The organism is Phaeodactylibacter sp., from assembly GCF_040219495.1.
Taxonomy (GTDB): domain Bacteria; phylum Bacteroidota; class Bacteroidia; order Chitinophagales; family Saprospiraceae; genus Phaeodactylibacter.
The window spans coordinates 1-57,671 of record NZ_JAVJSK010000051.1 but is presented as its reverse complement, the minus strand read 5'-3'; the positions used below and the strand labels follow the sequence as shown (position 1 = coordinate 57,671).

The following is a 57,671-nucleotide window of genomic DNA, read 5'->3' as shown; positions in this document are numbered from 1 at the left end:
TCACCATCCAAAGAACCACTACTCAAATGATGACGATGCAGCTTACCATCTTACTCCCTTTTCGTGTGTTTGAAGACCTCCAAAATGTCAAGCGTATCGTCATGGAGACCCCTGAAGGTGCGTTTGGGCTTTTGCCACAAAGATTGGATTGCGTAGCGGCGCTGGTTCCGGGAATTTTGACTTACGAAACAGAACACGAACATTATATCGCTATTGATGAAGGCGTGATGATCAAAGCAGGGCAGGAAGTAGTGGTGTCGGTGCGTAATGCCATTCGCGGGGCAAGCCTTGAGGAATTGCACCAAGCGGTTGAGACCGCATTCAAGCAGCTGGATGAAAGCGAAAAAAACAGGCGCTCCGTGATGGCCAGGATGGAGAGTGGGTTCCTGTTAAGCCTGGATAAATTTCGTGACCAATGAACCCCATCGATAAAAAGCATCAAGAAGTGTTGCGGCAGGTCAGCGATAAGGCCCGGAGAAAACGGCATGCCCAACGCGAGGAGCATCAGAGTGTTTGGGGCGGATTGGGGATGTTTGGGCTAATTGGCTGGTCTGTTGTTGTCCCTACACTGGCCGGAGCCGGATTGGGTATCTGGTTAGATCAGCATCACCCCCAGTCCTTCTCCTGGACGCTGAGTTTATTAATTCTCGGTTTGTTTGCCGGTTGCCTGTTAGCCTGGCAATGGGTCAACAAAGAACATGACGAGATCAATAAGGAAGACGATGAATGAATTACTTTTTATGACCGTCGCCTTTATCACAGGAGGCATATTGGGCATCCTCTTTTTCGGAGGCCTTTGGTTGACCGTGAGGAAGGCAGTAGCGTCGAAAACACCTGCCTGGTGGTTTTTGGGCAGTTTGATCCTCCGCATCGGAGCCGTATTAGCAGGTTTTTACCTGATCATGCAGCGGGGCAGTTGGCTGATTGGCCTCCTTTGCCTGCTTGGCTTTATTATCGCGCGGGTTATTGTCCTTCGCCTGACCAGGGATTATGAATCTGCCCAACTGGACATAAAAGAAGCTCATTATGAATCTTAGCCCGGACGAAACCGTTTTTTGGGAGCATGGCTTTTTCTCCATCAACCTCACGCTGGTTACTACGTGGGCGATTATGCTGCTCCTGGTTATTGCGGCGATGCTGATCACGCGGCGGCTAAAAACAGAGGTGCGGATTTCCCGCTGGCAAAGTTTCCTTGAGATCCTGGTGACAGGCATCAATCAACAAATTAAGGAAGTTGGATTAAAGCACCCGGAACATTATATCGGGTTTATAGGGACCTTGTTTTTATTCATTGCTACGTCCAATCTCTTGATCATTTTACCTTGGTATGAGCCTCCAACCGGCTCCCTCTCGACCACTGCGGCACTGGCCATTTCTGTTCTTTTTGCTGTGCCCTTTTTTGGGATTCAGCAAAGCGGCTTCGCAGGCTATCTAAGGTCTTATATCAAGCCTTCCATCATTATGCTCCCTTTCAACCTCATCGGGGAGGTTTCCCGCACCCTCGCCCTAATGATCCGCCTCTTTGGCAACATCATGAGCGGCGGCTTGATTGTCGCCGTCTTACTAAGTATAGCCCCGTTTTTATTTCCCGTTGTCATGACGGCTTTGGGCTTGTTAACGGGCATGGTACAAGCCTATATTTTCAGCATTTTGGCAACAGTATACATTGCCGCAGCCATACAGGAAAGCAAGAGAACAAAAACGAAACTAAAGCAAATTCACCATGGATAGTACAACAGTTATAGCCATCGTCTCCGTTATTACCGCCGGTTTCACCACGGGGATAGGGTGCATGTTCCCGGCACTAAGCGAAGGCAAAGCGGTCGCCTCTGCCCTGCAATCTGTAGCGCAGCAACCCGATGCCGCACCGACCATCACGAGGACCCTGTTTGTCGGGTTGGCCATGATCGAATCCACTGCCATTTATTGTTTTGTAGTCTCGATGATTCTCATTTTTGCCAATCCATTCTGGAATTTCATCATCGCCAATTAGTGTCATGGAAATCAATTGGTTTACCGTCATTGCGCAGGTCATTAACTTCTTCATCCTGGTGTGGTTGCTAAAGCGCTTCCTGTATAAGCCTATCCTGAACGCGATAGACGAACGGGAGCGCAAAATTGCCGCGCAATTGAAAGCGGCTGAAACAACAAAAGCCGAGGCAGAAAAAGAACAGGAAGTGTTTGAGCAAAAGAACCTTTCCTTCGACCAGAAAAAGGAGAAGCTCATGGCAGAAGCCGTTGCCGCAGCCACCGAAGCGCGACAGGAATTGCTTGAACAGGCGCGCGCCGAATCGGAAAAACTGGCAGCAAAACTGGTCACGGCAGCAACAGCGCAACAACACAATGAGCAAAAGGCTTACCAGCAAAAGATTCAGCAAGCGGTTTTTGCCATAGTACGCAAAACCCTCGCCGATTTGGCTGCGGTAGGTTTGGAAGAACAATTGACCAAAGCTTTTATCAAGCGTCTCAAAACCCCAAAAGAGGAGGAATTGAAGCCATTGAAAGCGGCATTTACCGGGTCATCAGCCCCCTTATTGGTGCGCAGTGCTATAGCCCTTCCTGAAAAACAACAGCAAGTACTAAAGCAATCCATTGATGAAGTGCTGACTGCCGATACGGCCTTAACCTTTGAGGTTACCCCGGCGCTAATCGGGGGGATAGAACTGAGTACGCATGAGTATAAACTTGCCTGGAGTATTTCTGAATACCTCCGCGCATTTGAGGAAACCATTTTCCTGCCGGACAATGCAAAACCGATCCCTTCAGAATCTAAAAAACAACATGCCTGACTCCAATACCGATCATCGTAGCCCTGATGTTTTTCATCAATTGCAGGAGGCCCGGGAAAAGTACAACTTCCCCTTTGTACCTCGTGAGACTGGTTATGTAACGAGCGTCTCCTCAGGTATTGCAACCGTGTCCGGTTTGCCGGGAGTAGGCTTTGAGGAGTTGTTGAAATTCTCAGAAAACATCTTTGGCATTGCCTACAACATAGATGAAACAGAAATAGGCGTCATCCTACTGGGAGCAGATGCAGCGCTGAATGTGGGAGCAGAAGTGGAGCGCACCCACCGGGTAATGGATATTCCGGTAGGTGATTCATTAATGGGGCGTGTCATCAACCCTTTGGGTGAGCCGGAAGACGGGGGTGCCCCCATCGTCTCTCAGCAGCGGCTGCCCATCGAACGCACGGCCACGGCTATTATGGACCGGGCACCGGTTGCGGTACCGTTACAAACCGGCATAAAAGTCATTGATGCTTTAATCCCGATTGGCCGCGGCCAACGGGAGCTGATTTTAGGGGATCGCCAAACCGGCAAAACCGCCATTGCCGTTGATGCCATCATCAATCAGGGTGACAAAAACGTACTTTGTGTGTATTGTGCCATCGGGCAACGGTCATCAAGCGTGGCCAAGGTGATCGCAAACCTGAAAGAAAAGGGTGCTATGGCCTATACGGTCGTCGTCGTTACGGAAGGGAATGACCCACCGGGATTGAAATACATTGCCCCCTACGCGGCTACCAGTATTGCGGAATATTTTATGGAACAGGGCCATGACGTGCTCATTGTTTATGATGACCTCACGCACCATGCCCGTGCTTATCGGGAGTTGTCCCTGTTGCTCAGAAGACCGCCGGGACGGGAAGCCTTCCCGGGTGATATTTTTTATATCCACTCCCGGCTGCTGGAACGATCTACGCATCTGAGCGATAAACTGGGAGGCGGGTCACTGACGGCACTGCCGATCATTGAAACCGAGGCGCAGAATATATCAGCCTATATTCCTACCAACCTTATCTCGATTACCGATGGGCAGATTTACCTTTCCCCCAAGTTATTCGAACTGGGCATTTTGCCGGCAGTAGATGTGGGCAAATCCGTTTCCCGCGTAGGCGGAAAAGCGCAGTTGCCAGGCTATCGTTCTGTAACCGGAAACCTGAAGCTGGCTTATGCTCAATTTGAAGAGTTAGAAAATTATGCCCGCTTTGGTACACGGCTGGATGAGCACACCCGGAAGACTATCGGGCACGGGAAACGGATCCGCAACTGGCTGATTCAGCACCAACTCCATGCTTTTTCGGTCGCCGAACAGATTGTGGTGTTGTTAGCCCTGACCGAAGAATGCTTTGACACGATTCCGATTGCGGTGTTTCAGGAAGCCGAAGCCGCTTTACTGGACGCATGCACCGCGCTCCCTGCGGATGCTCTAAAACGGTTGTTTTCAGATCAACCCCTAAGTGAAGCTGATAAGGACGCCATTCTGACTCTGGCAAAACATGCGCTTTCGCCTTTTGAAAAGGCAGCGATGGAAGGTGAAACCATAGAAAAGGAAGGAAGTGGCGAAAGTGATAACAATACGCCCAAACCTGCTACAGTAAGCTAAAAGACACCTCGGCCATGCAATTAGACCAATTCGATATTCAAGGGTTAAGCAGCGAGCAGGTCCGCCTGGCGAGGGAGAAGTTTGGGGAAAACACCTTGAAGTACAAACAGGAAAACAGTGTATTGGATGCCTTGAAAAAATTGGCCAAAGAGCCCATGATTCTCTTGCTGTTGGTTGCCGCTCTGATTTATTTTGTGAGCGGAAAAACAGGGGATGGGATCTTTCTTGCATCGGCAATTATTGTTGTTTCGGCAATTTCCCTGTTCCAGGATTCCAGAAGCCGCAATGCCTTGCAAAAGCTAAAAAACCTGACGCAGCCCAACTGTAAGGTGGTTAGAAATGGCGAGGTCGTAGAAATAAAAAGTGAAGAACTGGTCGTTGGGGACAGTTTGATCGTGGAAGAAGGAACTTCCATTACCGCCGACGGAATCATTGTACATTCCAACGATTTCTCGGTCAACGAATCTATTCTTACCGGGGAATCCTTATCGGTCTTTAAAGACAAAGAAAAAGAAGACCCCTTTATTTACAAAGGCACCACAGTCAGCAGTGGGCTCGCTATTGCGACGATTACCAGTATCGGTAACGAAACGAAACTAGGCAAAATTGGTGAAAGCCTGGAAAGCATTAAAGAAGAAAAAACACCCTTAGAAATACAAATAAGCAGTTTCGTAAAAAACCTGGTCATTGCGGGCACAATAGTTTTCCTGGTGGTTTGGGCGATCAACTATTTCCACTCTTACGATCTGCTGGACAGTTTGCTGAAGGCGCTCACGTTGGCGATGAGTATTTTGCCGGAAGAAGTGCCCATGGCCTTCAGTGCCTTTATGGCAATAGGTGCATGGCGGTTAATGAAAATGGGGATTTTGGTAAAGCAAATGAAAACGGTCGAGACATTAGGAAGTGCCACCGTCATCTGTACCGATAAAACAGGGACCATTACCGAGAACAGGATGAGTTTGGCAAAGCTCTTTACCCACTCTACCCAAAATATTTCCAGCCCCGACGTAGCGTTGGCAGCCGATGAAAAACAACTCATCACAACAGCGATGTGGGCCAGTGAACCTATACCTTTTGATCCTATGGAAATCGCCGTGCACGATGCCTACGTCAACCTCGGGCTGAAGGATGAGCGGCCGGATTTCAAGATGGTCCATGAATACCCCCTGCAGGGCAAACCGCCAATGATGACCCATGTTTTTAAAAACAACTCGGGCAAAAGGATCATTGCGGCTAAAGGAGCGCCGGAAGCATTGATGGAGGTTTGCAAGTTGACGGCCGCAGAAAGGCAGCAGGTTGAGCAAGCCATCCAAACCATAACCATTGAAGGCTACCGGGTTTTAGGTGTTGGTGAAAGTGATTTCGAGGGGAGTGAGTTCCCCGGTACGCAACAAGAGCTCCCTTTTGTATTTAAAGGGTTAGTCGGCTTCTACGATCCTCCCAAGCAGAATATCAACAAGGTCCTGGAAGACTTTTACCAGGCTGGGATTGCCGTGAAGATTATCACCGGCGACAATGCGGAAACCACCACCGCTATTGCCCGGAAGATTGATTTCAAAGGGCTGGAGCAAAGCTTAACGGGGGATGAATTGATGCAGTTATCGGATACGGAATTAAACGAAAAAGTCAACGAGACGAACATCTTTACCCGGATGTTCCCCGAAGCCAAACTCAGAATCATTAATGCCTTAAAAGCCAATAACCAAATTGTGGCGATGACCGGCGATGGCGTAAACGACGGGCCGGCGCTGAAAGCCGCACACATTGGTGTTGCGATGGGGAAAAAAGGCACAGAAATAGCCAAACAAGCCGCCTCTTTGATCTTATTGGAAGATGATTTATCCAAAATGGTGGATGCCGTGGCCATGGGCAGAAGGATCTATACCAACCTCAAAAAAGCCATTCAATACATCATATCCATTCACATCCCCATTATCCTTACCGTTTTCATCCCTTTGACATTAGGGTGGGTTTACCCCAATATATTTTCTCCGGTGCATATCATTTTCCTGGAGCTCATCATGGGGCCCACCTGCTCTATCGTTTTTGAAAATGAACCCATGGAAAAAAATATAATGCTTCAAAAACCAAGGCCCCTAACGACTACTTTTTTCAATTGGAAGGAATTGACGACCAGTATTATCCAAGGGTTAGCCATCACTGCCGGAGCGCTGTTCGTTTATCAATATTCCGTTGCTCTGGCACTTGACGAAGCCCTGACCCGAACCCTCGTATTCCTGGTTTTGATAACGGCTAATATTTTCCTGACGCTGGTCAATCGCTCTTTTTACTATTCCGTTTTCACTACGATGCGGTATAAAAACAACTTGGTATTTCTTGTTATTGCTATTACCGCTACGATTACCGGGCTCCTGCTGTTTGTTCCACCCTTAACGGCATTTTTTGGATTTGAACGAGTCAATGCCGCACAGTTTTTCACGAGTGCAGCGATAGGCTTTATCTCCGTTATGTGGTATGAACTGGTAAAAATCAGAACCCGGCGAAAAAGCAAGATCAACGGGTCAGCCCATCGCTATTCTGATCACAAAAACAATCTATCCTGATGGAAACCCTGGCTCATATACAGCAGAAACTAGCGGGTGCAGAAGACTTGAAATCAGTCGTTCGCACCATGAAAGCCATGGCCGCTGCCAATATCGGGCAATATGAACTAGCGGTTCGTGCGCTGGGCAAGTACCACCGGACGATTGCGCTGGGTATACATGCCTGTTTCAGCGAAAAGCCAACAAGTGTTTTCCCACACAAAAGGGCCGGACGGACCAGGAAAGCCCCCTTGCACTGTGCCGTCGTTTTTGGTTCAGATCAGGGGCTTGTGGGCCAGTTTAATGACACGCTTGCCGATTTTGCAGCTGCCTACCTTGCTGATTTACCAGGGGATAAAGAATTTTGGGTGGTGGGTGAGCGCATGCGGTTGCGATTGCTGGATATGGGGTTCCATCCCACTAAAAACTTCCCACTGCAAGGTGTGGTCGAGGGGATCACACCCCTGGTAAGCCAAATCCTCATCAACAGTGAAGAAGAGGTTCAAAGCGGACGTTTTAATGGAGTTTACGTTTTTAATAATCAGCCTAAAACCGGAGTAGGTTATACCTCCGTAGTGGAGCGGTTATTGCCTCTCGATGAACAATGGAAGCAACGTTTTTTAGCGCTGGAATGGCCCACAACACTCCTTCCCCAGGTAGCTGGCAGTAGGACAGGTACACTGTTGGCGCTCCTCCATGAATACCTTTTTGCCTCCCTTTTCAAGGCCTGTGCAGCATCTTTGGCGAGCGAAAATGCCAGCCGGCTGACTGCGATGCAACGCGCAGAGAAAAATATTGAAGAATTATTAGACCATCTGAATCATCAATTTCATCAACTGCGGCAAGGCCTCATTGACGAAGAGTTATTCGATGTCATCTCGGGTTTTGAGGCGCTGAAAAAGCGTAGGTAACGAGCCGTATCAAAACGAGGCTTGTGCGAATCCATACCTTGCCTGCCCTAAAACGGAATGTCCTCATCATCATTCATCTTAGAAGGCCGGGTGATGATGTTGGGCGCCTGTGGGTCCCCAAAGGTATCCCCGGGCAGGTCGCCAAAGTCGGGGTCATCGAGGTCGGAAAAGCGCGCGAACTCGGCTTCAAAGCGCATGCGGACGGTCTCCAGGGCACCGTGACGGTGTTTGGCGACAATCAGCTCGGCTACGTTTTTGAGGGACATGCCTTCCTCGTCTTCTAGAATATCATAGTATTCTGGTCTATATATAAACGCCACAATATCAGCATCTTGCTCTATACTTCCGCTCTCACGCAAATCCGACAGCTGCGGCCGCTTCGTCCCCCCACGGGTCTCCACCGCCCGGCTCAGCTGAGAAAGTGCGATGACCGGCACGTTAAGCTCTTTTGCCAGCCCTTTGAGGGCACGGGAGATGGCACTTACCTCCTGTTCCCGGTTGCCGCGCTGATTGTCCCCGCCACCACTCATGAGCTGCAGGTAGTCGATCACAATGAGGTCAATATCGTATTGCATCTTCAGGCGGCGGCACTTCGCCCGCAGTTCAAAGATGTTGATGCCCGGCGTGTCGTCAATGTAGATAGGGACTTCACTAACGCGCTCCAGGGCGGCATTGAGCTGTTCCCATTCGTAGTCTTCCAGTTGGCCGTTACGCATCTTCATGCCCGATATTTCCGCCTCCATGGCAATAATCCGCTGAGCGAGCTGCAGAGACGACATTTCCAGCGAGAAGAAAGCAACGCCTTTTTTGAAGGTCATAGCAGCATTGCGGGCCAGAGACAGGGTGAAGGCGGTATTGTGCGTGACGGTCATATCTTCCAGCAGAAAGCGCCGGTTGCCGTCAATTTCGAAACCGTAATAATCATCTACTTTATCGTACTCCACCTGAATACCGGTGACTTGCCAGTTGACCAGGCTCTTCCACGGGGCGGCTTGTTTGCGTTCCACTTTGACCGGTACTTCATCCAGGTTGCCATAAATCCGGAGCCGGTAAACGGTTGATTCGTAGCCAATGCTGCTGATAACGACCTGCTTGGGCGTAAAGCTGACCCGGTAGCCAAGGCTATCGCAGAGGAATTTGATTTGGCGGGCCAGCGCTTCATTATTTTGGGTGATTTCATACCCATTGGACTGCACGAGGTAGTGCCCGTTGCTGTCAATCAGCCCGGCCAGCAACTCAAGCCGCTTTTGACGGCTATTGATAAGGTAGGCTTGAGGAATATGTTTGTTTTGCAGTACCTCCATTTCCCGGAGTACGCCCTGAATACTGTACCCATGCTGGCCTTCTGCCCGGTTGCTGATCCGGTGTTCCGGGCATTTTCCTTCCTGCTTGTAAGTGACCAGCTCCAGCCCTTTAGCCTGAGCCAGTTCCTCCAGATAGGTAACCACCTCCTCATCCTGATTGATGATGTTGCTTTTGTAGGAAGACCCATCACCCAGCCAAAGCCCCAGAAAGTAGGGGGGGAGTGGAACCGCCTGTTCCGGAAAGTCGACCGCAACTTTATAGCCCTTGTAAATGCTCTTGAATTTAGCGGACTTCGCCAGATATTCCCTGACAGAAATATCAAGAATGCTGCCACGCTCCCCCTTACCTTCCTGACGGCTCTTCTTGAGGGAAAGGATATGACTTTCGTTCACCCGGTAATCCTTGCCCTTGTTTTGCCGAATCCAGTACATCCGCTCCCGCCCTCTGGCAATTGTCAGGACGCGCCTTGGGGTAGAATCATCGCCCATGAGCAGGTCGCCGGGCACTACGTTTTCTACTTTTTTTAGGCTGCCATCGTGCATCAGTACCTTAGTGCCTTTGCCCAGGCATTTTCCCATGCCCGGCCGCGCCGCCAAAATAATCAAATCCGACCGCTGCAGGCCGGACGTCAGGCGGTCAAGGTCGGTAAAGCCAGAGGGCACTCCGGTCAGGCCGTCTTCTTTTTTGCGCAGCTCTTCCATTTGCTTCTGCGCTTTAGCAGCCAGGGAGGACATGCTCTCCACACCCCGGCTCATATTCTGCTGGGCAATGGCAAAGAGCCCCTGTTCGGCATCGTCGAGCAGTTCAAATACATCGGTGGAGTCCTGGTAGGCATCCGTGATGATCTTGGTGGATACGGTGATGAGCTCCCGCTGCACATATTTTTGGGCGATGAGCCGGGCGTGGTATTCGATATTGGCGGCTGAAGCGACTTTATTGGTCAGCTCTATCAGGTAGTAGGGGCCACCGGAGGGTTCCAGGTCATCGGTTTTTTTGAGCTCTTCGGTGACCGTGAGCAGGTCAACAGGCTGCGACTTTTCAAAGAGGCGCATCATGGCCTTGTAAATCAGCTGATGGGCGTCGAGGTAAAAACTGTCGGCCCGGAGGATATCGACCACCACGGTTAGGGCTTCCTTGTCGAGCATGATGGCGCCCAGTACGGCCTCTTCCAAAGGGATTGCCTGTGGCTGTACCTTCCCAAACACGAAGTTGGAGAGGTCTTCCTTTTTCTGCTGGCCACCCTTTCGGTAAGCTGGCTTATTGCTGTCCTGGTATTTGTCGCCCGCCATAATTGATGCTCTGTTTTTGCAGCCTGTAAAGCTAAGGTATTCCGTTCAGAAACGGGTCGAGGGGCTTTCAATTATTGCTAAGGCCGGGTGTGGATAACCGGGTGTCAGGTGTGGAATACGCAACTGGTTGTTTACCGGGAAGGAAGATCATTCCGGGCAGGGCCGGCAGATGGGAAAGCGGAGGAAATTAACCTGCCGTACAGCATCTAGGCTGCACGACAGGGGATTTTTTGAAAACAGGGGGCAATCCCCTGCTCTTAGGCACGCTGACGCACCTGATCGATATAGGCGCTCGCGCCGGGCTGATCGAGCAGGTTGCTCAGGACTTCCTTTGCCCGGAAAAGTTGCGCTTTGACGGTGCCGAGCGGGATGTCCAGCTCGGTGGAGATTTCATCGTAGCTCATTTCCTCGAAGTAGCGCAGCTCAATCATCAGCCGGTACTTTTGGCTGAGGTGGCCCAGCAGCTCGCGCATCAGGCCCAGGCGCTGATTGCGGATGATCTCCTGCTCCGGGTCCAGGGTGTAGGACGGGATGTTGCTGGAGAAGTCGCTGCTGTTGTCGCCGTCCATTGGTTCATCGATAGAGAGTACCTGCAGGCGCTTGCGGCGGATGTGGTCAATACCATTATTAATGGCAATGCGGAACAGCCAGGTGCTGAAGGCGTAACGGGGCACGTAGCTCGATAGTTTGGAGAAAGCCTTGCCGAAGGCTTCGATGGTCAGGTCGTCTGCGTCTTCGCGGTTGTTGACCATCTTCAGCATCATGTGGTAAATCGGCGTACGGTAGCGGTTCATCAGCGTTTCGTAGGCGCGCTGATTGCCGCGGATGGCAGCCTTGACGATGCTGTAGTCGTCATTGCTTTTGGAAGAGGTGCTGGTCTGCTTTTGAGTCGGTTTTTGTACTGCTATGTCCATGGTTCCTTTGATTTGAAAAGCGCTGGCGCGAATATCAGGTAGTACAGGATATACAACGCATCGAACAAGGGAACCCAAAAAACAAGTGAGGGGTCTCGAAGCTTTCTCGTAATGAGGCCGTACATCGCCGTAACCACCACTATCCGTACCAGATAGTTAATGAATACGATGGTTTCCAAATTGTGAAATAGGATCAAGGCAAGACCCAGGATATAGTGCCCAAAGTGGCTCGCTGACAGTGCGCCCAGCAATAGCTGATGCACCGGGCGGTACCGGGTACCAGTGGATAAATGCCTCGATTTCTGGCGATAGTAGCCTCTCCAACTACTTTTGGCTTCAGAAAAGACGAATGTACCGGGCAATAGAATGACCCGGGTATTGTTAGGCGTAGCCACAGCGTTGATGAACAAATCATCGTCACCGGAGGTCACGTCCATGTGATCATCGAATCCACCTGCCTCACGAAACAAGTGTTTACGATAAATCAAATTACGCCCTACACCCATGTAGGGCATTCCAACGAATGCAAATGAAGTAAATTGGATGGTAGAATAAACCGTCTCAAAGCTAATGAAGGCATTGAGTATGCCTTTTTCACGAATGTAAGGGCTGTATCCTAAACCAATTTCGACCCTATCTCGAATGAATACTTGCATGTGCTCCAACCATTTGGAGCTTGCGGGTCGACAATCAGCGTCGGAAAGTAGAAGAATACTATTGTTTGCAGCTTTAATGCCCTCGCTTAAGGCTGCTTTTTTCCCACGACTTACTTTGGTAGTAAAATTAGCTACGCGCAAGTTGGGATTTTTTCTTTTAAATTCCAAAAGAATTTCCAAAGAATTATCGGAAGATGCATCGTTAACCACGATTACCTCGAAATCCGGATAGTCCTGAGCCAGGAAAAAGGGCAGGTTCTTCTGCAGGTTTTCGGCTTCATTATGCGCGCAGATGATAACCGAGACAGGCTCCGGCGGCCGCCTGGGCGGTGGGGGCTGCCGGTACAGCGCGAGCCTCGAAAACAGCCCCAGCCAGTACAGCAACTGTACAAAGGTGGCGGCTAGGAACAAGCCGAGCAGAAGGGGTTCAAGGGCTTCCGGGTAACCCATTTGATCAGGGATTGAGGTAATGCAGCGTGGCTTTGAGTAGTTGTGATCTTTCTTCTTGCAGCCCGGCCCAGTCCCTGATTCGTTTGGCACGTTGCCGGTGACGGCCCCTTTGGGCAAGTGGTTTCCACTTTAAGTACAACCACCCACTGAGCGGCAGGCTGAGCAGGTATAACCACCCTGCGCCCGGGCCGAGCCATGTGCCTACTGCCAGGGACTGCAAGGTGTAAAAGACCGGAAAAGTGAGCAGCCCGCAGAGGATTTGTACGGTCGCGGTATAGCCTACGTATAAGTCGAGCTTTTCGGAGGCGATTTTGGGCAGATAGCCGGGCAGTAGGTTGTTGAGCCAGCCATAGAGGGCAAAGGGGGCACCAAGTATAAGCGGTATCCAAAAAGCAGCTGTGTGGGGTGCGGCTACAGCCCTGTCTGTTGTTTGGGCCGACTCCAGCTTCGACCAGTATTGCTCCTGTTGCTGTAGGTAAGCCTCGCAGGTCTCTGCCGCTTCTTCCACCTGTTTGCGCCATTCGGCAATCCAGTCCTTAGTACGCTTAAAATGAGCAGCGCCACTCACCGGGAAGCTGTTGCGTAGCAGTGCTTCCGCGCGGAGCACAAGCGTATCTTCGGTTTTGTCTTTGGTATCAATCGTATGGTCGCGTATAGCCTGCTCCAAATCCTGAGTGAGCTGCCGGGCAGCGTTAATGATATCTTTTTGGTAAAGGTCAGCGTAATCCCTTGCCAGAATAGGAGGGGCGGCATTGACCGTCATACGGGACCGGAAACGGTTGGCATGATCGTAGGTCAGGCCTACCGGCAAAATCTGCAGATCGGTCTCGAAGTTTTGCTGGGCAGCTGCACCAAGCAGTATGCGCGCGGTACCGGTTTTGAAAGGGCGCACCCGCCGCTCCATATCACTGCCACCTTCGGGGGCGATGTACAGGCAGCCGCCATTACGGATAAACTGCTGGCTTTTACGGAAGGCATTAGCATTATTGATGGGCTTGCCCTTAGTGTCCTGCGGGCGTTCTACCGGGATGCAGTAAAAGGTGTTGAAAAACCAGTGGGTAAAGGGCGTTTGGAATAAGCTGGCATTGGCCAGAAAGTGGACCACCTTGGGCACCCTGCAGGCGGCGTTGAGGGGATCAAGCAGGGTGTTGGGGTGATTGGAAACCAGAATGCTGCCGCCCCGGTACCGGAGCCGGTCCAGGTTCAAGCGCGTGGCATTGGGGTAGTAAACCCGGAAAGAAATCTTGGTGACCAGTTTCAGAAACTGATAAATAAAGTAAAGAATGGGGTTCATCTACACCTGAAAGTTTAATAAGTATTGTTGGATGGTCTCATCAAAATCAGCTCCCTGCCCAAAGTGGAAGCGGACTTGCACCGGCAGGGCAAAAATGGGCAACTGATGCTCCCTTATATATTGGTGGTGGAGCTGCAGGCGCATGGCGTCTTTCTCTGTGGTGAGAATAGCCTTCTGCTTCGTCTCCATCTGGTCGAAATTGGCCTTGAGCTGGCCTATGTCGTACTTGGTAAAGTAGTGATGGTCCTCGTATTCCATGGCCTTGATGTAGTCCACCTTTTGCTCCAGGTAGTCCTCCAGGTAGTCCGTCCGGGCAATGGCGGAGATCAGGAGCACTTCCAGTTCCGGCGTAAACGACAGGCGGTAGCGGGGGTTCAGGATGAAGTACGGCTGCCCGTAATCGTAATAGGAAAAGTAGAGCTTCTGGTGGGGGAGGGGGTTGATCTCTTCCGTGAATGCGTCCCGTTCTGCTTCTGACAACTGCGGCGGGCATTTGCTGACAATAATGATATCCGCCCGCTCATAGGCCGAGCGCCACTCCCGGAGCCGCCCGGCGGGCAGCAGGTAGTCGCGGGTGAAAGGGTGGCTGTATTCGGTAAGAAGGATGTTCATACCGGGCTTGACCGAGCGGTGCTGGAAGGCATCGTCCAGCAGAATCGCCTTGGTTTCCGGCCGGCCCATCATGATTTTGGGAATAGCAAAGGTCCTGCTTTCGCAAACGGTGACCATGATATCCGGGAACTTGCGCTTGAATTGCAGAGGCTCATCTCCGGCCTGCTCGGCACTCATATCCGCATGCACTTCCAGATAGCCTTTGGTCTTGCGCCCATAGCCCCGGCTCAGGGTAGCGATATCAATATAGTCTTTGAGCAGGCGGATGAGGTACTCGATGTGCGGGCTCTTGCCGGCGCCCCCTACCGACAGGTTGCCTACGGAGAGGACGGGCAGGTTGAACTCCACGCCTTTTAGCACGCCCTGTTTGTACAAAAAGTCCCGTACACTGACCCCTATCCCGTAGAGGAAAGAAAAGGGGGCGAGTAGTATCTGTACTAGTTGTTTTTGTATCATAGTGGCTAAATTAAAAGAAATATCATGAAAGCGATGGTTTTCGCAGCCGGTCTGGGCACTCGTCTCCGCCCTTTAACTCATGACCGCCCTAAAGCACTGGTAGAAGTGGGGGGCTACACTTTACTGGAACTGGCGATCCGCCGGCTCCGGGCTTTTGGGTACGACGAAATTGTGGTGAATGTGCACCACTTTGCGGATCAGATTGAAGATCTACTGCAAAAGAATAACAATTTTGGGGCTACGGTCCATATTTCCGATGAACGCTTACAATTGCTGGACACAGGAGGCGGGCTGAAACAGGCTGCTCAATGGCTTAAGGGCGGCGCGTCCTTCCTGGTGCATAATGTGGACGTACTAACCAACCTGGACCTGCATGCCCTCAGGCGGGCGCATGAAGCAAGCGGGGCGCTCGCTACCCTTGCTGTACGTGAGCGGCAGACCTCACGTTACCTTTTGTTTGATGAAGCAGGGCTGCTTAGTGGCTGGGAAAATACAAAGACAGGCGAAAAGAAGATCAGCCGGGCGGTGCCTTCCGCAACCCCACTGGCCTTTAGCGGCATACAGTATATCCACCCCCGCTTATTCGATTATATGCCCGAACAGGAGGTGTTCTCCATTATTGGGGTATACCTGGATGCTGCCCGAACGGCGAAAGTAGCGGGGTTCCGGCACGATGATACGGACTGGCTGGACGTAGGAAAGCCAGATGCGCTTGAGCCGGCTGCCAAATTGGCGAAAGCCTTTGCCGCATCTGGCTTTAAGGGTTGAGCTCTTAGATTAGTGCCTCAACGTTATTCAACCGGCGTGATCTTCATCATATTAGTCCGGTGGCGCCGGTGGAGGGGCATACTACCGGTGTTGATGATCACATCGCCCGGCTTGACACGCCCTTCCCGCTTGAGGATTTCGGTAACGTCCGCAATCGTTTCGTCGGTGGTCGTGAAGCGGTCGTAGTAGAAACAGCGTACACCCCAAACGAGGTTGAGGGTAGCCAGCATGTGCATACGGTCCGAGAAGATGTAGATATCTGTTCTGGGCCGGTAGCTCGATACTTTGAAGGCCGTGTAGCCGGAGCTTGTCATGCCAATGATTGCTTTGGCGTTGACCTGCATCGCTGTTTGTGCCGCATTGAAGCAGATGACATCAGAGTGGAAGGTCCGCGTTTTCGGGGTTGCCACCGGGCGGCGGTCCTTGAAGTTGTAGTGCGTCTCCGCTTCCTCGATGATCTTGTTCATGGCTTCGACAACCTTCACGGGGTGCTTGCCCACTGAGGTTTCCCCGCTCAGCATTACTGCATCCGCACCATCCAATACCGCATTGGCCACATCTGTGATCTCTGCCCGGGTAGGGCTGGGGTTAGTGATCATACTGTCCATCATCTGTGTCGCTACAATCACCGGGCGTGCCCGCTGAATGCACTTGGCGATAATGTCCTTCTGAATGAGCGGCAGGCGCTCCATGGCGACCTCGATACCCAAGTCACCCCGGGCGACCATGATACCATTAGAATGCTTGATGATTTTGTCGATCCGTTCTACGGCTTCCGGTTTTTCAACCTTAGCGATGATTTTGGCAGGGTGGTTTTTCGCTTCGATGCGTCTGCGTAGGTCTTTCAGGTCTTTGGGGTGCCGTACGAAGGACAGCGCAATCCAGTTGACCGGCTGTGTGAGGATGAACTCCAGGTCGACCAGGTCTTTCTCGGTAAGAGAAGGGAGGGATATTTTGGTATTGGGGAGGTTGACCCCTTTGTTGGAAGAAAGGGTGCCCCCGAACAGAGTCTTGAGTTTTACAGTATCCTCCCGGTTGGATTCAAGGACTTCAAAGACCAACTTGCCATCATCCACGAGTACGCGCTCACCGATCTTCACGTCCCTGGCGAAGCTCTCGTAGCTCATGTAGATTTTCTCCATGGTGCCCACGCACTTCTCATTGACGAGGGTGATGATATCCCCTTCTTTGAGCTCCAGGGCGTTGTCCTTGATCTTGCCTACACGGAGTTTTGGGCCCTGCAGGTCAGCCAGGATGCTAATGTGGAGATTGTACTTCTCGTTAATATAAGTAATATGGTCAATGACCTTCTGATGGTCTTGGTGGGTGCCGTGGGAAAAATTGAGACGGAATACGTCCACACCCGTTTTGACCAATTCCAGCAATTGATTGGAGCTGCTACAGGCCGGGCCTACGGTGGCTACAATTTTAGTATTTTGATGGTCAACGACTTTCATGCGCCTGGTAATTTTTTTAATTGGGTGTAATTGTGTTTGGTGCGGACTAAGTGTAAATCTTACAATAATCCTAAATGTAAAAGTACGCTAATCCTTATAATTAACAAACTGCCTTTACGTAAAACCCACTAGCAAATGGGAGTTGAGCCTTATATTATGCGGTTAGCATTGGATAGTGGCAGTCTCCGGGAAAAGGGAAAATCATAGCCCAAACATAGTAGGGAATCGGCTGGAATTCAGCAATAGCACGGCGTTTCGGGAGTTCAGAGGGGCAACTTTTTTTTGAAAAACTTTGGTTGTCAGGGTTCTTCTACGTTTCTTTGCATCGCAATTGTAAACCAATAAAGCGAATTCACTTATGTCTAGCATTGCAGAAAGAGTTAATAAGATCATCGTTGACAAATTAGGTGTTGACGAATCAGAGGTGAACCCGGATGCAAACTTCACGAACGATCTGGGGGCCGACTCTCTGGACACCGTGGAGCTCATTATGGAGTTCGAAAAGGAGTTCGATATTGCTATTCCAGACGAACAGGCAGAGGCGATCCAAACGGTTGGCCAGGCTGTTTCTTACCTGGAGTCACAAGTCAAAGCGTAATAGCATCCGCTATCACCGGAGTTAAAAGTATACAAGTTAGGGGCTTTCTTTAGAAAGTCCCTGATTTGTATTTTTGCACCTTATTTTAATAGTGTGTTTCAAACCTCCCGGATACCAATTCTCTATCCCAAAATAAGGCGCAAATTCCAACCAAGCAGTAACACTGGCATAATTTAGCAGCTGCACCAGGAGGCTGGAACCAAATCAAATGAAGCCATGAAAAGGGTTGTCGTAACAGGACTAGGAGCAGTAACCCCCATCGGAAACTCAATTAGCGAATACCTCGAGGGCTTGCAAAGCGGCTTGAGCGGAGCTAATCTTATTACCCATTTTGATGCTTCCCTATTCAAAACTCAATTTGCCTGCGAACTTAAGGACTTTAACCCTCAGGAAAAAGTAGACCGCCGCGAATTGCGCCGTATGGACGACTTTACGGTCTACGCCATGTACAGCGTCGCAGAGGCTATGGAAACATCGGGCATCGATGTAGAGAAAATTGATGCTGACCGGGCGGGCGTGATTTGGGGGTCTGGTATCGGTGGGCTGGCTACCCTGGAAAAAGAGATTGAAGAACACATCATGGGCAACGGTACCCCGCGGTACAACCCGTTCATGATCCCTAAAATGATCTCGGATATTGCAGCGGGGCTGATTTCTATCAGGTATGGGTTCCGGGGCGCAAATTTCGCCACCGTTTCAGCCTGTGCATCCTCTTCTCATGCTATCGGCACGGCATTCGACTACATCCGCCTCGGGCGGCAGGATATCGTGATCACCGGTGGCTCTGAAGCTACCGTAACCAAAACGGGTGTTGGCGGCTTTAATGCCATGAAAGCCCTCTCTACCCGTAACGACGATTACAAAACAGCCTCCCGCCCATTTGACGCAGACCGCGACGGCTTCGTTCTCGGGGAAGGCGCGGGCGCAATCGTGCTCGAAGAGCTGGAGCATGCCAAAAAACGGGGTGCCACGATCTACGCCGAATTGGTAGGTGCCGGTGCTACTGCGGATGCCCACCACATCACCGCACCACATCCCGAAGGCCTCGGTGCCGGTAATGTTATGCGGATCGCTCTCGCCGATGCCGGGCTTAACCCGGAAGATATTGATTACATCAACGTGCATGGCACGTCTACCCCACTTGGGGATATTGCAGAGGTGAAAGCCATTCAGCAAGTCTTTGGCGAACACGCCTATGGTTTGAATATCAGTTCTACAAAGTCCATGACCGGGCACCTGCTTGGTGCAGCGGGAGCGGTGGAATCTATTGCAGGAATCCTGGCGATACAACATGGTTTTATCCCGCCAACGATCAACCATTTTACGGATGACCCTGAGCTGGATGCCAAACTGAACCTGACCTTCAACGAGGCACAGGAACGGGAAGTTAAAGCCATTCTGAGCAATACCTTTGGCTTTGGAGGGCACAATTCCTCTGTGATATTTAAGAAGTACGAAGATTAGGCCCATCTGCGCCTGGGGGATTTGATTCCCCAAACGCAGGCGAGCCTCTTTAAGGGTTGTAGCTGGTCGTTCGCCGCATTTTCTGAGCGCACTTCCGGGTTGTAGCCCTCTTGTATTGGGTGAGTAGAGCGGATGCCGGTTTTTTGCCAGCAACCGCCCTGCTCTTTGGATAACAATATCTTTTCACAAAACACTAAAGTTTTGTTGCGGCTCGTATTCAGGTTTTATAACCTTTTTCTATCCAAGGATAAGGGATTTGCTCGCCGCTTGCGGCAGCTTATCGGCTTCACGCCCGCCAACATGGGTATTTTCCGGTTGGCGTTTTCTCACAAGTCTTCTTCATCCGAGAAGCCCTACGCAGTACAAAACAACGAACGCCTGGAGTACCTGGGCGACGCGGTCTTGGGTACTATCGTAGCAGAGTACCTCTTCAAAAAGTACCCCAATAGCGATGAAGGTTTTCTAACCAAAATGCGCTCAAAGATCGTAAAGCGCAAATCCCTCAACCTCATCGGCGATAAGATGGGGCTCGATATGTTGCTCTCGGAGTACAATCAGACCCGCCTTAGCCGCTCCATGTTGGGCAATGCCGTCGAAGCACTCGTCGGTGCCGTCTATCTGGAAAAAGGCTACGTCGGCACCAAACGCTTCGTGGTCGATAGAATCCTGCGTAATTATGTTGATGTGCACGAGCTGGAAACCATAGACGATAACTACAAAAGCCAGCTGCTGGAGTGGTGCCAGAAAAACGGGCAAACCGTAGCCTATAAATTACTGGCGCGGTACAAGTTCGAAAAACGCGACCGCTTCAAAGTGGCCGTTATGGTCAATGGGAAAAAGGTGGCTACTGCGGACGACTTTAACAAGAAAAGTGCCGAGCAAACCGCCTCCGAAAAGGCCATGCACACTATGGGGATTCTTGAAGCGGAAGATTAATCAGTTTAAATTTGAGCTGGACCTACGCTACCCTGCAAGCCTATGCACCGAATGCACTCGTGCTCAACCGGGCACGGGCGCTCTTCTATGGCCGTAGGTGGGAATGGACCGCTTCTGACGGCGATGCCCTATGGGGGCTCTGCAAATCTACCGGAGAGCTGTCCTACCCGGTCCTGGTGACCCTCGATGGTAAAGCCTTCCACTGTACTTGTAAGAACCGCTACCGGCCTTGTCAGCACGTCCTCTCTTTATTGCTTTTCTTCCTGCGCAAAAACGATCAGATTACGCCCACGGACGAGCGCCCGGAATGGGTACGCGCTGCTATCCGGCAGCCCGAAGCCCGAAAGGCGGACGTGATAGATGCCGCACAGCAGGAAGCCCGCCTGGCTAAACGTATCGAAGAGATGAAGGCCGGAGTAGAGGAACTGGATCAATGGCTGCGCGACCTGGTGCGGCAGGGGCTCTCCAGTATAGAGACTGCCGGGCCTGAGTTTTGGGAGCGCATCGCTGCCCGTATGGTGGATGCAAAGTTGGGCAGCGTCGCCCGTCGTATCCGTAGTTTTCCCAATCTTCTTGTTCAGGAGCAGTGGCACGATGAGCTACTCGGTGCGTTGTCAGAGCTGTACCTTTTTGTTCAGAGCTTTCGGCAGTTAGAGGGCCTGCCCGCAGCCCTGCAAGAAGAACTGCTGTCTTACGGGGGCGTCAATATCAAAAAGGAGGAAGTCCTGGAAGAGCCTTCCGTTTCAGACCGGTGGCTGGTGGTGGGACTGGTAGAGGGAGAAGAGGAAAAACTCCGGTACCGCCGCACCTGGCTGGTAGGCGAGCAGACCGGGCGCTTTGCGCTGATCCTGGATTTTGTCTGGGGCAACGGCCGGTTTGATGGGAACTGGGTACTGGGTAGCGCCTTGCAGGGCGAGCTGGTCTTTTATCCTGGTACCTATCCGCTACGGGCGTTGTTGAAACGGGCACAGCCCTACCGCCAACCCATGAATGATATCAGCCTCACGGCGGGCGGACAGGAAATGCTGCAGGGGTACGCTCAGGCGCTTGCCCAAAACCCCTGGTTATCCGGTTATCCGGTGCTGCTGGGGCAGGTTCAGGCCGTGTGGCGGTCCGGAGAGGTGGTGTTGCTTGACGCCCGCCAAATGGAAATCCCGGTACAAACGGAAGGTGAACATCAATGGGTGCTCTATGCGGTCAGCGCTCGCGAACCGGTTACGGTTTTTGGAGAATGGAACGGCAAAGCACTGAGGGCGCTGTCGGTCTTGGGTAGTGGTCGGGTAGTCCAATTACAGGGGCCACCACCTTCTGCTTTTGATGAAGCGGACGATTTAGAGTAAAACCGAGCATTACTTTTGGGTGTTTTATCGTCATAAGAGGTAAGAGGGCCATACAAACCGGCTGAATGCATTGAGCATACGGTCATATCAGGGCTCCATTGAATGGAATACCCGGCCTTGTCCTTTTCAAGCCGTGTCATACACCTGAATATTATGAAAAATCCCTTCCTTTCGCTTTTAACCTTAATTGTTACAGGCTGTTGTGCCGTGGCTTCAATAGCTCAGGGCACACTGCAGGAGGTCGTTAATACCCGTTATGACGAAAGCTACCCGGTTGTCAACATACAGGGAGATGCGCTTTACTTTGCCCGCTTTGGCCACCCCAGTAATCGGGGCGAACAAAATGCCAGTGATGTTTGGGCGACCTATAAATCCGACGACGGGGTATGGGCTAAACCAGTCAACGTTGGTGCACCGGTCAATACAAAAGCCGAAGAGTGGCCGCTGAGCCTGAATACTTCCGGTAAACAGCTGCTCGTTTACGCAGCGGGCAAAAGCCAGTTGCAGTCCTTCCGGCAAACCGGCCGTTTTTGGAACCTGTCGAATACCCAGCACTTACAAGGTGGGCATGCGAGTGTCCCGGACGCTTTCTTCCAGATTGCACAGGATAACCACCACCTGATTAGCGTATTGCCCCAAAAGGCAAACCCGGCTCATAAAGACCTCCACCTCAGCACACGTACCCAAGCCACCGAGTGGAGTGTTCCACAGGCGTTGCCTCAAACGGTCAACAGCCCTTCTGATGAGCAAAGTGCCTACCTGGCCCCTGATAACCGGACGCTCTATTTTGCTTCTAATCGGCCGGGTGGCTTTGGGGGCTACGATTTGTATATGACCAAACGGAAAGGGGCGGACTGGTACACCTGGAGTACGCCCGTCAACCTCGGGCCGGGCATCAACACCAAAGCCGATGAGCTATTCATTAGTGTGCCAGCTGCAGGGTCGCCTGCTTTTATTGCCCGTCGTCCGGTAGGGAGCGATATGGATATCCTGCAATTGGATATGCCTGAGCGCTTACGCCCTGTAGCTCTGCGCCTGGTGAACGGAGTAGTGCAGGTTGACCGCCAGAGTTTGGTTGGAGAAGCGGAAGTCCGCCTGGAAAATACCGGTGAAGGGCGGGTAGTGCAGATGGCTGAAGTAGAAGCAGACGGCACCTACAGCTTGCTCCTACCTGCAGAAGAAACAGGTGTGGTTTTTGCAGACCTGCCGGGATACTTCCCGGTGGTACAGCCAGTGCAGTCATTTGGAGTGGAGATGGTAGCCAATGCCATGGCTTCAAATGATCAGACCGCTGTAATCTCCCAGCAGGAAGCGGATATCCGGTCGCTTCATTTGCACCTCGAGCGGCTGGACAGTGAGCTGAACGGACTCCGGCAGCAGCGGCAGGAAGCCCTCAATGCCATGCGGGCTCATAATTACGAAGCAGACCTCCCGCTGTCTTCCGATCCGGAAATCGAAGCGCTGCGCCACCGGTACCGGTATTTTACGGAAGTTGCGGCTCATCAGGATACCCTGCCGGATAATGAGTACGATGAAGCCGCCGATACCGAACGGGAGCTGGCGGATATGCAGGCGCGCTTTAAAAGATACTACGTCCATGAGAAGTCACGTCAGGAGGCCCAATCGGAAATTAAGGAAGGCGACCGGCACCTCTGGGAAGAGCAGCCTACCTTTGAAGAGCTACAGGCACAGGCAAAATCAGAATTGGAAGAAGCGATCATCCCTGAAGTAGAAAAACGTTTGATTCAGGATATGGAGGTGCCCATTTCAGTGGAACCCAGCCCGGCCCTGACAGAATCGGAGCGTACCGCATTGGAGCAAAAAGCCCGGCAACTGCAGTCTCAGATTAAGGAGGGGCTGGCCGGTACGGACCCTTCAACACCTGACTGGGTCGCGAAAGGAGGCTTCCAACAGCCTGAAACGGAGCCCGAAGCCTGGGAGGACCAGGTTCTGGATGGGCTGAAAGAGGCGATGCACGATGAGGTAGAGCAGGCCCTTAAACCGCAGTTGGAGGCCAGGGTTTATGATCTGGTCGAGACTGACGGGCAGTATCAGGTCAAAAAGCTGGAGCGCTCTATGGTCCGGAAAAAGTTGGATCAAAAAATTGCCCAGCAACTGTCTGCTGAACCCGCCTCACAGGTAGCTGCCGAGCCGGACGCAGTGGCTCCACTAGTGCCTGCGCCACCGGCTACGCCTTCGCGTTACGAAGAAGTACAGCAGGACCTCTTGCTCATCCCTGCGGAAGTGGGCCGGAATATACCGCTCAACAGCGTAGCCTTTGACGCCGGGACAGACCGGTTGCAGCCTGCCGCTTACCCCGAACTCAATCGGCTGCTGGCTTTTCTCAATCAGCACCCGGGGCTTGTTGTGGAAGTGGGCGCGCACGTTGGCAGTCAGTATTCTTATGCCAAAGCCCTTGACCTGACCGATCATCGGGCTAAAGTGGTAGCGGCTTTTCTGATTGGTAATGGCATTGACCCTGACCGCCTGCTGAGTAAAGGATACGGAAAAGCATTCCCGAAACCGAATCCTGCCTTTTCAGAACGTCTCGAAATACGTATCATTGGTCAAAATTAAGAGGCGTCCATTGTGGAGCCTGAAAACCTATCTCATATGCAGTTGATTTCTGAAGATGTAATTGATCAGGTGGTGGAAGAGCTGGAGAGTCAGCCTGATGCTCACGAGCAGGGGCTCGAAGCGATGCAACAGGAGCAGCCTGTCTTACTGGCTTACCCCTTTACTGAAAATTTTGAAGCCTTCACGGTGGAGGAGCGCGAATACTTCCTCTTTCTGATGCTGGTGGTTTGGAAGGCTGTCCGCAAGTACAGAGAGGCGTCTGTTCCGGTTGATGAAAACGACCTGAGCGAAGCGGAAGAAGCCAACTGGGCCATTATACAAAGCAAGGGAGGCAGTGATTTCAGGTCACGGCTTGACCCTTTCTTTGAGGGTTACCCACAGGAAGACCTCCTGGCCTTTGCAGAAGACGCTCTCACGCAGGACGATGAAGACACAGAAGCCCTTGTCTCCCGCGAGGGGCAGGAGGCCCTCTTCGTTAGCTTGAAAACAGTCATCGACTGCCTCATTGGTTACAAGGGTGTTTTTCCGGTCAAAAGCAAATAATATATCCTGGTGGAAAATCAATTTAATTATTCGTATTTTTGCAGCCTGTTTTAGAGAAATAATTATTCTGGCAGGTCCTGGTTATTGGCAGAGCTCGGGCCTGGTCAGGCATTAATGTGCTTCATATTAAACTGCAACTTGTTATGAATCAAAATGCGGAAAAAACACGCTATTCAGATGGAGAACTGGAAGAGTTCCGCGTGCTTATCCAGGGAAAACTGGACAAGGCAAAAAAAGAGCTGGACTTTTACCTCGATCAACTTTCTGAAATGGCAGATAACCCTGATGCAAAAGTTAAAGGACTGGATGACGGCATCGGAACCGCTGAGAATGAACGCCTTACGAATATGGCATCCCGTCAGCGAAAGCTTATTCAGCACTTGGAGAATGCCCTTATCCGTATCCAAAACAAGGCATATGGCGTTTGCCGGGAAACAGGCAAACTGATCTCTAAGGAGCGCCTGCGCGCAGTGCCCCATGCTACATTAAGCATCAAGGCCAAGATGAGCCGATAGGGTTTTCCCTTTGGCAACTTAGAAAAAGTCCTCCTTTGCAGCCCGCAGAGGAGGACTTTTTTACGAAAGCCCGCAAACCTAAAAATCCATACAGACGTTATTATTCCGGTTATTAGAAATTATGAGCCGCGCTTCTGTCACACAGCTAATTGCAGAACACACTGAAATAACAGCATCTTGAAGAAATCAGCCGTCATTATTTTCGTCGTTCTCCTGGTCCTCGTTATTGATCAGACGCTCAAAATTTGGATCAAGACCCACATGGAATACGGGGAAGAGTTTGCTATACTCGGGCTCGACTGGGCGCGTATCCATTTTGTTGAGAACAACGGTATGGCTTTTGGCCTCTCCCTGGGCGGGGAGTACGGGAAGCTGGCGCTCAGTTTGTTCAGGATTTTGGCGGTGGGGTTCCTGGTGTATTACCTCCGCCTGCTGTTGAAGTCCAGTACCTCTTTAGGGCTGATGATTAGTTTTGCGCTGATCCTGGCTGGAGCTTTGGGCAATATCCTGGACAGTGCCTTCTACGGGCTTATCTTTTCCGCCAGCCATTTTCACGGTGGCGTGGCAACGCTTTTTCCGGAAGGCGGTGGGTACGCCGGCTTTCTGCATGGTAAAGTCGTGGATATGCTGTACTTTCCCCTTGTCGACAGCATCCTTCCGGAATGGGTGCCTTTCTGGGGTGGAGAGCGCGTGATGTTCTTTAAGCCGGTCTTTAATATTGCGGATACGGCCATCACCGTAGGCGTTACGATCATCCTTATTTTTCAGCGTAGCTTTTTTCAGGAATTATCGGAAGACCAAAGCGAGGTATCCGGGGACGATACCGCAATGGAAGCGCCGCTTGCTCCTGATTCCACTGCCCCTGAAACGAAGGACCTTGATCGGGGCTACCCCACGCATCCTTAGAGATGCCTATGTTGAACTCCAAGCATGCTCTTAGCAAAAGGGACAAAAAAATAAGGCCGTACAAAATGCACGGCCCTATTTTTTCTGTAACTGTTGCCTGGAAGTCAACTTTACTTTTGTAACACCTTTGAGTTTTCCAGAAAGCGCTTAACGGCTTCAACGGTACCGCCTACTTTATCGTAGTTGATACTGTAGTGGATGTACTTGCCATCCCGCTCAGTGTCCACAAGCCCGGCAATGCGGAGGATGCGGAGGTGCTGTGATGTAATAGACTGCTCGAGACCAAGTGTATTGTAAATCTTGTTTACGTTGATCTCTGTGTTGCGGTCAATGAATTCCAGAATTTTCATGCGCAACGGATGAGCTATTGCCCGCAGAGTCTCAGCCGAGACCTGCAAGCGCTCATGGTTGACGCTCACTTTTGCTTCTCTCATAGTACGTTTCTTGAAGTATGTTTTTGATAGCACTCTACATTGGGAGCATTTGCTTGTAATACACCGTTTTCACAAGAGTTTAACGCGTATCACTTATGCAAATATGCGTTTTTTTATTATCTTTAGCAAGAGAATACGTCAAAAATATACCGTTTCTTTAAAAAAATGTACCGCTCCTTTGAAAAAAACCACCGCTTCCTGATTTTCAATCTGCCGTTCTCATGTATTCCCACGCCGTTTGGTACATGCCTTTCTGCTCGCAGTAGCTCAGGAAATCCCCGTAAAACCGGTCTCCACCGATAGTGGCGCTGTCCCCCACAATGATCAACTGCTTTCTCGCGCGGGTCATCGCCACATTCATGCGGCGGTAATCTTTAAGAAATCCAATTTCCCCTTTTGCATTAGACCGCACCATTGAAATGTAAACCACGTCCCGTTCTTGCCCCTGGAATCCATCGATGGTATTAATGGTAAGAGGGAGGGGTTGCAGGGCCGGGTCTTCTTCCACCATTTGTTCCATATGTACCACTTGTTCCCGGTAGGGCGAGATGATGGCTATGGAGGGTAATGCATCGGGGTGGAAAGCGTCCTTAAGCTGGTAGAGGTGTTCCCTGAGGATGAGAAACTCCTCGGGATTGTACCGGCTCTTGTACTTGGGGTGTATCTTCTCTTCGAATCCGCAGCCTGCCGTATCAATAAAAACGAGGGGGTGGTCTGCTTCCGCATCTATGCGGTGGGCTTTCACGGCCGGTGCCGCTTGTAACTGCTGATTGTAAAAGACCTTATTGGAAAAAGCCATGATGTGCTCGTTCATGCGGTATTGCACATTGAGGAGGTTGACCTCGGGCAGGCGGTTGAGGAGCTTTTCAATTAGCGTAGTGCTGAACCCTTTTCGGGCAGCGTCCTGCGATTTTATGGTTGGGGGCAGCTGGAAAGGATCGCCCATGAAAATGACGCGGGATGCGCGGGCAATAGGAATCCAGGTGGCGGGCTCAAGCGCCTGTGCCGCTTCGTCAATAAAGACGGTCCGGAACTTCCGATTGTTGAGGATATCATTGGAGGTGCCCACGAGTGTTGCGGCAATAACCTGCGAGCCATCCAGGATTTGCTCAATCAGGCGGTCTTCCAGTTGGCGGGCCCAGGCGGCAAGTTCACGGGCCTCCTGGTAGTTTTGATTCCGGGCAGCACGTTCCTGATGCCCAAAGTTGCGCTTGTATTTTTGAGCGTTCCTGCGGGCTTCAGCGGCCTGTATCTTTACTTTTTTGATGTTCTTAGCCTCCGGGTGGTCCGCCAGTTTCATTTCCAGCGTATGCCGGATGACGGCTTCATCTACCCGTGAGATATTCCCGATCCGGGTAACGTTGAGCCCTTCTGCAGCGATGCGCTCCACGAGGAGGTCGACGGCGGTATTGCTGGGTGCCGTGACCAGGATGTTGTGCTCCTGCTCTGCAAGCCGTTTGACCGCCTGTACCAGGGTGGTGGTCTTGCCGGTACCGGGCGGGCCATGTACCACCGCAACATCCTGTGCCGAGAGCATCTGATTGATGGCCTGGTTTTGGGAGTCGTTGAGCTGTGGGTGGGCGTAGGGCACGTTGACTTGGGAGAAGCGGGCAGGTTGAATGCCCAGCAAGATGTTGCGCAGCTCCGGCAGACGGCCTTTTTTGGCCTCCTGTACGGTTTTGAGCGCCTTTTCCATCTCCTTGTAGGTGCGGTCGTCAAAAAGCAGGTCCACACCGATGAGCCCCATACCGATCCAATCGGGCAGGTCTTTGCTATTGAGAATGACCTGCATCCGGCTTTTGTTGACATAGTTGACCACGCCGGTACGCTCGGGCTTGTTGGCGCCGGCCTGCTGCGTAAAGAAGTTGACCACCATGCCCGCACGGAAGTGGTGCGGTACATGCTCCTGTGTTTCCCTGGAAAGGGTTACAAAAGCCCGGTCACCGTAGGTATAACCGGTCTTGAGCACCTGAACAGGGTACCAGGCGTAGCCATTATCACGCCGCTCTGTGAGGGGCAGCCGTTGTATCCTGGACTTAAATTGTTCCAGGTCTTCCTCTTTTTCCAGCTGTAGCAGTTCTGCCAGCTTATCAAATTCTTCCAGTGCTTTAGCCATGTTCCGTAGTTGGTCTTGGGTGTACAACTAATAAAGGTGTAGCGGGTTCATACATTTATGGCAGAAGACAAAAAACAAAGTTTTCGGGAGCAATTCGAAGCCCTGCGCAATTTACCTCGCTTTTTTCGGCTCATTTGGAAAGCCAGCCCGGGCATGACCCTGGCTAACGCTTTGTTGCGCCTGTTGAAATCGGCGGTGCCTTTGCTCGTCCTTTACATCGGGAAGGAAATCATCGATACCATCTTGCTGATGATTGATGGTGAAAGTACGGATACGGCTTACCTATGGACCCTGGTTGGGCTGGAGTTCGGGCTGGCCATCGTATCAGACCTGATGAACCGCGGCATTACTTTGCTCGATAGCCTGTTGGGCGACCTCTTTTCCAACCGCACTTCCGTAAAGTTGATCGAGCACGCTGCCCGCCTTGACCTCTACCAGTTTGAGCAGGCGGAGTTTTATGATAAACTGGAACGGGCCCGCCGGCAAACGACCGGGCGGACTGTACTGATGTCGCAGGTGCTTACCCAGCTGCAGGATATGGTCACGGTCCTCTTCCTTGCCGGTGGCCTGATCGCTTTCAATGCCTGGCTGATCCTCATACTCGTCGTGGCGGTCATCCCGTCCTTCCTGGGCGAAACCCACTTTAACCAACGGACCTACTCACTGACCCGAAGCTGGACACCGGAGCGGCGTGAGCTCGACTACCTGCGCTACATTGGGGCCAGTGACCAAATGGCGAAAGAAGTGAAAATCTTTAACCTCTCCGGCTTCATTACGCAGCGCTTTGCTGCATTATCTGACCGGTATTACCATGCCAACCGCAAGATCGCGATCCGAAGGGCAGCGTGGGGGAGTGCCCTTTCTGCTATCGGTACGCTTTCCTACTATGGGGCATACGTATTCATCATCACGCAGGCGGTGGGCGGCATCATCACCATAGGTACGCTTACGTTCCTGGCTGGCTCTTTTGAGCGCATGCGCAACGGGCTGCAGGGCATTATGAACCGCTTTTCACGCATTGCCGAAGGTGCGATGTACCTACAGGATTTGTTCGAGTTTTTTGAGATTCAGCCTACCATTAGCTCCAGGCCGGAAAGCCTGGCATTTCCTGCGCCCGTTGAAAAAGGCTTTGTGTTTGAGGAGGTCAGCTTTAAGTACCCTAATAGTGCGCAGTGGGCCATCCGAAACCTGTCTTTTCAGCTAAAGCCGGGCGAAAAACTGGCACTTGTTGGTGAAAATGGGGCAGGAAAGACGACCCTGGTCAAGTTGCTGGCCCGGTTATACGAGCCTACCGAGGGGCGTATCCTTATTGATGGGGTGGATATCCGGGAGTACAACTTGCAGGAGTTGCGCAACAACATCGGCATCATCTTTCAGGACTACATCCGCTTTCAGCTCAAAGCGGGGGAAAATATTGCGATTGGCAATATCGGAGCCCTGGAGGATAGTCTGGCTATTGAGGCCGCTGCTGAGAAAAGCCTTGCCGATACGGTGGTGGATACACTGCCCGAGCGCTATGAACAAATCCTTGGCAAACGGTTTGCAAAAGGCATAGACCTCAGTGGGGGGCAATGGCAGAAAATCGCGCTGGCACGTGCCTATATGCGGGATGCTCAGCTGCTTATCCTCGACGAGCCCACCGCAGCGCTTGATGCACGGGCGGAGCACGAAGTCTTTCAGCGTTTTTCTGAGCTGATTGAGGGCAAAACCGCTGTGATCATTTCTCACCGCTTTTCTACGGTGCGTATGGCCGACCGTATCCTCTTCCTCGAGCATGGGCAACTGCTGGAGCTGGGCAGCCACGAAGAACTGATTAAGCAAGATGGTAAATATGCCGAACTCTTCCACCTGCAGGCGAAAGGGTATGACTAAGTGTATGTTTGGAGGTACACTTCGGCTGATAACCAAAGCCTTGTGAATCCCGCATGAATACGGGACGTCATGAAAAAATGCTTACTTGACCCCGCAATTCTGCGGGGCAGGCTCCGCCAAACGCGCATTTTTCCATTTAGCCATCACCACAACTCTTTTGATTATCAACGCTCGTTTGCTCCCAACACGCTCCAATGCTTTATCAAGGATGAAACCACGCGAAGAACAGACCGTAATGCTGTAAGACTTTGGAGAAGTCACCCCCACGTAACCCTGGCAACACCACGGGGGATCGACTTCGGAGAAGTTGCATGTTATACCCAGCAGAAGAAGTAATGCTCTTCCTACTCAGCCTTGCTACTTGACAGAGCACGAGTCCGAAATAATGCACCGTATTGTACGGTTCTAAGCCTTGGGTTTGCTAAATTTTCAGCTCAGGTACTTCCGGGGATTAATAGGTCTGCTGTTTCAGGAAAGCAGGATCGAAAGTCTGCAGCGTCAGCAGCATAAGGCTGTGAAATTCATCTGCTGTGCCGTCAATGGACCGGCGGAACCAGAAGCGGGAGGCCATCATTTCTTCCAGGCTGTCTCCCCGGCCCGGCAGGTTGTTGAAAGCTTCCCTATAAAACTGGAAGATCTTTCCCCCCTTGTCCTCTTTGGTTACTTCCCGCAGTAAATCAATAAAACGCCCCTTGAGTTTGCGCTGACTGGTCCCCGTTTCAAACGTCTGGTAAAACGTTCGCATGATGGTTTTAAACTCCCGGTCGTAAAACGGCTGCAGCTGTTTTTGGAGGGCTGCACTCTGCGCAGCTTTTTTCAGGTAGTCTTCCAGTTTCTTCAGGAAAGCGGGATTGTAGTACCCGAAAGCATCATCTGATTTAAAATTGATATTGGCCCCACTGTGTGGGCTACGGAGGTAAACGGGCTCTCCGATCAAGGTTTCAAGAGTCGCAGGGTTGATAAGCGGTTTAAGGATACCGTACCGGCCCCGTACACCAATTTCCGGAAGTATAGTGCCGGTGGTGGCGAAGTTTTGTGGCGTGTTTTTGTTCGCTTCCCAGGCATCAGGCGCTTTGTTCAGGGCCTCCTCCAGGGCTTCCTGCTCGCTAAAGTCCACCGGGCAGCCATCACTTGTTCCTTCACCGGGCTCGAAGGGGCAGCGGTCCAGGCGGTTTTCTATGCCATCTTCATCAGCGTCCCGGTTCTCTATATATGGAGCCGATGTTCCGGACAAGCCCTGGTTTTCAATAGCGTAAATCGCACTGAGGTAGGCATTGGCCAGTTCCTGCCGGAAAGCAGGCTGCACCAATAGAGTGGCATTGTCGCGGTTGGTCAAAAAGCCGTTTTGAAAAATTGCAATGGGGATATTCAAGTCATTGAGTAATGGAGACGTCGATTGGGGAGCCATAGTCAGGTTGGCGTTGCGCAACGGAGTTTGCCGCATAACCGCCTCCATAAATATGGCGGCCAGCCGTGCACTGCTTTGGTCACCGCTGCTTACCCGGGCACTAATGCCTCCCTTTTCACCGGAGTCCCATGTTGGGCGGGTGGTTGATCCGGTGAAGCCAAAGCTAAAGTTGAGGACCAGTTTGTTGCCCGGGGCTGCATTAATACGCCGTACTTGCTCTACCTCACTAAGCAGCTCATTCCCGGGGTTGATCTCCTGGTACTTTATGTTGTTTTGGCGTAGCCCTGCTTTGATCCGGTTCAGCAGGTCCGTGATGATTTCCTGCCCATCCAAACGGGTCCGGCCGTCATCAAATAACGGAGAGCTCAGGCTTTGGTCAGTCCGGTTGAGGCACCAAAGATAGTTGGAGGTTACACGCTGCGCTATTTGATCTGTAGTCTCCTGCTTGACAGGCAGATCTCCTTCTGGCTTCAGTACAATCGTTTTTCTGACCGGGCCGGCTTCCAGCTCCTGGAAGTAAAAAAAGGTGCGGTCGCCTTGGAAGCCTGCTTTCTGAAAAGAGAATTGAATGCTTTGACCCTTGGGCAGGAATCGTTTCGGCAGGCGTAAATCCAGTTGGCCTTTTGAATTGGTGAGCCCCAGCAGCGTATCCGGCTGAACCAGACGAATATTGACGTTGCTGATTGCGCTGCCGTCTGCGAGATTCTGAATGTTGAAGTAAAAACTGTAAACTTCTGTTGCGTTCGAATACTCGGGGTCAGTTTGCAGCACGATTGCAGGCAGTTGTGTTTGGGTAAGATCCAGGTTGACCGTTTTGTCTTGGTACCCGGGTTTCCGGAAACGGACCGGCTGATCCTTGGCGGCCAGCTCTTTCGGAACCTCCAGTCTGAATTTCCCGTCTCCATCTGTAGTAGCGGTATACTGACCGGCCTGTACCGCAACCCCACTGAGCGGAGCCCGGTCGTCCTGATTATTATCAATGACTGTTCCGCTGATATATTGGTAGCGGGTTTCGCAGGGGATCAACAGGCTGTCTGCCTCCGGATATTTGGGCAGGTAGCCCGGAATCCCGTTAATCACAGCCCAGTAGCCGATGGCACGTTCTTCCAGCAGTAAGGCCCGCTGCCCCTCAAAAGCCTGAAATAGTGCCCAGTCGGTATCGAGCTCGGTATCTGATTGGTCATTCTGGAACCGCTGCCGGATTTCTTTCAGCTTTGCTTCGCTGACCGGGCGGGACCGGAAGGCGGCATCGCGGCCAAGTATACGGCACTGAGCTACAACGCCGGGCTGCCCCTCACACCATTGCCGGATTTTCACCTTTGGCAAATGTACACTATCAATAGCCAGTGCTGCTGCAAAATAGGTACAGGCTTGCTCCTGGCCGTTGAGGCTGTCTGTAGACTGCTGAATCAGTTTAACCCCTTCATTGTACAATAAGAAAGCCAGGTTGGCGCGGATCTCCTGGTCTAGCGTGTCAATACCTGGTGCAGGGTCAAGCACAATCATCAGGGAGTCTTTAAAGGTGGAAACCCGCCCCCAGTTTTCAGAGAGGGATGCGCCTGCTTCGGGGAAGTACCAACGCCAGTTGTGGTTTGGACTGGAGCGGTCGTTCCGGCCAACGGGCAATACCGACAGCCCCCGGCTACTGCTCAAAGCCCGGCTGACTGCGGAAAAGGCAGAGATGGGGTCTTGCGCGGCCTGAATACGCTGCCGTGCTCTAACTTCCAGGTAGAGCTGCCAGGCGGCGCGTTCCTGGAGGCATAGAAAGTCAGAGGAGCCATCCATCTCGAGTTCGACCAGGGCACCCTCGCACGGGCTGAGGCTTAGGTTCCAGGGGATTTGGGAGAACCCGGCCACAAAAAGTAGAGCGGGGGCAAACCACCGCATCTCCCGCCAGAGGTGTTTGAGTCCGAGTGCGGGCAGCCCTTGCCAGTAGAGCCGGTCTTTCCACTTTTCAGACAAGCGTTCAGACCACTTTGGCTGCCGGGCTTTTAGTTGTGCGGCGGCCACCTCATCCAGAACGTTGCCTGCTTCCATGAGGGTGGCAATTTCCTGCCCAAGCTGATCACGCCGGGCCGACCGCCCCAGCGACAGATATTCATTGAGGGCGGTATGAAGTTGGTGTTCCTCAAAGGCGGCACTGCCTGTGGGCGGCGCGTAGCGGCGGAGCACATCATTCAGTTCTTGCCTGAGTGTACGCAGGAGCCCGGGGTTTTCGGCCTCCAGCCACCGTGTGAGCAGGAGGCGCGCATTATCCGGTATTTGCCCTTCTACAAACCAGGGCAGGCGGCAAAGTTCCTGAATATTCACGTAGGTGAGCAGTGGGGCTTCAGCAGTGGATAGGTAGCGCCCCAGGTATAGGGTAAGGTGCCAGTGTAGCGTAGGAAAAAGGGCACAGGCTGCAATCCATTCCAGCATCGGCCTGGAATAGTGGCTGTTAAGCGTTGTGAGCAGCGGGCCATTGAGCTGTACAGGTGGCTGCAGTTTGCCCGACAGCCGGCTTTGCCAGACCTCTGCTGTTGGTGACTCGTCGTTTTCCAGTGCTTCCAGAAGGATTTCCAGGCTTTCCAGCTCGAGGGGTAGTACCGTGAAGAGCTGGCCGAGGCGGCGTTCCTTTCGCCCCCAGCTTTCGTGGGGTTTGGGGGTGAATAAAGCCCGGCTTTTCCAGCCTTCCAGCACTGGGCTCCATCTGGCGAGTTTTCCGGACATACTGTTGAGCATCGACTGCCCCTGTCCGATGATAAACAGGCGGGCAGAGCCAAACTGTTGCTGCAGGTCGGTCAGGGAGATGCCATCAGGGTATTGTTTATTGTAGCAAACCCGGGGGTCGCCATCGTAGAAAAACCGCTCCGCCAGAACTTCGTTGGCCCGGAAGGTGCGGAAGATGTAGTCAAAGAGCCGGGCTCTGTGATTGCGGACAGACTGTTGGTTGATCAGTAGCAGGTATTCCGGAGGACGAGTTTGTTGCCGGTACTGGAAATCTGCCATGCCCGCCTTTTGGATGGTCGCCTGAATCGTGCCGGGTACATCAAGTTGAAAAGTTCCGCCCCTTGTCCGCTTGCGCAGGCGGTTGAGCAGCCGCTGAAATTCAGGGCCGAATTGCAGGTGCTCTACCTCAGGAATACGGATATGCCAGACGTAGGGCGGCTTGTCGCTGTCCAACACAATCTGCTCGCTCTGCCTTCTCCTAAACCGGTACAGCAACAGGGCGATCAGAAAGGCATAGGCCAGAATATACCCACCAACGCGGATGAGCTTCTCGTACCGTACGAGCTGTTGTTGCAGCCAGCTGGGCGCCTCTACGCTGTAGGCAAAGAGGTCATGGTCGTAAAGGGGCGTGAGGGGAGCCCACTCTGCATCTGTTACTACCGGCTGTGGCTCGGGTTTTGGTTTTTTCTTGGGGCTATTGGAAGGGGGCGTGGCAGCAGGGGCGAAACCTTCTACAATCGGCCGGAAATTGACCATCAGGGAGCGGTCTCCGTTTTGATATTCAATTAGGATAGAGTCTTGCCCGCTTACGGAGTCCCGGGCGGTATATTCCAGGCAATTCCCGTTGAGCATAAAGCTGCCCAGTGCACTTTGGCCGGCGAAAACGACCGAGAAGGTATCAAGACCGCCAATGCGCTCCTGTAGTATAGAGTCGGGTACACAACTGCTGGCCGAGCCACCGGCGTTCACCTGAAAGGTACGTTCCAGGGACCGGTTGCTTTCTTCCAGGTACCTCAGCCCAATAATGATTAGGGGAGGAATGACCAGCAGAAAAGCCAGCGCCGCAATCAGCCACTGTAATTTTCTTGGGCGGCGGTGTAGCAAGGGGCGTTCTGAACGCACATCGACCGTTTCTCCCAGTGACTGGAAATAGGCTTGGGTCCGGTCCCGGGATTGCCGGAAAAGACGGTAAAACTGGTCTTGTTGTTGTGGGGTTTGCACAAAAAGAGGGCTGAGGGCATACATCAGCTCTTCCGCAGGCAGGTCATCGGGCAGTTGGCTTAGCAATTCCTGTACCCTCAGGTACTGCCCCGTACCGATTTGTTGCCCCTCTGCTTCGAGAGTCTGTATAAGGTCAGCGACCAGGCGATATGTGAATCCACGTTCCATCCTTAAGCCTGATCAACCATGCGGTGCAATTGGTCGAGGTCATCTTTGTTTTTAGCCAGTACGCAATAGGAGAGCTTTAGGTCGGTTTTTGCTTTTTCCGACAGGCTGTGGAGGTCGGCCAGCTTGAGCATATCGAAGCTGAGCTTGTGCAGCAGGGCCGTCCATTGGATCAACTCTGCGGTGGCGGGGTCTTTACGCAGTTTGACGGAAGTGCGGGACCGTATGAGCTCAAAGTGGTCGATAATGGCTTGTAGCCTGGCCTGCCCTTCATCGCCCTCGTACCCTTCCACTTTCCGCTCCAGGATATACAGGAGTTCTTCAGCGGTGGGGAAATCAATATGGTAATAAGCAACCCGGCGCAGAAAAGGCTCCGGCAGGTTTTTCTCCGAGTTGGAAGTCATGATGATGATCGGCCGGTTGTCCTTAGTGGTGGCGTAGCTTTTGTCGATTTCCGGCACATCAAACTCCAGGCGCTCCAAGGCAGCAAGGATGTCGTTGGGGAGGTCCCGCGGTGCTTTATCTACCTCGTCAATCAGCACGAGGCGCCGTTGGTCACTGCGGATAGCCGCCCCCAGTGCCTGAAAGCGGATATACCGGCGCTCGATCTCTTCAGGGCTCAGGGCTTCTGATTGGGTCTGACTGTGCTGGAAATGCCCCAGTGCGTCATAGCGGTAGAATAAATCCTTAGCTGACGAGGAGGTCTGTGCATTAAAAACCAGCACTTTGCCCAGAGAGAAGTAATGGGCGATGTGGTAGGCCAGTTGTGTTTTGCCCGTTCCAGGCTCTCCGGTTAGCAGTAAGGGCAGCCCCAGGTTGAGGGCTACATTGACTGCACTGGCCAGGCCAGGGGCAGGCAGGTACAAGGCAGGGTCGTTGATGCGTTCGTTGAGGGAGATCGGGGGCAACGCCTTTTGCCCTTTCGCACCGTAAAGATGGAAACTCATAGCCTATTCGTTTGCAATTTTATAAATCAGAGCCTGTAGCTCTTCGATGTCTTTCATATTGAACTGTTGCTTGTCGCGAAACAGATTTTGGTCTTCTTCCCGCAGTCCGGCTACCATCGCATCCACGACGGCTTGTACCTGATTGGGGTTGCGTTCGCCAAGTTCCATCAGCCAGGCCCGGAGGTCTCCGTCCTCAACCGGCAGCAGGGGCGTGAGCAGTGTGGTCTCGTGGCGCACCGTGAGCTCACTCAGCGCTGTGATGATTTCCTTTTGCCGGCTTTGCAGCCCGCCCAGATGCTGCCCTTCTACATAAAACACAAAAAAGAACAGGAACTTTGGGACCTGCTTGTTCGGGTTTTTGAAAGTCTCGATCATCCATTCCAGATACTCGGGCACAAAGGGGCTCCACTTGCGTTCATGCAGCTCAAAAACAACAGCTACGTAATCATAGGGCAGGTTAGGCACCCCGGTCTCAATGAAAGCGTCAAAGGATTGCGTATCGGCAAAGCGGAAGCGTTCCTGAACGTAGGCTTTGAAGCGCTGCTGGCTCTTGCGGGTGTTGCGGCCAAGTGGCAGGTCCTGAATTCTTATGCGGCCATTCTCTTCCTGGGTAAGGATGTGCAGCGCATCGCTTTCTCCGTCAAGCTCTTCGACCAGGAGTTCATAAACCATCCGCTCTGCAAAACTGGGCGGCATTTGCGTAGGGCAGCCGGTAATGAAATAAAACTGAAAATGCTCTTCTGCTTTCTCATCAAAAGCGGCCCAGAATTTATCGACCATCTGGTGGCGGTCGCAATTGACGAGATGGAGCAGCCCGATTTCCTCTTCTTCGTCCATGTTGAGTTGGCGGATGGCAGCTGCAAGGCGTTCTTTCTGGTCGGCAACGGGCAGCCCGTGAGCCGCGCTGAGTTTACCCTTGAGGTCCGAAATTTGCCCTTCGAGCTGATCGATCTCTTCCGTGATGGCAAACTTGGCATTAGGGTCAATAGTACGCCCCAGCTCACTATTCATGAAGTTGAGCTTTCGGACCAGTAGATTCAACTGGCCTTCGAAACCTTCGATTTCTTCCGGGCTATACCGCATGCAGGGTCTTAGTGTTTGTACGGAGCCTTTTCAGGCTCGAAATGCCCCAGACATCAAGTGGGAGTTGGGGCAGTACTGCATTCAAATGTAAGGAAAAATAAATTGAAAAAAGGGATCTGTATCTTATCTAGCGAATGAGCGTCACATTGCCTTGAACAGTGATAGGCAGACCTGTACCGTTATCCGGGAGGAGCAGCAACTGATAGTAGTAAACTTCTGAGGGTTGGGGGGCGCCTTTGTGGTTGCCGTCCCAGGCAGATACGTCTGTTGAAGCACTGAATACAAGTTGCCCCCAGCGATTGTAAATTTTAAACTGCTCAATTTCAAATTGATCAGTATTGGTAAGTGGTGCAAAGGTGTCGTTCTGTCCATCTCCGTTTGGCGTGAAGGTATTAGGTACGGCATATTTGAAAGCGCCTGCTTCAACTTCAACGGGCCATTCGGAAATACAACCCAGGGTGTCTTCCAGCACCAAAATATAAGTGCCGCTATCCAGGCTCGTGCGGACTAAAGTATTGGTGCCATCTATCCAGCTGAAGGCAAGGGAACTGTCTCCGGGAACAGCGGTGATGCTGCCGGTGCCGCCCCCGAAATCCGGAGTCGTTTCAAAACTCGGGGATGGCGTTACGGTATAGCTGAGCTCAATTTGCAAAAGGCTGTCGCACCCTGCATCCGTTTGCAGTAGCACTTCATATTGGCCGGCCTGATTGAAGGTGTCTTCCGCAAGGGTTAACGTTTGCCCCGGGCAGAGGACGGTATCCAGAAGTGAACCCGATGGGAATGCCTCAGTGACTGCCAAAATGATCGTAGAGTCACAGCCCTGCACAGAGCTCAGTTCACAAAAATAAGTCCCCGGTGAAGTAATGGATGTTTCGCAAAACGCCAGCGTATCGCCTGCGCATAGCGTGGCCTGTTCAGTAGCTTCGTACGTTTCGAAGAAGAGCAATTCCAGCAGGATGATACTATCGCAGCCGTTGGCGGCAGTTGCCAGAAAAGAGTAAGTCCCCGCTTCATCCAATACGGTGTCTTGAAAGCTGTAGCTGGCTCCCGGGCAAATGCGGGCTTCCAGATTCGTCAGGGCCTGCTCCAGGAGTTCGACTTCCAGTGCCACCAAACTATCGCAACCATTCGCTGCGGTAAGCGTATCGAGGAAAACCCCGGCAGTGGTGATGAGCTCGTTGCCAAAGGTCAGCGTGTCGCCCGGGCAAAGGTCATTGAAAAGTGCTGTGGTTGGCGCCTCAAGGAAAGTCAGCGCAACCTCTACAAGGGAGTCACACCCATTGCTGCCTGCTCCTTCCAGGCGTGCGCTGCCCACGGGCTGGGCTGCGTCAAAAATTGTATTGCCGATAACGACGGTTTCATTGGAGCAGTAGTTCCCGGTAAAACTTCCGGTTGGCAGCGGGAGGAATTCAACGGTCACGGAGACAATAGAATCGCATCCGATGGCGCTGCTATCGACTAAGATCACTTGTCCGCTGGGGTGGTCAACAGTGAATACCTGGCCGTGCAACACCAGGCTGTCGTTTGCGCAAAGCGAAGTGGAAAAGGTCGCATAGCTTTCCGGGCAAATAACGGTAGCACAGTTGGCAAAGGGGGAGCTGACAGGGTAGGTGCTGGTGGCAATAGCGGTAACTTGTTCTCCTCCATACAGAGGAAATGGGAAGGTACTTAGCGACCAGTTGCCACCTGGCCCTGTCAGGGCTTCGCCCAAAAATGTGCTGCCCTGACAAGCTGCCCCATTCGTGCAGCCTGTCGTATCATTTAGCATAATTTCGATGGTATCTCCAGGCGTGCTGATGCCCGCGATTTGGAAAATATCAGCCTCTTGGATAACGGGAGGTGGCTTTTGGAAATTGGGCGCCTCAAAGAATGTGATACCATTGCCGTTGCAAAAGAAGGTGTTACGCCTCATGCTCGCCCGGACCCCATCATCTTCCAGAAAGATAGCGGAGCCTGTACTATGTGCCAGGATATTGCCGTGGTCTGCTTCCTGCCCACCAATGATGATACGGTCGGAGACTACTGTAGCATTAGGGGTCCCCGGGAAGGTGGTATGAAAAAGGCTAATGCCTGTTTGATTAGGCATAGGGGCCTCGAGTACAGGGTGCCAACCGATGCTATTGCCCGCGATAACTGCACCGAAGAGTAAGGTATCCGCTGTGTTGCTGTTTTCATTTGCACCTGCGGAAATCGCCGTGCCGGTACAGTTGCCAATGATATTGCCTTCTCCCAAAGCCCTGGAACCTCCGATTTGCAGGTCTGCAGTGACGGGGAGGTCGTTGCTGAAAGAGCCAATTGCAATTCCATTAACTCCGGTGGTCTGCATTTCACCATCCGGTGTACAGCCAAGATAATTGCTCTGAATGTTATGGTGGCTGCCAACTACCCTGATGTGTTGGCCATTGTTCATAAATACATTGGACTTGCCCGGGCGGCCTATTTGTGCATATGCTGAACCTTGGAAAAGGCGGACCCCAAAAAAAGCAAAATTCCGTATGTCTAAACCATAAACTTCCTGGTGGTTATTGAACAGGCGCAAACCATTGCCAGGCTCTACATTTTCTGCTTCTATGCCAGCGCTGCCATCAATTTGGATTTCTCCAGGGCTATAAAGATCGGTGGCATCAATGATGGTGGAATCATCCATAACCGGGGGGAGGTTATACTTGGGTGGAATGATGTGGGGGGTGTTGCTGCCCAATCGGAAGCGGATTGTATCCGGCCCCGGGTTTTCGTTCGCACAAATAATCGCACCGGCCAGACTTCGTGAATACCGGTCTCCTCTGCTGTTGATGACATGAGTGCCCGGCGTGCCCGGGTCAGGGTCCAGAAATTCGTACGGCCCAATATCTGGGGTGCCGTCGAGTATTCGTGGCAGGCCGCCCAGGTCGTTCTCCAGCCCCGGGGGCAGAGCGGCAGTACTGCCCCGGTCTACAGAAGGCGCACAGAGCGGCACCCGGAAATCTTCTTCCAAAGGGTCGATGAAGTATGGGTTCTTATTGTAAAGGCAGTCGTTGCAAGCTGCCCCGGGCGGGCAATCGCTTACATCAAGCATGCAGTTGTTGAATGTCACTGTGGCATTAGCTGACGGCTCGTTAGAAAAAGAAAACCAAAAAATGGAGTTGTTGACGGTGTATTGCCCGTCAAACAAAACACCCTGCCCGGAAGGGTGCCCCCAGAAAGCACACTGGTAGAAAGTCGCTTTCGCCCCTGATACCGCCGGGCCAAACTCGGAACGGTTCTGACTGAAGTAGCACTGAGTGAACGTAGCTTGCTGCACCCCGGCAACCGCTCCGCCACCACTGACACTAGTGTTGCTGGCCCAATTGCCTGCAAAACCACAGTTGAGCCAATCCATGCTCACATTAGGATCAACGGTATAGGCTGCCCCGCCGCAACGGTCGGAAAAAGCATAAGCTCTGTTTTGACTAAACGTGCAATCTGCTGCCAGCCAGGAAGCTCCCGACCATGCCGCCATGCCACCTCCGTATCTGGCCGTATTATTTGAGACTTGCAAATTATAAGCATGGACCGCTGCATCAACAAGGAGTATTCCGCCGGCACTTTGCTCCTGCAAATTGTTAGTGGGCGCATTATTGAGCGCATGGGCAATGCTCAATCCGTCAAGGGTAACGGGGGCGTTCACATTTTCTATGGTTAAAACCCGGTAGCTGTTGTCCAGAGAGTCTCCGGGAAGGCCGATGTCACCGCTCAGCAAGGTGACGAAGCTGGCGGGGTCCCGTTCCTGCAGGCTGACCTCATCGCCCTGGAAGCCTCCATACAGGGCGAGGGGCTTCTGGATTTGGAAGCTGACTGACCGGTCCGTGCCCAATGTAGGGGTATAGGTCCCTTCGGCAATCCAAAGGGTATCGCCGGGGCTCGCTTCGGCAATAGCGTCTTCCAGGCGCTGATGGGCATCGGCCCAGGAGGAGCCATCATTGCTGCCGGTGGCTTCCACATTTACATAACGTACCACTCCATTTGAGGGAAACGACAACAGGAAAAAGCTGGAAAATAGAACCGAAAGGAATCCGAGGTTGGAAAAGGGCATTGATGTTCAGTTAAGCGCTGGCCATTGGGCAGGCGCAATGAAATAATTATCCCTTTCGATGAGGCTCTAAAAGTACAAAAGTAATTGAAAAGAATGGGTAGAGCGCCCTCTTTAGTGATAAAGTAAGAGCTTCAAACATGCTCTAAGGCGCTTCCCATTGATGCGTTTATTGCTTTTGCACATTCAGCGTAGCAGCCGGTACACCATCGGCCAAAATGTGCACAAAGTAGTGCCCGTTGGTCAGTTGTGTGGCTGGAATACGGGCTGTATGTTCACCGGTTGCCCATTGCCCGGCATCGTGCTGAAGAACGATCTGCCCAAGTGTATTGAGGACTTCAATCCGAATGCGGGCGGGCGTTTCAATCGTCCCGGTAACACTCAGCGTTTCCGTGAAGGGGTTGGGCTGAGCAGCCGCTGTGAAACCGGTAAGCAGTTCCACATCTGAGGCGCTGACCGGGGCGCACTCCTGCTGTGCCGGTCCGTAGGATTCTACCAAAGCAGTAGCTCCGTCAGCTTCAAATGGCCAGATATCCTGCTGAACGATGGTGCGGTCAGGCGCTACAAGTATGGTTGTAGGAAATGCGATCGGAGCGAATTGGTCAACGACAGCACTGGCGCCTCCGTCCAGCCCACTGACCACCGGGAAACCGCCGGCAGCGCCGCAGTCATTCTCAAACGCCTCAGTCTGCGCCAGAGTACCATCTGCTTCAAGGCCAATTACAATTAGGTCACCGGAATTACAGCCAAAGTTCTCATACACTTGCTTTACTGCCGGGGCGGTGGCGCAGCAGGGGCCGCACCAATAAGCATAGAGCTTGATCATCACGTATTTGCCATCATCGAGCATATCGTAAAGGTGGTGCTCCTCTCCGTGTATATCGGTGAGGGTGAAATCGGGGGCTTCTGTGATGCTTACCTGGGCAACAGCTAGTTGGAGGCTAAGGCTGAGCGCACACAAAGTTAAAAGTCGCTTCATAAGACTGAGGTTTATAGATTGAATAATAGGTCTAAATGTAGTCGCTATGTGGTCATTCTCACAACCTGTATCTGCAAAAATAGCAGACAGCAGACCAATTTGCTTTACCGGGCCAAGGTCACATCGCCTTTCAATAACTCCGTGCTGCCGTCAAACAGCTCCACTTCCACTACATAGGCAAAGACTCCGGGATTAAGGGTCTGATTGCGGAAAAAGCCATCCCAGCCTTCCATTGGAGCATTGGGCTGGAAATTCTGATTTTCAAATACTTGTTCGCCCCAGCGGTTGTAAATCTGCATAGAACGCACATTAGTAATGATGCCCTGCCGCGCATATACCGTAAACCAATCGTTGTTGCCGTCCCCGTTGGGCGAAAACGCGGTAGGGACATAAACCGGGAGATCTTTATTGACCGTTATGCGGATGCGGGCCTGGTCCCGGCAGCCATTCGCATTGGTTGCTGATACCTGGTAGACGGTAGAAATGCGCGGACTGGCCGTTGGGCTCAGGCAGTCGTAGCAATCCAGTCCGGGGTTGGGCGACCAGGTGATGTTCAGCAGCTCTTCCAATGGATAATTCGACTGTAGCTGAATGGTGTGGCTGCCACCATAATCAATCTCTGCCTGTGCCGGTGCCATTAGCAGCACCAGTGAATCTGGTTGTACGATGGAGGTGCTCAGTACGGCTTCGCACCCATTGACGTCTTGTACAATCAGGCTGTAGTTGCCAGGGGTCTGTACCTGGAAATCGGGGCTGCCGGTATAGGTTGCACCTCCGTCTATGGAGTAGACATAAGGGGGCAGGCCTCCGCTTGTGTTTTCGAAGCTGATCCTTCCGGAGTCCCCAAAACAGAGCGGCTGCAGCGTTGTGGCGGAAGCTTCCGGTAAATCCTGGCTGACCTGTACGTTGTCGGTTGCGGTGCACCCGTTGCCCAGATTGGTGACGAGCAGGGTATAGGTCCCGGGGGCATCAATAGCGGGAGTGAGGGTCGTTGCACCGTTGAGGAGCATACCATCGGCACTGCTCCAGCTATAGCTGAATTCAGGCCCACTGGAGGAATTGCTGCCATCGAGCGTCCGTAATTCCGGAAAGCAGGGGATGACGAAGTTGGTGCCGGCAGCCGCTACCGGCGGGGCGATGTCTTGGAGTATTTCCGTACTTGCCGACCTGGAGCAGCCATTATTGTTATTGGTAATGATCAGGCTGTAGGCTCCTGGCTGCCCAACGACTGGGTTTAGCCCGTCCGCCCCGGATAAAATCCCGCCTGCCGGTCCGTTCCACAGCAGGTCATACCCGCTACCGGCGTTGCTTACGGTACCGGTTAGGAGGACGCTGTTTTGATTGCAGTTGAGTACTGCCGGGGGCGCGAGAGTAACTGTTGGCGCGAGGGTATCAATGGGGACCTCCACGGTAGCGGTAGCAGTACAGAAGTTCTGCAGGTTGGTGACTTGCAGGCTGTATTGCCCGGCCGCTCCTGCTTCCGGTTGAAGCCCGTCGGCACCGCTGAGGAGGAGCCCGTTATTTGTGGTCCAGGAGTAAGCAAAGGTATTGCCGGTGCTACTGCCGGTAGCGTTCAGCAAAAGGCTGCTGATATTGCAATTGAGCGTATCTGCTGCTGCGATTTGGGCGAATGGGGGTAGGGTGTCCTGAGCCACGGTGACGCTTTGGCTGGCCGAACAACCATTATTGGTGTTCAGGATAGCCAGGCTGTAGGTGCCCGGGGCAGTAGCTATTGTATTAGGCTGATCGGGCGCCCCCTGCAGTTGGCCATCCGTGGTGGCCCAGCTCAGGCTAAAGTTGGCACCGGTATCGGAGCCATTTCCATTCAGCGTTACGTTACTGACGGTGCAGTTGAGCGTGTCGGGCAGTGCTATGGCGACAGCAGGTGCCAGCGTATCTACAGACACATTGTAGTTGCGGGTAGCTGTACAGGCATTTTCCGGATTGGTCACCACCACGCTGTAGTTCCCTGCCGCAATCGCCTGAACGGCACTACTATCTGGTGGGCTGTTCAGTTGGGCACCGTTAGTAACGGACCAGTCGTAAGCCCAGTTGGCATTGTTCCCGTTGGCTGCGTTGAGCCATGCCGCCGGCTGTGCACAGGTCAGGGTAGCGGGCATCAGGGCAGCGAGAGTTGGTGAAAGGGTATCCTGTGCCACGATCAGGCTGTCTGTCGTGTGGCAGCCATTGCTTTGGTTGGTCACTGTAAAATAGTACAACCCAGGCACTTCGGTGGCCGCATTCAGGCTATCGTTTCCGGAAAGCACTTGTCCGGTATTCGTAAACCACTGGTAAACAGGGTCTGCCGTTGTGTTTACCATGCTGCTTAGCGTAACGGCAGGCGTTGCGCAGTCGAGCGTATCTGCGGGCATCAGGCTGACCGTAGGACGGACAGTATCCTGACTGACCAATACGCTCGCGCTGTTGCGGCAAAAGTTTTCGGTATTGATGATCTCAAGGGTGTACTGCCCGGGTACGTCGATACTCGTCATCAGGTCATTGCTAATGCTGTTGCCATCAGGTGCCTGCCAGTTGATGCTCCAGCCCGGAGCCTGGTCAGAGGCGGAGCCATTGAGCACTACCGAGGTTTGGGCGCAGGTTAGCACAGAGGCTGGTGCGATACTCACCTGGGGGATCTCTATATCCTGCAGCACGGTGAGTGCATCGGTACTGCTACATCCATTAGCCGGATTGAGCAGTACTGCCTGATAGGTGCCAGGCTGATTGATGTCAGGTGCGGATGTATTGGCCTGACTTACGAGATTACCTTCCGTGGTGGTCCAGGACCATGCGGCATCTGCTAAAGTGGTTTGCCCGTCAAGGGCCACGAGGGTGTCCCGGCAGTTGAGCACAGGTGCAGAGCCGAAGCTGATGTCGGGGGAGAGGGTGTCAATCGCCACTGCAATATTGGCATTCACGCTACAGTCATTATTGATATCGGTCACCACCAAATCATAGACCCCGGCGGCATTAACCACCGGCTGCAGGCTGCCCTGTCCGGAAAGTATACTCCCATCGGCAGTAGACCACTGCAGGCTGAGGTTGTTGTTGGAGCTTGATACCAGCGCACTGAGCGTGATGAGGGGCTGTGTGCAGGTTAAGGTGTCGGCGGGTTCAATGGTTGCAAAAGGCAGGTCAGTATCCTGAAAGACCTCTACGGTATCAGCTGCTATACAGCCGTTGTCGAGGTTTTCAACTTCGAGGGTATACGGGCCGGCTGCGGCGACTTCAGCTACCGGCGTTGTGGAAATGAAAGTTACGGCACTATTGAGCGCCGTCCAACGGTACAGGAAGTTACCATTTGTACTGGAGCCGTTGCCATTTAAGGTGATCAGGCTGTCCACGCAGTTGAGGGTGTCTGGCAGGGCCAGAACAGCCACCGGAGTGGAAAAGTCTTCGGTGAGGGTGACCGTATCCGTACGCTGGCAACCGTTGAGGGTATCCGTAACCGTCAGTTGGTAGATGCCGGCGGTATCTGCTACCGGCATAAAGGCCGAAGCATCACCGGCGAGCGTACTTGTACCCGACCAGGCGTAGGTAAACCGGCTTCCGGCAGAAGTGGCGCTGCTGCCCAACTGCAGGGTAGGCTGATTGCAGTTCAGGATGGCGTCCGGGCCTGCATTGGCCACTGGCGCGACAGTGTCTACGGCTACAAAGGCGCTGGCTGTGCTGGTACACCCATTTTGGTTGTTAGCAACCTGCAGGGTATAGGTACCACGGGCATTCACCTGAGGGCCAAGCGAGGTGGTGCCGTTCAGGATGGTGCCATCCGGACTGGCCCAATTGTAACTAAATGGGGCACCTGTGGATGTCCCCTGCCCGGATAAGGTGACTGTTGGGGCGCTACAGGTCAGAGTAGGGGGCTGGAGAATATTGACCAATGGTGCAGCAGTATCCTGAGCTACGGTAATCGCTGTTGAGGCTGTACATTGGTTTTGCGTGTTCAGAATTTCGAGGGTATAAGTGCCCGGCTGATTGACAACCGGCATCAGGGTTTCAGAACCGGTGGTGATCTGGCCATCACTGGTGCTCCACTGTAGCTCGAATTGGCTGCCGGAGCTGCTGCCTGAACCATCGAGGACGAGGGTGGTACGGGCACAGGTCAGGGTATCTGCTGCTGTGATTGAGGTTACGGGCCGCAGAGTGTCTTGGAATACCGTCACCGAAGCAATGGCCGAACAATCATTGAGGGTGTCTAAAACTTCCAGGGTATAGGTACCAGGCGCAGCTATGGTCGCTGTCAGCTCATTGGGGTTGGTGATGGGGTGGCCCTCGGCGCTGCTCCATTCAACGGTAAAGCCATTCCCTCCGGCGGTGGCTCCGCTCCCGGTCAACGCCAGGCTCGGTGTTGCACAGTCCAGCGTATCCGGTACCGCGATGCTTACGGTAGGGACGTTGGCATCATTTATAATCAGCACTGTATCCCTACCCGTGCACTGTGTCGCTGTATCGAGCAGGGTGAGCACATAAATGCCTGCCCCGTTCGCTGTTGGCGTCAGCGTTTGAGCATCGCTCAGTGTGCCTCCGGCGAGAGCAGACCAACCAGCGGTATATCCAGGGAGGAGGTTGCTGCCGGTCCCGTCCAGAGAGACGGAAGTGACCCCGCAGTCGAGGCTTTGATCGGGGCCGGCATCAGCATCCGGGCTACTGATTTGCTGAATGACCACCACAGAGTCGGTTGTGGTACAGTTGGTCACCGTATCCGTAATCGCCAGGGCGTAAGTGCCCGGTGCACCAGTGGTTGCGACAAGGGAGTCCTGCCCGCTAAGTAAGGTGCCATCTGCTGTAGTCCAAGAGTAGGTGTAGTCAGGAGATTGTTCAGAGGCGCTGCCATCGAGTAAGACAGAATTGATGGCGCAATTGAGCGTATCGGAGACGGCGAGCGCTACCGAAGGGCCCGGTGGGCTTTCCGGCACTGTCACATCAGCGATGCTAAAGCAGCCGGTTGTTTCATTAGAAACAAAGAGGAAATACTCCCCTGCAGCATCCACCGTGGGGGTCAGGGTATTGGCACCGGATACGATATTCCCGTTATTGGTTTGCCAGCTGTACTCGATATTGGGGCCGGTGGCTGAACCCGCTCCCGTGAGCATAATCTGGCTTGTGTTGCAGTCCAGTGCTCCGAGTGCCGATGCTGCGGACAATGGCGGATCGGTCTCGTCCCCTACTTCTACCGTGACCATTGACATACAGTTGGTGTTGGTATTGACAACGGTTAGGGTATACAAGCCGGCCGCGCCAACCACCGGCGTAAGGGTTTGGGCTCCGCTTATGATGATGCCATCTGAAGTGACCCATTCATAAGAAAACTGCGGGCCGGTATAGGGGCCGAGGCCATTTAGTGCGACCACAGGGTTATTGCAGGTAATGTCCCCACCGGTAGCCGTAGCGATGGGGATGTTGATGTTGGGCTGCAGGGTAACGCTGGCTTCTTCGGTACAAATAATCTGGCCGTCATTGTAGGTTACAGTTAGCGTATAAGTGCCCGGTGCGCCGGCCTGAACTGTGGGAAGATTTGGAGAGGACAACAGCTGCCCGTTTTGTGTAGACCATTGGTAAGTGATAAATCCGCCGGAAGTGGAGGCGTTCGCATTGAGGGTGACCTCCCCACCGGCACAGGGTGCGAAGGGAGGGGCATTGATGTTAACCTGCAAAGGGTCAAGGTTGACGACAACCTCGTCGGTTTCCTGGCAGCCCCCATTGGGATCAGTCAGGGTGAGGATGTAGGTCCCGGCTCCCATCACAGTTGGGGTGAGGGTGTTGCCACCGGAAATGATGGTGCCGCCATTGGGAGAGGACCAGGCGTAGGTGTAGTTGCCCACTGCGGTACCGGTGCCGTCAAGCGTCAATTGAGCGGAAGCACAAGGTATATTAATGTCGATGCCTGCATCAGTAGTAACTGGCGGCGGCAATATAGGGCAAACCGATTGGTTGTTGAATGCGGAGCCCGTGGAAGCGGTATACCCCCAATAGGCGAGGTTGCTGCCTCCAAAGCATTGATTCACGATATCAAAGGACCCGCTCAGGATTACCCCTCCGTCAAAGCTTACAGTGTACTGATTGCCATTGGGGTTCCAGGTGAATGTAATGGTGTGGTTCTGCCCATCTTCAATATTGGGTAGTGCCACCGGGCCATTTACCTGATTGTTAAGGTCGCCGTTGATCGCAATAGCCGAGTGGTCAGCTGCGATATCAGACTGCAGTGCCCCATTGTCCCAGGTATCAAATTCGACAATAAAGGAGTTGGCAATGCCCTGTGCACCCATGCCACCACCGGAAATGCCACAGATTGTCGGCCCGCCGGTTTGGTAAATCAGGCAAATACCATCGGCCCCGCTACCATCCACGGTGCCGAAATTGGCTGACATATTATGGGTGAACGGCTGACTGAAGTCTACGGGCGTATTGAGCCAGGCACACCCCTGCTGACTTATGCTGCTGGAAGTGAGCTGTATGCAATCGCCTTGCTGTACGGCGGTACCGGATAGTAAAAACTCCCCATTGCAGGGGATCTGGCTATACAGTGCCAGGGACAGCATTAAAAAAGTAAGCAGTAAGGGTGTTCTCATCAGTATTTGCTATTTCTTGAAAAGGCATTACGGTATCACCGTAGTACAGTCTCAGCTGTAAGCAGGAAGGCAGTCAGGTATCCTTGATTAGGGAGAATGAATGGATTAAAACCGGGTCATGCAAAAGTAAGAAAAAGCTGTGATAAAGTAAAAGGCCCCTTAAAGGGGGGAGCCCGGTAATTGCAAGAGCGGCTAACCCTGCCCGGGCGCCGCTCCTGATTAATTTTGCAGAGAAAGGATTGTACTATTCGAGCTTCACCCGCTGCACATTATCATCCGGCATACGGTCGATGAGGTAATAGTTGGGGTCGAAGCCGGCTTCGTAAGGTAGTTCGTCCACTACAATTTTAACCGGTGTTTCCTTGTCCTGTATTAGCAGGCGCTCCTGATGCAGCACCCTGCCACGCTCTTCGTCCTCTTCGGGTTCCGCAAACACGGCCACGTCTATGTAGTCGCGGATCGGGATTTCCGTTTCTGTGCCCAGGGAATCTGCCCGGAATTTGGTGGCGTAGGCTGTGAAGTTGACCTCGTACTTTCCGTTATCCAGCTTCCGGTAGGCAGGTTCCTGCACCCGGTTGTCAAACAAGGTGATGGTCTCAAACATATCGGTGATCAGGTATTGCAGGGAGTCTGGTGTTTGCGCCCTGAAGGCATCCACCAAGTGGTGCGCATTCGGATAAGGGGGCTGTTGATAGGCAAAGGAGTCGATAACGCTGCGCAGCGCTGCATTCACCCGGTCTTCCCCAATCATCTCCTTGAGGTAGTACATCACCGCACTGCCTTTCCGGTAGTGGATGTAGCCCTGATTGGCGTAGACTTCGAGGAGGGGCTTTTCCCGTTCCGTTTCCCGGCCACGCCCCCGCAGGTAACTGTCCACTTCGTACTTTAGGAATTTGTGGATGCGCTCCTGCCCGTAGGTTTCCTCCATCACCATCAGGGCGGAGTACTGCGCGAGGGTTTCAGAAAGCAAGGTGGCGCCCTGCATGCCCGAACCGATGACCTGATGCGCCCACCATTGATGGGCCATCTCGTGCGCCACGACGTAATAGACCATATCCACATCTTTTTGGTCTTCTTCGATTTCTGCGATGAAGCCAATGCCCTCAGAGTAAGGCATGGTGCCAGGGAAGGCTTGTGCAAAACTGGCATAGCGTGGGAACTCAATGATTCGTGCCTGCTTGTGGCGATAGGGCGAGAAGTTTTCGGAATAGTACGCCAGAGAGTTGCGGATACTGCCGGCCATATTTTCCACATTGTACTCGTGCCCTTCCTGATAGTAGACTTCCACATCCACGTCCTGCCACTTTTCCCGTTCCACTTCATAGTCCGCAGAGATGAAGGAATAGAAGTTCATAGACGGGTGGTCAAGCTTATATTGGAAGTAAGCCCGGTCGCCTTCTTCCCACTTGCGGATCAGCGAGCCCGGTGCAACTGCCGTCTGCCCTTTGGTTGTGCTAATGGTCGTTTCCGCGGTTACCCAGTCGGCGTGAAGCCCCAGGTAGTGATGGCGGCAGACGTAAGCATCGGTGCACTCGCGCTGCAGAGGCGGCATAGCTTCCTGCTCCGGCAGATCGTACTTTTTGCGGTACCGCTTTTCCGAAATTTCCCGGCTCTTTTGATAGCCAAAGCTGGGGGTGATGTCGGTATTGTTAAAAAACGAACCATTGGGCACGATAGAGGTGTTCCTGACCTCGTTCTCAAAGCCCTGATGGTCCATTCGGCCGGTGTAGCGCATCTCAATGGTGTCGCCGGGCTGCAGGGCAGGCTCAAAGGCATAGAACTGCATTTGGAAGTCGGCTTCCTCCCGCACGAGTTGGGCGCCCTCGATGGTGATGTCCGTTTCGAATTCTTTAATCAGGTTGACTATTAGGGTATCGATGAGCTGTCCGGAGTTGTTGGTCAGCAGCAGCTGTGTGCGCACTTCCAGGTCTCTTTCTTCCGGGTAGAGGTCAATCTCGTACTTCGCATCCACGATATGCGGCTGCGGCTGTTTTTCCAGGTAGGAAAAGGTCTTTTCGTAGTCGGCGCTGAGTTTCCGTGATGCCTTTGGCGTGTCATAATCGTTCAGCATTTGGGTATTGTAGAAAACAAAGCCCGCAGTGAGGGCCCAAAGCCCGAGTAAGCCAATCATCGGCCACCGGCTTTGACGGAAGCCCGCAGCAGCAGCCTGCCAGCGATTTTTCCAAACGGTATCCTTACCGCGCACCCAGAAGAAGACCGTCCCGCCAATCAGCAGTACGCTGAACAGGAACCAGTATGTATTGAACCAGGTCAGCCCGGCAACGAAGGGCCCAAAACCATTCATATCGGAGTACGTGTAGCTGGGGGTAGCGCCAAAACTGAGCATATTGCTGAATACGTCCAGCGGCAGCCAGATGAAGGCATTCACAATCAGGAAAGCCACTACGGCAAAGTACGCCAGGTACTTATTGTTGATCAGCGTATGGAAAAGCATGGACAGCACGGCTACAGAAAAGAAGCCCAGCAGGTCCAGCACCATCAGCTCTTTGAAGTATACCCCCAATTCGTAGTTGGTATAGCCCTTGATGGTCTGTGCGACTACTCCGGTCAGGATAGAAATCAGCTGCAGGGCCGCAATAATGCCCGTAATGGCCAGTATTTTGGAAATCACCGGCACCCAGTTCGGATAAGGCAGGCTGCCGTAGATCTCGTCCGCCTTGGCATCCCGCTCCTTCCAGATCAGTGCGCCGGAATAGAAAATCAGGATGGCAATAACCGACAAATACATAGAGCCCCGGATATTGTCGATGATTCGGTAGGTAACCGGGTAGAGGTCCAGCCCGTACCCGCCATTGACGGAGGCGATGCCCGGTGCCATATTCAGAATGCCAAACAACAGGATCACCAGAAAAGGCGCTCCTTTGATCACACCTGTAAAGTCGAGGCGCGTCTGGCTCAGCATCTGACGGAAGTACACCCCAAAGCCCTGCTGTAAGGCCACTTTTGGAAGCGCTACCGATGTGGTGGAGACTGCTTCCTCCGCAGTATCCGCCTGCTTTTTCTTTTTCTTATTGCGCAGCGTAAAGGAGAAACGGGTGTAAGTCAGGAACCAGATTAGTGCGCCCGCGCCCAGCCATATAGCCCGGTTGAGCAGCATCATAGGGTGAGCGCCCAGCGCCATGGCGTTCTTTTCGGCGACCGTCCAGTATTTCGTTATGATTTGGAAGGTGCTTAAGCCGAAGGGGTCGACCAACATGGCAATGTATTCATTGTCTAAGTCTGAGGTTTGAGAAACAGCGATACCATACCCCACCAGCACACCCAGCGCTCCGATAAAGGAACCGATAGTGCTCCGGGTCAGCGTGGCAATACCAAAGATAATCGCCCCGATGAGCAGGGTGTTTGGGATACCGAAAAGCAGCATGCCCCAGAGGTCGCCGCTCAGATTTAGCGGGCCGAGCTGTTCGGGGGCTACCCAGGGGGCAAAGCTGCCCAGGATACCAGCCAGGGTCACGCCTAACAAGGGGATTAGCGCAATGATACAAGCGCCAAGGTAGCGCCCCATGAGATAAGGAAACTTCCGCAAAGGCGTGGAAAAGATGATCTGATGCGTATTGTTGTTGAAGTCCCGCAGTGCCGCGCCCTGCATAAAGGCGGTAGACATGAGCAGCATGATGATCGACATGTTGCCATACATACTCTGCAGCACAAAAGGTGCATTCTTATACACACTGCCGTAGGACTGACCGATGGTGACGTTGTCGCTCGTGACCGCGAAGAAGACGAGCAGGGTATTCAGCAGCAAAAACACCCAAACCATTGGCCGCTTCAGCCAGTAGCGAAGCTCAAATTGTAGCATATTGGTAAGCATAGGGTTGGGGTTTTAGTTGACACCAAAGATTTTTCCGAAAAAGACGTCTTCCAGGCTGGGGTCAGCCGCCTCGAAGCCATCGCCCGGTGCCGCCTCGCTGTACACGTGGATGAGGGGCTGCCCGGCCACGAGCTTGGAGGAGATGACCTGATGCTCTGCTTTGTAGCGGTCCAGTTCGGCTTTGGCGACCGACTTTTCCCAAACCTTGCCACTCATTTCCGAAAGGGCAGCATCGGGCGCACCGGTGAATAGGAGGTGGCCCTCGTTGATGATCGCCATATTGGTGCACAGTTCCTTGACGTCCTGCACGATGTGGGTGGAGAGGATGACGATGACGTTCTCACCGATCTCCGAGAGCAGGTTGTAGAACCGGTTGCGCTCTCCGGGGTCCAGTCCGGCGGTAGGCTCATCCACGATGATCAGCTGGGGGCTGCCAATGAGGCATTGCGCAATGCCAAAGCGCTGCCGCATACCGCCGGAGTAGCTGCTTACGGCCTTTTTGCGGTGTTCGTACAAATTGACCCGGTGGAGGAGGGCTTCGACCAGTTCCTTGCGCTCGCTTTTGTTTTGCACGCCTTTTAGCATGGCGATGTGGTCGAGCATGGCTGTAGCCGATACTTTGGGGTAGACCCCGAATTCCTGCGGTAGGTAGCCCAGGATTTGGCGGGTCGCCTGTTTGTCTTTGAGAATATCTAAATCGCCCAGGCGCACACTACCCTCATCTGCATCCTGCAGGGTGGCGATGATGCGCATTAGAGTCGATTTGCCGGCACCATTGGGGCCCAAGAGCCCAAACATGCCTTTAGGGATAGAAAAACTTACGCCTTTCAGGGCTTGAGTGCCGTTGGGGTAGGTTTTGCTCAGGTGTTCTATGGTTAGTTCCATTGCACGGGTTTTGTTCTGAGTGCAATGATAGCAACCATATATCATTTGGGCGCAGTTGGTTGGACTAAGCGGGGTGAGGATTCGACGAAAAATAACTTCAACTTAAGTATCAGAGATCTATGAATTGAGGCACTAGGCTTGATTTTTACGTGTAGACGACTTATTTTTACACGTAAAACAATTAAATCAATGGACAAAAAACTGACGCTTAGTCTCGATGAAAGGGTGATTGAAAAAGCTAAGGTTTACGCCAAACAACATCAAGTTAGCCTGTCAAGGCTTATAGAGGCCTATTTAAGCGCATTAATTGACAATAAACCAAAGGATATCGAAATCACGCCATTGGTAAAGTCTTTAAGTGGAGTGGTTGAGATACCGGATGGGTTTGACCATCGCAGTGAATACGCAGATTACTTAATGGAGAAGTATAAATGAAGAAGCTATTCATTGACACGAATATTGTACTTGATCTGTTAGGGCAAAGAGCACCGTTTTATCAAGATGCCGCTAAGCTCTTTTCTTTAGCCGATCGAAAAGAAGTAAAATTGTATGTATCTTCTTTAAGTTTTGCCAATGCAAATTACATTTTATCAAAGCTGAAGTCAAAAGAAGAAGCTAGAGCAATTTTAACAAGGTTCAAGGTATTGGTTGAAGTACTTGCACTCGATGATAAGATTTTAGAATTGTCCTTAAATGATGATGCCTTCAGCGATTTTGAGGATGGATTACAATACTATACAGCGTTGGAAAACGAATCAGATATCATTATTACAAGAAATTTGAGGGATTTTAAAACTTCCGCTATTCCGGTTATGACCGCAGGGCAGTATTTGCAGAAGTAATACTTTGCTATAGTCCAAGAACTTAGTAGTTTGGACTATAAACCCCAAACAATAAGGGCTGCTACAGGCGTATGAAGAGGGGGGGGATGACTTTCAGGTAGCATTCCAATTGGCTAACCTGAAGGCTCAGAATAAACTTATTTATACGCAATACGAAGTGGTCACCTACTGGCGCTGTCGGCCAGCACGGGGAACGATAAATGTCGGGTCTTTGATCCAGACATTCATCGTCTGGAATCTTGGATTTGCGACATCGAAGCAAGCCACTTCTCAGTGTAAATGCTGGCCCTCCTGCCTTTAAGGTGGTCAAAGCCCAAAGGCGGCGAGACACGGGCAAGCATTGAGTAGGTTTGCTGTGGCAAACCACTTAATCGTCAGTATAACTCGAATTTTTAATCTGATTTCGAGCCTGCCTCCTTCGTGTTGTGATAAACTGCTGGTTCTCTTGTCAGCTCCCAATGCCCAAGCGCGATAGGTATGTTGCCCATAGCGTTTAGCCGGTCGAAGAATTCCATTGGAGAAAACTGGTGGGCTTTGGACTCCTTCAGGAGGGCAAAGTCTGCCATTGCTGCTTCGACCAGGTATTTCCCCGTAATGTAACTGGTCCCATAACCTGGTTGGCGCAGGTACAGGTGCTGCTCAAAGATCAACAACTCTTTTTCCGTCTTCATCCAGCCTCTTGGGGTGTACTCAGAATGAATCTTCCCTGCTTCCTCCATCGTCATTTCATTGGCGTGTGCATAGAGGGAACCCAGGCCCCGGGCGGCACGCTGGGCAATCAGGATGTACACGATCTCCCTTACTCTGGGGTCATCATCGTACAGTCCGGCCTGCAGGAACATTTCCTCCACAGCCGTAGCGACACCTTCACTGCGGGAATCAAAGATGTTATACAGAAGGGCATCACGTCGAATCTCATTGGGATGAGGCTCATTATCCATACGGGCGAGTTCAAACCAGTGGTAAAAGTGGGAATAAAGGGGACGTGGATCATAGTGCGCCGTAATCCAGAAGAAGTGCCGGTCTTTCTCCGGGATGTACACCCCCAAGTGTTCGCGGAGTGCAGGTTCAAAATATGCTTTGACCGTTACCATCTGATCCTGTTCTAAAAAGTGGAGTAAACTTTTCGCAGACCGCTCTGCCAGCTCGGCGTAAGCTTCGGGGCTGTTGGCAGCTGTCAGTTCCGGAAGGTCACGATTGCGATGCTCTTCCAGCTTTAGTGCGGACCAGGCCCGGGCAAGTTCCCGCTTCATGAGCATTACCTCGTCCTCCCAGGTCATGGGTACAAGATGAACATTTTGCAGATACCAGGTATAGTTGTCTTTTCCAATTCCTGAAGGGCCAGTCTTATTGCCGGCTTCAGCCTCCAGCCAACGGACGAGCTCATCTGTGGAGGCGATGGCAGCTTCTATGGATTCCATCAACTTATCGTCACCTTCCACGCCCGGTTGTTGGATTATTGCTTTCAGGTCGCTACTTTGGGTGCGGATATCCCGTATTCCGGCTATCCAGAGATCACGGGCATTACCCGTCAGGTTGAGCTGAGCTTGTTTATTGATGGGAGGGATGACTTTGAGGTCCCTAATAAGCCTGGCTCTTTCTGAAGTGCTCAGCGGAAACGCGTATGTCCATATCTCAGTCGTGTGATGATGCGTTGGCCCTTCGTGGGCAGGCACATCAGACCTGTAGGTCCAGAGTGATTTATAAAATGCAGGGTCCCTTGCCCAGGGGCGGAGGATGCGTTCATTGAAATCATAGCCATTCATTTCTGCCCAAACCAGCGCCCAGTCCACCCGCTGTGGAACCGTCCACCCACTTGTATCCATAGCTAAAAGCGCTTCCTGCAACTGCTCAAAAGCAGGCCGGCGGGCTTTGAATGTCTGAGCGGTATAATCAGGTGCTCCCTGGCGTAAGGGAGGCGTTTCAAAAGTCCGCCATTTTTTAAAAAGACCAACAAGAGCAGCATAATCATTACTTCCCTCCTGGGCCTGGGCTTGAAATTGCAGGCTGCTCAACAAAAAAAATGTACAGGTAAGGGTTGAAAGTAAACGGGCAGGCTTCATGTATTTTTAGGGAAAGATACGATTTAATGGCCCACTGGGAGAAAGTCGTGTAATACATCCAGGTTTTTTTCTTTAGAAAACCATGTGGCCTAATAGAAAGCCATGAGTTTTTAGGAAGTGTTAAGGTTTTTGAATAAAATTAAGGGTTATGGAAATTATTGTTCTTTCGTCCAGGCACTGCCTCCTATGCTTTATGGTAGAGATCCTGCTGTTATTGTTAATTCATTCTTGTCAGAACGTTGATTCCTACGATGCTAAACTCACCCCACCCAATTATTGCCAAATGTTAAGTAACGATCAGACCTAGGCTGTTCAGTTTGATGCAAAATCAGCCCTACGTATTTTGCCAAGCAAAAGTATGCCCACACTTCCGTAGCTTTAGAGTTCGACCAAAAAAAGACATTAATGTGGGCCCGACTCAAAGCTACGATAAAACTTTCAAGGTCTCAAGCAAAAGAGCAGACCATCGGGCGCCGTCGCCTGAAAGGCCAAATCAAAGACCGGGATGCAAAAATAGCCCGTCAGGACGCTGAGATTGCCCGCCTGCGCAAGATTGCAGAGCCGGAAAAAGTCTTTAA

39 protein-coding genes (1 of these 39 running past the window's edge) are annotated in these 57,671 nt (G+C 52.4%); 22 read left to right on the top strand and 17 right to left on the bottom strand.

The genetic code is table 11. From position 1 onward, the window contains the following. The 10 genes in view from atpD to RIC19_RS07675 are tightly spaced (at most 14 nt apart) and all read left to right on the top strand, a layout consistent with a single transcriptional unit that may run on beyond the window. Window positions 1-30 carry the end of a F0F1 ATP synthase subunit beta gene (atpD, locus tag RIC19_RS07720; RefSeq protein WP_350177727.1) on the top strand. It extends 1,428 nt beyond the left edge of the window, so the window shows 30 of its 1,458 coding nt (coding positions 1,429-1,458); its start codon lies beyond the left edge, outside the window; it ends in the stop codon at window positions 28-30. Next, window positions 27-419 carry a F0F1 ATP synthase subunit epsilon gene (locus RIC19_RS07715; RefSeq protein WP_350177726.1) on the top strand — a complete coding sequence of 131 codons (393 nt, stop codon included), beginning with the start codon at window positions 27-29 and terminating at the stop codon, window positions 417-419. The genes atpD and RIC19_RS07715 overlap by 4 nt, the downstream gene beginning before the upstream one ends. After that, on the top strand, window positions 416-730 hold the full coding sequence (locus RIC19_RS07710; protein WP_282777631.1) for an AtpZ/AtpI family protein: 315 nt from the start codon (window positions 416-418) through the stop codon (window positions 728-730). Before RIC19_RS07715 ends, RIC19_RS07710 begins: the two co-directional genes overlap by 4 nt. Further along, window positions 723-1,037 (top strand): N-ATPase subunit AtpR, encoded by a 315-nt coding sequence (locus RIC19_RS07705; protein ID WP_350177725.1) that lies wholly within the window; start codon window positions 723-725, stop codon window positions 1,035-1,037. Before RIC19_RS07710 ends, RIC19_RS07705 begins: the two co-directional genes overlap by 8 nt. Further along, the gene (locus tag RIC19_RS07700) at window positions 1,027-1,731 is read left to right on the top strand and encodes a F0F1 ATP synthase subunit A (protein ID WP_282777628.1); all 705 of its coding nucleotides are present in this window, start codon (window positions 1,027-1,029) and stop codon (window positions 1,729-1,731) included. Before RIC19_RS07705 ends, RIC19_RS07700 begins: the two co-directional genes overlap by 11 nt. Next, window positions 1,724-1,993: a F0F1 ATP synthase subunit C gene (locus RIC19_RS07695; protein ID WP_282777626.1), complete on the top strand. Its 270-nt coding sequence runs from the start codon at window positions 1,724-1,726 to the stop codon at window positions 1,991-1,993. Before RIC19_RS07700 ends, RIC19_RS07695 begins: the two co-directional genes overlap by 8 nt. 4 nt (window positions 1,994-1,997) lie before the next feature. Continuing rightward, entirely contained in the window at window positions 1,998-2,789 is a 792-nt protein-coding gene (locus RIC19_RS07690; protein ID WP_350177724.1) for a F0F1 ATP synthase subunit B family protein, read from the top strand. Continuing rightward, window positions 2,782-4,386 (top strand): alternate F1F0 ATPase, F1 subunit alpha, encoded by a 1,605-nt coding sequence (locus tag RIC19_RS07685; protein WP_350177723.1) that lies wholly within the window; start codon window positions 2,782-2,784, stop codon window positions 4,384-4,386. The genes RIC19_RS07690 and RIC19_RS07685 overlap by 8 nt, the downstream gene beginning before the upstream one ends. A gap of 14 nt (window positions 4,387-4,400) precedes the next feature. After that, window positions 4,401-6,950, top strand: coding sequence for a cation-translocating P-type ATPase (locus tag RIC19_RS07680; protein WP_350177722.1), 2,550 nt, complete (start codon window positions 4,401-4,403; stop codon window positions 6,948-6,950). Further along, window positions 6,950-7,840: a F0F1 ATP synthase subunit gamma gene (locus RIC19_RS07675; RefSeq protein ID WP_350177721.1), complete on the top strand. Its 891-nt coding sequence runs from the start codon at window positions 6,950-6,952 to the stop codon at window positions 7,838-7,840. The genes RIC19_RS07680 and RIC19_RS07675 overlap by 1 nt, the downstream gene beginning before the upstream one ends. A 47-nt stretch (window positions 7,841-7,887) precedes the next feature. On the opposite strand, the gene dnaB is transcribed toward RIC19_RS07675, so the two are convergent. From dnaB to lpxK, 5 genes are all read right to left on the bottom strand, one after another. Next, window positions 7,888-10,434: a replicative DNA helicase gene (gene dnaB / locus RIC19_RS07670; RefSeq protein WP_350177720.1), complete on the bottom strand. Its 2,547-nt coding sequence runs from the start codon at window positions 10,432-10,434 to the stop codon at window positions 7,888-7,890. 257 nt (window positions 10,435-10,691) lie between these two features. After that, the gene (locus tag RIC19_RS07665; RefSeq protein WP_350177719.1) at window positions 10,692-11,348 is read right to left on the bottom strand and encodes an RNA polymerase sigma factor; all 657 of its coding nucleotides are present in this window, start codon (window positions 11,346-11,348) and stop codon (window positions 10,692-10,694) included. Continuing rightward, entirely contained in the window at window positions 11,339-12,454 is a 1,116-nt protein-coding gene (locus tag RIC19_RS07660) for a glycosyltransferase (protein ID WP_350177718.1), read from the bottom strand. Before RIC19_RS07660 ends, RIC19_RS07665 begins: the two co-directional genes overlap by 10 nt. A gap of 4 nt (window positions 12,455-12,458) precedes the next feature. Continuing rightward, window positions 12,459-13,748 (bottom strand): 1-acyl-sn-glycerol-3-phosphate acyltransferase, encoded by a 1,290-nt coding sequence (locus RIC19_RS07655; RefSeq protein WP_350177717.1) that lies wholly within the window; start codon window positions 13,746-13,748, stop codon window positions 12,459-12,461. Further along, window positions 13,749-14,816 carry a tetraacyldisaccharide 4'-kinase gene (gene lpxK / locus RIC19_RS07650; protein ID WP_350177716.1) on the bottom strand — a complete coding sequence of 356 codons (1,068 nt, stop codon included), beginning with the start codon at window positions 14,814-14,816 and terminating at the stop codon, window positions 13,749-13,751. Window positions 14,817-14,840: 24 nt separating this feature from the next. Between lpxK and RIC19_RS07645 the strand changes: the two genes are divergently transcribed. Beyond that, window positions 14,841-15,584, top strand: a complete 744-nt coding sequence (locus tag RIC19_RS07645; RefSeq protein ID WP_350177715.1) for a nucleotidyltransferase family protein — start codon at window positions 14,841-14,843, stop codon at window positions 15,582-15,584. Window positions 15,585-15,607: 23 nt separating this feature from the next. Here the strand turns inward: RIC19_RS07645 and pyk are convergent, their stop codons facing one another. Then, on the bottom strand, window positions 15,608-17,041 hold the full coding sequence (gene pyk / locus RIC19_RS07640; protein ID WP_350177714.1) for a pyruvate kinase: 1,434 nt from the start codon (window positions 17,039-17,041) through the stop codon (window positions 15,608-15,610). A gap of 358 nt (window positions 17,042-17,399) precedes the next feature. On the opposite strand from pyk, the gene RIC19_RS07635 reads away from it, so the two are divergent. From RIC19_RS07635 to RIC19_RS07600, 8 genes are all read left to right on the top strand, one after another. Then, window positions 17,400-17,639 (top strand): acyl carrier protein, encoded by a 240-nt coding sequence (locus RIC19_RS07635; RefSeq protein WP_350177713.1) that lies wholly within the window; start codon window positions 17,400-17,402, stop codon window positions 17,637-17,639. 216 nt (window positions 17,640-17,855) lie between these two features. Beyond that, complete coding sequence (gene fabF / locus RIC19_RS07630; RefSeq protein ID WP_350177712.1) at window positions 17,856-19,103, top strand: beta-ketoacyl-ACP synthase II; 1,248 nt, start codon at window positions 17,856-17,858, stop codon at window positions 19,101-19,103. Window positions 19,104-19,370: 267 nt separating this feature from the next. Next, window positions 19,371-20,039 carry a ribonuclease III gene (rnc, locus tag RIC19_RS07625; protein ID WP_350177711.1) on the top strand — a complete coding sequence of 223 codons (669 nt, stop codon included), beginning with the start codon at window positions 19,371-19,373 and terminating at the stop codon, window positions 20,037-20,039. Between the two features lie 11 nt (window positions 20,040-20,050). Further along, window positions 20,051-21,379, top strand: coding sequence for an SWIM zinc finger family protein (locus RIC19_RS07620; protein ID WP_350177710.1), 1,329 nt, complete (start codon window positions 20,051-20,053; stop codon window positions 21,377-21,379). 153 nt (window positions 21,380-21,532) lie between these two features. Continuing rightward, the gene (locus RIC19_RS07615; protein WP_350177709.1) at window positions 21,533-23,956 is read left to right on the top strand and encodes an OmpA family protein; all 2,424 of its coding nucleotides are present in this window, start codon (window positions 21,533-21,535) and stop codon (window positions 23,954-23,956) included. A gap of 36 nt (window positions 23,957-23,992) precedes the next feature. Continuing rightward, a complete protein-coding gene (locus tag RIC19_RS07610) occupies window positions 23,993-24,499 on the top strand; it encodes a hypothetical protein (protein ID WP_350177708.1) in 507 nt (168 codons plus the stop codon). A 143-nt stretch (window positions 24,500-24,642) separates the two neighbouring features. After that, entirely contained in the window at window positions 24,643-25,014 is a 372-nt protein-coding gene (locus tag RIC19_RS07605; protein ID WP_350177707.1) for a TraR/DksA family transcriptional regulator, read from the top strand. A gap of 177 nt (window positions 25,015-25,191) precedes the next feature. After that, window positions 25,192-25,920, top strand: coding sequence for a lipoprotein signal peptidase (locus RIC19_RS07600; protein ID WP_350177706.1), 729 nt, complete (start codon window positions 25,192-25,194; stop codon window positions 25,918-25,920). Window positions 25,921-26,030: 110 nt separating this feature from the next. Here RIC19_RS07600 and RIC19_RS07595 read toward each other — a convergent pair whose 3' ends face one another. Together RIC19_RS07595 and RIC19_RS07590 are read right to left on the bottom strand one after the other, a co-directional pair. Further along, window positions 26,031-26,354: an ArsR/SmtB family transcription factor gene (locus RIC19_RS07595; RefSeq protein WP_350177705.1), complete on the bottom strand. Its 324-nt coding sequence runs from the start codon at window positions 26,352-26,354 to the stop codon at window positions 26,031-26,033. A gap of 205 nt (window positions 26,355-26,559) precedes the next feature. Further along, window positions 26,560-28,470, bottom strand: coding sequence for an AAA domain-containing protein (locus RIC19_RS07590; RefSeq protein WP_350177704.1), 1,911 nt, complete (start codon window positions 28,468-28,470; stop codon window positions 26,560-26,562). A gap of 57 nt (window positions 28,471-28,527) precedes the next feature. Between RIC19_RS07590 and RIC19_RS07585 the strand changes: the two genes are divergently transcribed. Continuing rightward, window positions 28,528-30,342: an ABC transporter ATP-binding protein gene (locus RIC19_RS07585; RefSeq protein ID WP_350177703.1), complete on the top strand. Its 1,815-nt coding sequence runs from the start codon at window positions 28,528-28,530 to the stop codon at window positions 30,340-30,342. A 451-nt stretch (window positions 30,343-30,793) separates the two neighbouring features. On the opposite strand, the gene RIC19_RS07580 is transcribed toward RIC19_RS07585, so the two are convergent. From RIC19_RS07580 to RIC19_RS07545, 8 genes are all read right to left on the bottom strand, one after another. Next, the gene (locus tag RIC19_RS07580) at window positions 30,794-35,848 is read right to left on the bottom strand and encodes an N-acetylmuramoyl-L-alanine amidase (RefSeq protein WP_350177702.1); all 5,055 of its coding nucleotides are present in this window, start codon (window positions 35,846-35,848) and stop codon (window positions 30,794-30,796) included. A gap of 2 nt (window positions 35,849-35,850) precedes the next feature. Then, window positions 35,851-36,792, bottom strand: coding sequence for an AAA family ATPase (locus RIC19_RS07575; RefSeq protein ID WP_350177701.1), 942 nt, complete (start codon window positions 36,790-36,792; stop codon window positions 35,851-35,853). A 3-nt stretch (window positions 36,793-36,795) separates the two neighbouring features. Then, window positions 36,796-37,875, bottom strand: coding sequence for a hypothetical protein (locus RIC19_RS07570; RefSeq protein ID WP_350177700.1), 1,080 nt, complete (start codon window positions 37,873-37,875; stop codon window positions 36,796-36,798). Window positions 37,876-38,002: 127 nt separating this feature from the next. Next, window positions 38,003-41,926 (bottom strand): T9SS type B sorting domain-containing protein, encoded by a 3,924-nt coding sequence (locus RIC19_RS07565; RefSeq protein ID WP_350177699.1) that lies wholly within the window; start codon window positions 41,924-41,926, stop codon window positions 38,003-38,005. Between the two features lie 166 nt (window positions 41,927-42,092). Beyond that, window positions 42,093-42,902, bottom strand: a complete 810-nt coding sequence (locus RIC19_RS07560) for a redoxin domain-containing protein (RefSeq protein WP_350177698.1) — start codon at window positions 42,900-42,902, stop codon at window positions 42,093-42,095. A 104-nt stretch (window positions 42,903-43,006) separates the two neighbouring features. Next, entirely contained in the window at window positions 43,007-49,471 is a 6,465-nt protein-coding gene (locus RIC19_RS07555; protein WP_350177697.1) for a lectin-like domain-containing protein, read from the bottom strand. A gap of 244 nt (window positions 49,472-49,715) precedes the next feature. Further along, window positions 49,716-53,303 (bottom strand): ABC transporter permease/M1 family aminopeptidase, encoded by a 3,588-nt coding sequence (locus RIC19_RS07550; protein WP_350177696.1) that lies wholly within the window; start codon window positions 53,301-53,303, stop codon window positions 49,716-49,718. A gap of 12 nt (window positions 53,304-53,315) precedes the next feature. Then, window positions 53,316-54,188: an ABC transporter ATP-binding protein gene (locus RIC19_RS07545; RefSeq protein WP_350177695.1), complete on the bottom strand. Its 873-nt coding sequence runs from the start codon at window positions 54,186-54,188 to the stop codon at window positions 53,316-53,318. A 189-nt stretch (window positions 54,189-54,377) separates the two neighbouring features. Here RIC19_RS07545 and RIC19_RS07540 point away from each other — a divergent pair, with 189 nt between their 5' ends. Then, window positions 54,378-54,623, top strand: coding sequence for a DUF6364 family protein (locus RIC19_RS07540; protein ID WP_350177694.1), 246 nt, complete (start codon window positions 54,378-54,380; stop codon window positions 54,621-54,623). Continuing rightward, window positions 54,620-55,030: a type II toxin-antitoxin system VapC family toxin gene (locus tag RIC19_RS07535; RefSeq protein WP_350177693.1), complete on the top strand. Its 411-nt coding sequence runs from the start codon at window positions 54,620-54,622 to the stop codon at window positions 55,028-55,030. Before RIC19_RS07540 ends, RIC19_RS07535 begins: the two co-directional genes overlap by 4 nt. Window positions 55,031-55,422: 392 nt before the next feature. Here RIC19_RS07535 and RIC19_RS07530 read toward each other — a convergent pair whose 3' ends face one another. Beyond that, window positions 55,423-57,093: a DUF885 domain-containing protein gene (locus RIC19_RS07530; RefSeq protein WP_350177692.1), complete on the bottom strand. Its 1,671-nt coding sequence runs from the start codon at window positions 57,091-57,093 to the stop codon at window positions 55,423-55,425. Window positions 57,094-57,671: the final 578 nt, after the last annotated feature.

Coding starts and splice junctions, on each gene's coding strand:
- RIC19_RS07715 (WP_350177726.1), top strand. CDS start 27: ATGATGACGATGCAGCTTACCATCTTACTCCCTTTTCGTGTGTTTGAA.
- RIC19_RS07710 (WP_282777631.1), top strand. CDS start 416: ATGAACCCCATCGATAAAAAGCATCAAGAAGTGTTGCGGCAGGTCAGC.
- RIC19_RS07705 (WP_350177725.1), top strand. CDS start 723: ATGAATGAATTACTTTTTATGACCGTCGCCTTTATCACAGGAGGCATA.
- RIC19_RS07700 (WP_282777628.1), top strand. CDS start 1,027: ATGAATCTTAGCCCGGACGAAACCGTTTTTTGGGAGCATGGCTTTTTC.
- RIC19_RS07695 (WP_282777626.1), top strand. CDS start 1,724: ATGGATAGTACAACAGTTATAGCCATCGTCTCCGTTATTACCGCCGGT.
- RIC19_RS07690 (WP_350177724.1), top strand. CDS start 1,998: ATGGAAATCAATTGGTTTACCGTCATTGCGCAGGTCATTAACTTCTTC.
- RIC19_RS07685 (WP_350177723.1), top strand. CDS start 2,782: ATGCCTGACTCCAATACCGATCATCGTAGCCCTGATGTTTTTCATCAA.
- RIC19_RS07680 (WP_350177722.1), top strand. CDS start 4,401: ATGCAATTAGACCAATTCGATATTCAAGGGTTAAGCAGCGAGCAGGTC.
- RIC19_RS07675 (WP_350177721.1), top strand. CDS start 6,950: ATGGAAACCCTGGCTCATATACAGCAGAAACTAGCGGGTGCAGAAGAC.
- dnaB (WP_350177720.1), bottom strand. CDS start 10,434: ATGGCGGGCGACAAATACCAGGACAGCAATAAGCCAGCTTACCGAAAG.
- RIC19_RS07665 (WP_350177719.1), bottom strand. CDS start 11,348: ATGGACATAGCAGTACAAAAACCGACTCAAAAGCAGACCAGCACCTCT.
- RIC19_RS07660 (WP_350177718.1), bottom strand. CDS start 12,454: ATGGGTTACCCGGAAGCCCTTGAACCCCTTCTGCTCGGCTTGTTCCTA.
- RIC19_RS07655 (WP_350177717.1), bottom strand. CDS start 13,748: ATGAACCCCATTCTTTACTTTATTTATCAGTTTCTGAAACTGGTCACC.
- lpxK (WP_350177716.1), bottom strand. CDS start 14,816: ATGATACAAAAACAACTAGTACAGATACTACTCGCCCCCTTTTCTTTC.
- RIC19_RS07645 (WP_350177715.1), top strand. CDS start 14,841: ATGAAAGCGATGGTTTTCGCAGCCGGTCTGGGCACTCGTCTCCGCCCT.
- pyk (WP_350177714.1), bottom strand. CDS start 17,041: ATGAAAGTCGTTGACCATCAAAATACTAAAATTGTAGCCACCGTAGGC.
- RIC19_RS07635 (WP_350177713.1), top strand. CDS start 17,400: ATGTCTAGCATTGCAGAAAGAGTTAATAAGATCATCGTTGACAAATTA.
- fabF (WP_350177712.1), top strand. CDS start 17,856: ATGAAAAGGGTTGTCGTAACAGGACTAGGAGCAGTAACCCCCATCGGA.
- RIC19_RS07615 (WP_350177709.1), top strand. CDS start 21,533: ATGAAAAATCCCTTCCTTTCGCTTTTAACCTTAATTGTTACAGGCTGT.
- RIC19_RS07610 (WP_350177708.1), top strand. CDS start 23,993: ATGCAGTTGATTTCTGAAGATGTAATTGATCAGGTGGTGGAAGAGCTG.
- RIC19_RS07605 (WP_350177707.1), top strand. CDS start 24,643: ATGAATCAAAATGCGGAAAAAACACGCTATTCAGATGGAGAACTGGAA.
- RIC19_RS07595 (WP_350177705.1), bottom strand. CDS start 26,354: ATGAGAGAAGCAAAAGTGAGCGTCAACCATGAGCGCTTGCAGGTCTCG.
- RIC19_RS07590 (WP_350177704.1), bottom strand. CDS start 28,470: ATGGCTAAAGCACTGGAAGAATTTGATAAGCTGGCAGAACTGCTACAG.
- RIC19_RS07585 (WP_350177703.1), top strand. CDS start 28,528: ATGGCAGAAGACAAAAAACAAAGTTTTCGGGAGCAATTCGAAGCCCTG.
- RIC19_RS07580 (WP_350177702.1), bottom strand. CDS start 35,848: ATGGAACGTGGATTCACATATCGCCTGGTCGCTGACCTTATACAGACT.
- RIC19_RS07575 (WP_350177701.1), bottom strand. CDS start 36,792: ATGAGTTTCCATCTTTACGGTGCGAAAGGGCAAAAGGCGTTGCCCCCG.
- RIC19_RS07570 (WP_350177700.1), bottom strand. CDS start 37,875: ATGCGGTATAGCCCGGAAGAAATCGAAGGTTTCGAAGGCCAGTTGAAT.
- RIC19_RS07565 (WP_350177699.1), bottom strand. CDS start 41,926: ATGCCCTTTTCCAACCTCGGATTCCTTTCGGTTCTATTTTCCAGCTTT.
- RIC19_RS07560 (WP_350177698.1), bottom strand. CDS start 42,902: ATGAAGCGACTTTTAACTTTGTGTGCGCTCAGCCTTAGCCTCCAACTA.
- RIC19_RS07555 (WP_350177697.1), bottom strand. CDS start 49,471: ATGAGAACACCCTTACTGCTTACTTTTTTAATGCTGTCCCTGGCACTG.
- RIC19_RS07550 (WP_350177696.1), bottom strand. CDS start 53,303: ATGCTTACCAATATGCTACAATTTGAGCTTCGCTACTGGCTGAAGCGG.
- RIC19_RS07545 (WP_350177695.1), bottom strand. CDS start 54,188: ATGGAACTAACCATAGAACACCTGAGCAAAACCTACCCCAACGGCACT.
- RIC19_RS07540 (WP_350177694.1), top strand. CDS start 54,378: ATGGACAAAAAACTGACGCTTAGTCTCGATGAAAGGGTGATTGAAAAA.
- RIC19_RS07535 (WP_350177693.1), top strand. CDS start 54,620: ATGAAGAAGCTATTCATTGACACGAATATTGTACTTGATCTGTTAGGG.
- RIC19_RS07530 (WP_350177692.1), bottom strand. CDS start 57,093: ATGAAGCCTGCCCGTTTACTTTCAACCCTTACCTGTACATTTTTTTTG.